This is a genomic window from Sphingobium sp. HDIP04, assembly GCF_000445085.1.
In the GTDB taxonomy this organism is placed as follows: Bacteria; Pseudomonadota; Alphaproteobacteria; order Sphingomonadales; family Sphingomonadaceae; genus Sphingobium; species Sphingobium indicum.
On sequence record NZ_ATDO01000114.1, the window covers coordinates 1 to 57,477 of the forward strand.

General features: G+C 61.3%; 53 protein-coding genes and 1 pseudogene (1 of these 54 only partly in view). 28 read left to right on the top strand and 26 right to left on the bottom strand.

Annotated features, from left to right (window positions below; genetic code table 11):
• The first annotated feature begins 195 nt into the window (after window positions 1-195).
• The 6 genes from L286_RS40615 to L286_RS40635 all read left to right on the top strand — a co-directional run bounded on the left by L286_RS40615 (window position 196) and on the right by L286_RS40635 (window position 8,173).
• Complete coding sequence (locus L286_RS40615) at window positions 196-1,587, top strand: tyrosine-type recombinase/integrase (protein WP_013039032.1); 1,392 nt, start codon at window positions 196-198, stop codon at window positions 1,585-1,587.
• Window positions 1,584-3,371, top strand: a complete 1,788-nt coding sequence (locus L286_RS40620; protein ID WP_013039033.1) for a hypothetical protein — start codon at window positions 1,584-1,586, stop codon at window positions 3,369-3,371. The genes L286_RS40615 and L286_RS40620 overlap by 4 nt, the downstream gene beginning before the upstream one ends.
• Complete coding sequence (locus L286_RS40625; RefSeq protein WP_013039034.1) at window positions 3,368-5,593, top strand: integrase; 2,226 nt, start codon at window positions 3,368-3,370, stop codon at window positions 5,591-5,593. Before L286_RS40620 ends, L286_RS40625 begins: the two co-directional genes overlap by 4 nt.
• 44 nt (window positions 5,594-5,637) lie before the next feature.
• Window positions 5,638-6,540, top strand: a complete 903-nt coding sequence (locus L286_RS40630; RefSeq protein ID WP_013039035.1) for an ArdC family protein — start codon at window positions 5,638-5,640, stop codon at window positions 6,538-6,540.
• Window positions 6,537-6,815 carry a zincin-like metallopeptidase domain-containing protein gene (locus L286_RS0124900; protein ID WP_031293454.1) on the top strand — a complete coding sequence of 93 codons (279 nt, stop codon included), beginning with the start codon at window positions 6,537-6,539 and terminating at the stop codon, window positions 6,813-6,815. Before L286_RS40630 ends, L286_RS0124900 begins: the two co-directional genes overlap by 4 nt.
• Window positions 6,816-7,138: 323 nt before the next feature.
• Entirely contained in the window at window positions 7,139-8,173 is a 1,035-nt protein-coding gene (locus L286_RS40635; protein WP_031293455.1) for an IS110 family transposase, read from the top strand.
• Window positions 8,174-8,509: 336 nt separating this feature from the next.
• On the opposite strand, the gene L286_RS49030 is transcribed toward L286_RS40635, so the two are convergent.
• The 3 genes from L286_RS49030 to istA all read right to left on the bottom strand — a co-directional run bounded on the left by L286_RS49030 (window position 8,510) and on the right by istA (window position 11,112).
• Window positions 8,510-8,686 carry a hypothetical protein gene (locus L286_RS49030; protein ID WP_021223752.1) on the bottom strand — a complete coding sequence of 59 codons (177 nt, stop codon included), beginning with the start codon at window positions 8,684-8,686 and terminating at the stop codon, window positions 8,510-8,512.
• 193 nt (window positions 8,687-8,879) lie between these two features.
• Entirely contained in the window at window positions 8,880-9,614 is a 735-nt protein-coding gene (gene istB, locus L286_RS40645; RefSeq protein WP_031293458.1) for an IS21-like element helper ATPase IstB, read from the bottom strand.
• The gene (istA, locus tag L286_RS40650; protein WP_021223754.1) at window positions 9,547-11,112 is read right to left on the bottom strand and encodes an IS21 family transposase; all 1,566 of its coding nucleotides are present in this window, start codon (window positions 11,110-11,112) and stop codon (window positions 9,547-9,549) included. Before istA ends, istB begins: the two co-directional genes overlap by 68 nt.
• A gap of 343 nt (window positions 11,113-11,455) precedes the next feature.
• Between istA and L286_RS40655 the strand changes: the two genes are divergently transcribed.
• The 4 genes from L286_RS40655 (at window position 11,456) to L286_RS40665 (ending at window position 14,166) form a co-directional block, all read left to right on the top strand.
• Window positions 11,456-11,803, top strand: coding sequence for a hypothetical protein (locus tag L286_RS40655; RefSeq protein ID WP_152522354.1), 348 nt, complete (start codon window positions 11,456-11,458; stop codon window positions 11,801-11,803).
• Window positions 11,769-12,626 (top strand): uroporphyrinogen-III synthase, encoded by an 858-nt coding sequence (locus L286_RS48040; protein ID WP_084498540.1) that lies wholly within the window; start codon window positions 11,769-11,771, stop codon window positions 12,624-12,626. Before L286_RS40655 ends, L286_RS48040 begins: the two co-directional genes overlap by 35 nt.
• A complete protein-coding gene (locus tag L286_RS40660; RefSeq protein ID WP_021223756.1) occupies window positions 12,623-13,636 on the top strand; it encodes a rod shape-determining protein in 1,014 nt (337 codons plus the stop codon). The genes L286_RS48040 and L286_RS40660 overlap by 4 nt, the downstream gene beginning before the upstream one ends.
• Before the next feature lie 98 nt (window positions 13,637-13,734).
• A complete protein-coding gene (locus tag L286_RS40665; protein WP_031293459.1) occupies window positions 13,735-14,166 on the top strand; it encodes an Rrf2 family transcriptional regulator in 432 nt (143 codons plus the stop codon).
• Between the two features lie 19 nt (window positions 14,167-14,185).
• Here the strand turns inward: L286_RS40665 and L286_RS40670 are convergent, their stop codons facing one another.
• A complete protein-coding gene (locus L286_RS40670; protein WP_021223758.1) occupies window positions 14,186-14,680 on the bottom strand; it encodes a DUF6306 domain-containing protein in 495 nt (164 codons plus the stop codon).
• 59 nt (window positions 14,681-14,739) lie between these two features.
• Between L286_RS40670 and L286_RS40675 the strand changes: the two genes are divergently transcribed.
• The 3 genes from L286_RS40675 (at window position 14,740) to L286_RS40685 (ending at window position 17,082) form a co-directional block, all read left to right on the top strand.
• Complete coding sequence (locus L286_RS40675; protein ID WP_021223759.1) at window positions 14,740-15,129, top strand: superoxide dismutase; 390 nt, start codon at window positions 14,740-14,742, stop codon at window positions 15,127-15,129.
• A 254-nt stretch (window positions 15,130-15,383) separates the two neighbouring features.
• The gene (gene rnk / locus L286_RS40680) at window positions 15,384-15,797 is read left to right on the top strand and encodes a nucleoside diphosphate kinase regulator (protein WP_031293463.1); all 414 of its coding nucleotides are present in this window, start codon (window positions 15,384-15,386) and stop codon (window positions 15,795-15,797) included.
• 25 nt (window positions 15,798-15,822) lie between these two features.
• A complete protein-coding gene (locus L286_RS40685; RefSeq protein WP_021223761.1) occupies window positions 15,823-17,082 on the top strand; it encodes a Glu/Leu/Phe/Val family dehydrogenase in 1,260 nt (419 codons plus the stop codon).
• A 582-nt stretch (window positions 17,083-17,664) separates the two neighbouring features.
• On the opposite strand, the gene ccoS is transcribed toward L286_RS40685, so the two are convergent.
• From ccoS to L286_RS40745, 11 genes are all read right to left on the bottom strand, one after another.
• Window positions 17,665-17,874, bottom strand: coding sequence for a cbb3-type cytochrome oxidase assembly protein CcoS (gene ccoS, locus L286_RS40690; protein ID WP_021223763.1), 210 nt, complete (start codon window positions 17,872-17,874; stop codon window positions 17,665-17,667).
• A complete protein-coding gene (locus L286_RS40695) occupies window positions 17,871-20,132 on the bottom strand; it encodes a heavy metal translocating P-type ATPase (RefSeq protein ID WP_021223764.1) in 2,262 nt (753 codons plus the stop codon). Before L286_RS40695 ends, ccoS begins: the two co-directional genes overlap by 4 nt.
• 2 nt (window positions 20,133-20,134) lie before the next feature.
• Entirely contained in the window at window positions 20,135-20,953 is an 819-nt protein-coding gene (locus tag L286_RS40700; protein ID WP_021223765.1) for a DUF2189 domain-containing protein, read from the bottom strand.
• Between the two features lie 198 nt (window positions 20,954-21,151).
• The gene (gene ccoP / locus L286_RS40710; protein WP_021223767.1) at window positions 21,152-22,030 is read right to left on the bottom strand and encodes a cytochrome-c oxidase, cbb3-type subunit III; all 879 of its coding nucleotides are present in this window, start codon (window positions 22,028-22,030) and stop codon (window positions 21,152-21,154) included.
• Window positions 22,021-22,191 carry a cbb3-type cytochrome c oxidase subunit 3 gene (locus tag L286_RS40715; protein ID WP_021223768.1) on the bottom strand — a complete coding sequence of 57 codons (171 nt, stop codon included), beginning with the start codon at window positions 22,189-22,191 and terminating at the stop codon, window positions 22,021-22,023. Before L286_RS40715 ends, ccoP begins: the two co-directional genes overlap by 10 nt.
• A gap of 15 nt (window positions 22,192-22,206) precedes the next feature.
• Complete coding sequence (gene ccoO, locus L286_RS40720) at window positions 22,207-22,959, bottom strand: cytochrome-c oxidase, cbb3-type subunit II (RefSeq protein WP_021223769.1); 753 nt, start codon at window positions 22,957-22,959, stop codon at window positions 22,207-22,209.
• 3 nt (window positions 22,960-22,962) lie between these two features.
• The gene (gene ccoN / locus L286_RS40725; RefSeq protein WP_031293466.1) at window positions 22,963-24,606 is read right to left on the bottom strand and encodes a cytochrome-c oxidase, cbb3-type subunit I; all 1,644 of its coding nucleotides are present in this window, start codon (window positions 24,604-24,606) and stop codon (window positions 22,963-22,965) included.
• A gap of 198 nt (window positions 24,607-24,804) precedes the next feature.
• Complete coding sequence (locus L286_RS40730; RefSeq protein ID WP_021223771.1) at window positions 24,805-25,266, bottom strand: membrane protein; 462 nt, start codon at window positions 25,264-25,266, stop codon at window positions 24,805-24,807.
• A gap of 12 nt (window positions 25,267-25,278) precedes the next feature.
• Window positions 25,279-26,490: an NO-inducible flavohemoprotein gene (hmpA, locus tag L286_RS40735; protein WP_031293467.1), complete on the bottom strand. Its 1,212-nt coding sequence runs from the start codon at window positions 26,488-26,490 to the stop codon at window positions 25,279-25,281.
• Window positions 26,491-26,527: 37 nt separating this feature from the next.
• Window positions 26,528-26,803 carry a DUF1971 domain-containing protein gene (locus tag L286_RS40740; protein WP_021223773.1) on the bottom strand — a complete coding sequence of 92 codons (276 nt, stop codon included), beginning with the start codon at window positions 26,801-26,803 and terminating at the stop codon, window positions 26,528-26,530.
• Entirely contained in the window at window positions 26,796-27,242 is a 447-nt protein-coding gene (locus tag L286_RS40745) for a group III truncated hemoglobin (RefSeq protein WP_021223774.1), read from the bottom strand. Before L286_RS40745 ends, L286_RS40740 begins: the two co-directional genes overlap by 8 nt.
• A gap of 339 nt (window positions 27,243-27,581) precedes the next feature.
• On the opposite strand from L286_RS40745, the pseudogene L286_RS0124905 reads away from it, so the two are divergent.
• The 4 genes and pseudogenes from L286_RS0124905 to L286_RS40760 all read left to right on the top strand — a co-directional run.
• Window positions 27,582-27,887, top strand: a pseudogene (locus L286_RS0124905) ((R)-mandelonitrile lyase); the annotation flags it as partial.
• A 447-nt stretch (window positions 27,888-28,334) separates the two neighbouring features.
• The gene (locus L286_RS40750) at window positions 28,335-29,276 is read left to right on the top strand and encodes a DUF2493 domain-containing protein (protein WP_020820493.1); all 942 of its coding nucleotides are present in this window, start codon (window positions 28,335-28,337) and stop codon (window positions 29,274-29,276) included.
• A gap of 110 nt (window positions 29,277-29,386) precedes the next feature.
• Window positions 29,387-30,022 carry a hypothetical protein gene (locus L286_RS40755; protein WP_021223777.1) on the top strand — a complete coding sequence of 212 codons (636 nt, stop codon included), beginning with the start codon at window positions 29,387-29,389 and terminating at the stop codon, window positions 30,020-30,022.
• 432 nt (window positions 30,023-30,454) lie between these two features.
• Window positions 30,455-30,862: a single-stranded DNA-binding protein gene (locus L286_RS40760; RefSeq protein WP_021223778.1), complete on the top strand. Its 408-nt coding sequence runs from the start codon at window positions 30,455-30,457 to the stop codon at window positions 30,860-30,862.
• Window positions 30,863-30,937: 75 nt separating this feature from the next.
• On the opposite strand, the gene L286_RS40765 is transcribed toward L286_RS40760, so the two are convergent.
• The gene (locus L286_RS40765) at window positions 30,938-31,372 is read right to left on the bottom strand and encodes a thermonuclease family protein (RefSeq protein ID WP_031293473.1); all 435 of its coding nucleotides are present in this window, start codon (window positions 31,370-31,372) and stop codon (window positions 30,938-30,940) included.
• 307 nt (window positions 31,373-31,679) lie between these two features.
• Here L286_RS40765 and L286_RS40770 point away from each other — a divergent pair, with 307 nt between their 5' ends.
• The 9 genes from L286_RS40770 (at window position 31,680) to L286_RS40800 (ending at window position 38,003) form a co-directional block, all read left to right on the top strand.
• Window positions 31,680-31,844 carry a hypothetical protein gene (locus L286_RS40770; protein WP_170825653.1) on the top strand — a complete coding sequence of 55 codons (165 nt, stop codon included), beginning with the start codon at window positions 31,680-31,682 and terminating at the stop codon, window positions 31,842-31,844.
• A gap of 93 nt (window positions 31,845-31,937) precedes the next feature.
• The gene (locus L286_RS40775) at window positions 31,938-32,459 is read left to right on the top strand and encodes a hypothetical protein (RefSeq protein ID WP_021223781.1); all 522 of its coding nucleotides are present in this window, start codon (window positions 31,938-31,940) and stop codon (window positions 32,457-32,459) included.
• A 423-nt stretch (window positions 32,460-32,882) separates the two neighbouring features.
• Window positions 32,883-33,275, top strand: a complete 393-nt coding sequence (locus L286_RS0124915; RefSeq protein ID WP_021245272.1) for a DUF3768 domain-containing protein — start codon at window positions 32,883-32,885, stop codon at window positions 33,273-33,275.
• A gap of 183 nt (window positions 33,276-33,458) precedes the next feature.
• Window positions 33,459-33,635: a hypothetical protein gene (locus tag L286_RS49035; RefSeq protein WP_017182162.1), complete on the top strand. Its 177-nt coding sequence runs from the start codon at window positions 33,459-33,461 to the stop codon at window positions 33,633-33,635.
• 13 nt (window positions 33,636-33,648) lie between these two features.
• On the top strand, window positions 33,649-34,413 hold the full coding sequence (locus L286_RS40780; protein ID WP_021223782.1) for a ParA family protein: 765 nt from the start codon (window positions 33,649-33,651) through the stop codon (window positions 34,411-34,413).
• On the top strand, window positions 34,413-35,345 hold the full coding sequence (locus tag L286_RS40785; RefSeq protein WP_021223783.1) for a ParB/RepB/Spo0J family partition protein: 933 nt from the start codon (window positions 34,413-34,415) through the stop codon (window positions 35,343-35,345). The genes L286_RS40780 and L286_RS40785 overlap by 1 nt, the downstream gene beginning before the upstream one ends.
• Before the next feature lie 251 nt (window positions 35,346-35,596).
• Complete coding sequence (locus L286_RS40790) at window positions 35,597-36,133, top strand: plasmid mobilization protein (protein WP_021223784.1); 537 nt, start codon at window positions 35,597-35,599, stop codon at window positions 36,131-36,133.
• Window positions 36,126-37,232, top strand: coding sequence for a relaxase/mobilization nuclease domain-containing protein (locus L286_RS40795; protein ID WP_021223785.1), 1,107 nt, complete (start codon window positions 36,126-36,128; stop codon window positions 37,230-37,232). The genes L286_RS40790 and L286_RS40795 overlap by 8 nt, the downstream gene beginning before the upstream one ends.
• A gap of 138 nt (window positions 37,233-37,370) precedes the next feature.
• Complete coding sequence (locus L286_RS40800) at window positions 37,371-38,003, top strand: DUF6088 family protein (protein WP_017182166.1); 633 nt, start codon at window positions 37,371-37,373, stop codon at window positions 38,001-38,003.
• Here L286_RS40800 and L286_RS40805 read toward each other — a convergent pair.
• The gene (locus tag L286_RS40805) at window positions 37,983-38,660 is read right to left on the bottom strand and encodes a hypothetical protein (protein WP_007684587.1); all 678 of its coding nucleotides are present in this window, start codon (window positions 38,658-38,660) and stop codon (window positions 37,983-37,985) included. The genes L286_RS40800 and L286_RS40805 overlap by 21 nt on opposite strands.
• 188 nt (window positions 38,661-38,848) lie before the next feature.
• On the opposite strand from L286_RS40805, the gene L286_RS0124920 reads away from it, so the two are divergent.
• Window positions 38,849-39,052, top strand: coding sequence for a hypothetical protein (locus L286_RS0124920; protein WP_031293475.1), 204 nt, complete (start codon window positions 38,849-38,851; stop codon window positions 39,050-39,052).
• 420 nt (window positions 39,053-39,472) lie between these two features.
• Here the strand turns inward: L286_RS0124920 and L286_RS40810 are convergent, their stop codons facing one another.
• The 6 genes from L286_RS40810 to L286_RS40835 form a co-directional block, all read right to left on the bottom strand.
• A complete protein-coding gene (locus tag L286_RS40810; protein WP_021223789.1) occupies window positions 39,473-42,169 on the bottom strand; it encodes a TnsA endonuclease N-terminal domain-containing protein in 2,697 nt (898 codons plus the stop codon).
• Window positions 42,162-43,943: a site-specific DNA-methyltransferase gene (locus L286_RS40815; protein ID WP_021223790.1), complete on the bottom strand. Its 1,782-nt coding sequence runs from the start codon at window positions 43,941-43,943 to the stop codon at window positions 42,162-42,164. The genes L286_RS40810 and L286_RS40815 overlap by 8 nt, the downstream gene beginning before the upstream one ends.
• Window positions 43,944-43,985: 42 nt before the next feature.
• The gene (locus tag L286_RS40820) at window positions 43,986-46,868 is read right to left on the bottom strand and encodes an ATP-dependent helicase (protein WP_031293476.1); all 2,883 of its coding nucleotides are present in this window, start codon (window positions 46,866-46,868) and stop codon (window positions 43,986-43,988) included.
• Window positions 46,869-46,998: 130 nt separating this feature from the next.
• A complete protein-coding gene (locus L286_RS40825; protein ID WP_021223792.1) occupies window positions 46,999-49,629 on the bottom strand; it encodes an AAA family ATPase in 2,631 nt (876 codons plus the stop codon).
• Window positions 49,626-50,735 (bottom strand): metallophosphoesterase family protein, encoded by a 1,110-nt coding sequence (locus L286_RS40830; protein WP_021223793.1) that lies wholly within the window; start codon window positions 50,733-50,735, stop codon window positions 49,626-49,628. Before L286_RS40830 ends, L286_RS40825 begins: the two co-directional genes overlap by 4 nt.
• Before the next feature lie 3 nt (window positions 50,736-50,738).
• Complete coding sequence (locus L286_RS40835; protein WP_021223794.1) at window positions 50,739-54,038, bottom strand: TM0106 family RecB-like putative nuclease; 3,300 nt, start codon at window positions 54,036-54,038, stop codon at window positions 50,739-50,741.
• A 105-nt stretch (window positions 54,039-54,143) separates the two neighbouring features.
• On the opposite strand from L286_RS40835, the gene L286_RS40840 reads away from it, so the two are divergent.
• Window positions 54,144-55,127, top strand: coding sequence for a helix-turn-helix transcriptional regulator (locus tag L286_RS40840; RefSeq protein WP_021223795.1), 984 nt, complete (start codon window positions 54,144-54,146; stop codon window positions 55,125-55,127).
• A 36-nt stretch (window positions 55,128-55,163) separates the two neighbouring features.
• On the opposite strand, the gene L286_RS40845 is transcribed toward L286_RS40840, so the two are convergent.
• The 3 genes in view from L286_RS40845 to L286_RS0124925 are tightly spaced (at most 45 nt apart) and all read right to left on the bottom strand, a layout consistent with a single transcriptional unit that may run on beyond the window.
• Window positions 55,164-55,997 (bottom strand): DUF3883 domain-containing protein, encoded by an 834-nt coding sequence (locus tag L286_RS40845; protein ID WP_021223796.1) that lies wholly within the window; start codon window positions 55,995-55,997, stop codon window positions 55,164-55,166.
• 3 nt (window positions 55,998-56,000) lie between these two features.
• Entirely contained in the window at window positions 56,001-56,693 is a 693-nt protein-coding gene (locus tag L286_RS40850; protein WP_021223797.1) for a HEPN domain-containing protein, read from the bottom strand.
• A gap of 45 nt (window positions 56,694-56,738) precedes the next feature.
• Window positions 56,739-57,477, bottom strand: the 3' portion of a protein-coding gene (locus L286_RS0124925) for an LPD7 domain-containing protein (RefSeq protein WP_031293477.1). It continues 125 nt past the right edge of the window; 739 of the gene's 864 nt are visible here — the last part of the coding sequence; the start codon falls outside the window, past its right edge; it ends in the stop codon at window positions 56,739-56,741.

Consider the following 57,477-nt stretch of genomic DNA (forward strand, 5'->3'; position numbering starts at 1 on the left):
GCCTTATCTGGACAGTCTGCACCGTGCCTGACGCACCATTGAACGGTATGCTTTGGCGCGACGCAGGGGGGCATCAGGCCGGATGAAGCGCTATCCATAAGCTGGCGTAATCCGGCCTGATGACCACCGTCCCGCAGGCGCGCAACGTGTGCGATCTGGAGTCGGGAGGGGGTCCGGGGGAGGGACTGACAAGCTGTGGATAATTCAGGTGCGTCGATCGTCATTCAGGAGCGCCGGACGGCGGATGGCCTGGACTCCTACATCCCGGTAATTCTGCGTGATGGTGCGATCTATGATCTCCACCTTGAGCGCTACTTCCTCGATTTGCCGCTGAACGGTTCGCGTTCGCGACACTCGTTGCGCGCCCATGGTTATGATGTTCTGGTCTGGGTTCGCTTTCTCGCTTCGGCCCGCGGCAAGTCTGTCTGGCAAGCCGATGCCGATGATGTCGGTGCCTATCATCGTGCCCGGCGGCGCAGCGATGCTGAGTTCCGGATTTCTGCATCGACGTGGAACCGGGCGATTGCCTCGCTCGACAAGCTTTATCGATGGGCCGAACGGGAGGGGCTGATCGAGCGTACACCTTTTACGCATCGTCAGGTCTGGCGACGATCGCACGATGGGCGCCGTGCGGCGGTCACGGGCCGCAATAACGCCTATGAGCGCGCAGCCCGTCGTTCCGACGTCCGTTTCATCGATCTCACCGATTACCGCGCCTTCCGGGAAGTTGGTTTGCGCGGCCTGACCGTTGAAGGGACCGAGCGTCCTGGAGCGCGTGACCGCAATGGCGCGCGCAACGCGCTGTTCGCCGATCTGCTGGTCACCACCGGCCTGCGCCTGGAAGAGGCATCCCACTTGCTCGCAGCTGAGATTCCGGTTTGCGACGCCCGCTCGGAACGTCAGCGGCGGGTCGAGCTTCCGGCGGCACTCACCAAGGGTGACAGGGGGCGAAGCATGCTGCTGCCGCGCCGCTTGTTGCCGGTGTTTGACGCCTACATCGCCGTTGAGCGAGCCGCAGCCGTCGCCAAGTTCGCACAGCGCCGTGGCTGGGAAGCCATCGACCGCCCGATCTTCATCCACAGCCCCTCATTCGGGCAGCGTGCATTGCATCTCGTTGGCGGTGGCACGATGGACATAGAGGTCGTCACACCGGATGAACGCGCAAGGCTTGTTATTTGCGCTGACGATGGAACGCCGCGCGAAGCCGCGGTCCTCTGGCTGACCGAGGTGGGCCATCCTGTGTTGCCCAACTCGTGGGAAGCGATCTTCGCACGGGCGAGCCGCCGCTGCACGGACGCCGGCATCCCGGTCCGGCTTAGCCCCCATCAACTCCGGCATTCCTTTGCAGTCCACATGCTTGCCATGCTGATCCAGCGCCGCCTCGCCGACGCAGCGGCACCAGTGGGCGCCATGGAAGGTTATCGCCAGCTGGTCGGCGATCCGCTTCAACAGGTCCAGCGATTGCTTGGCCATTCGAGCCTCGCGACGACCTCTATTTATCTCGATCACCTCGCCACGCGTGCCGATACCGTTGATGCGGCAGTCGAAGAACTGCTGGCACTCGTACCAGGCTATCTTCGATCATGACCGCTGCTCCACGCAAAGGACGCAAGGTCAGCTTCGCGGCAGATACGGCTGCGCCCCAAGCCGATCCATGGTCGCAGATCAGCACGCTGCGCTTCATGATTCATCCCTTATATGGCGGCGAGCTGCTCGTCGATTTCACGGGCTTGCGGCCACGCGGCCTGGCGCTCGCATTTGCCCGGAGCCTGTTCATGCTGGCTGCTCCGCGCGGCCCCATCATGGTACGTTCGTCGCTCAAGACATACGCCAACCAGCTGCCAAGCTTCTTTTCCTACCTGGCCGGGACAGGCGACGGGATCAACGGCCCTGCTGACCTTCGTGCCCATCACATTGATGGATTTGAGACATGGCTCAGCGCGCAGGGCAAGTCTTGCGTGCATGGACCAACCTATGTCGCCAAGGTCGTTTCCGTCCTTCGTCGCATCGCGGACGACAGCCCCGAGCTTGTCGATTGCGGCTTGCGGGAACGACTGCGCTACGTCAGCTCACACGCACACGTTCGTTCCCGTCCACGCGATGCCTACAGTCCGTATGTAGCCCGCCAGCTGCGCGATGCGGCACGCGCGGATATCGCTGCGATCGAGGCGCGCTTGCGGTCGGGGCCGCAGTTCGATGAGGTGCCGCAGATCGATGGCGCATATTGCAAAGCCCATGCTGCCATCGAGACATACGGTGTTCTGGGCTACCGTGATCCCACGTTTCAGAGCCTGTACAAGCTGCGCAAAAAGCGCGATCTCACCAGTGACAGGCTTAACCTGAGCCTCCACGCAGCCCACTATCTTACTGCCGACGATATCGTCCCGCTTCTTGTTCTGCTCTTAATCGAGACAGGGCTTGAGCTGGAGTGCTGCAAGTCGCTCACCCTCGATTGTCTGCGCAATGCCGCAGGGGGTACCGTCGATATCGCCTACACCAAGCTGCGGGCACACGGTGCCGAGCACAAGACAATCCGGGTGCGTGATCGCGGCTCATCCACCGCTGGCGGTCTGATCCGACGCATCATCGCCCTATCGTCCAAGGCCAGGGTCCATAACTCCAGCGATAACCTTTGGGTCTATTTTCAGCCGGGCGAGATCACCGCAGGTATTCGTCAACTGCGCTTGAAGGTCAGTGCCTGGACGCAGCGCCATTGTATTACCGATGATCAGGGTAAACCGCTCCACCTGTGTCTTTCGTATCTGCGCAAGACGCACAAGGCCTTGTGGTATCTCAAGACCGAAGGCCACATGGCCCGCTTCGCCGTAGGTCATACCGTCGATATCGCGGCACGGCACTACGCCGATATTCCCTCCCTCAGACCGCTGCACGAGCAAACCGTGGCAGATGCCCTCGAAGAGGTGCTCGCTGGTCCAATGATCCTGCCTCCTCAAGACGAGGACCGGCTGCGCGGCGAGTTGGCAAGCCCTGATCCCGATGATGGGGGCATTTCAACCGCACTGCTCAATGGCGAACAAGACGTCTGGCTTGCAAGCTGTGGCAACTTCTATTCCAGTCCCTTCGCATCCGCCGGCACGCCATGCCCTACACCGTTCTGGGCCTGCCTCGATTGCCGCAACGCGGTCATTACCGCGCGCAAGCTGCCTGCCATTCTCACCTTTCTCTCCTTCGTCGACGCTCAGCGGATCGGCCTGAGTGCTGCTGATTGGACCGCCAAGTTTGGTCATGCCCATGATCGCATCGTTCAGCAGATTCTGCCTGCCTTCGCCGAAGACGTCGTGACAAGGGCCCGTGCGCAAGTCGCGAACGACCCTCCCACGGTCTATCTGCCGCCAGAGGCACGGGCATGACCGTTGTCCAGCTTCTGGCGGAGAGCGACGATGAGCGCGATGCCCTCCCTGTGCTTATGTCCGCGCCTTTGCGCCCCGGCTGCGATCGCGCGCATATTTCACGATACGGCGATCCAGTGTGGGATCTGGCTCCCGGCGTATTTCGCGACAACGCGCGGCGCTGCCATGTCACGGTACATTTCGGCGGTATCAAAGACCCATCCATTGCTGATGCCCTGCGCCAGATTCTCCATGCGCGGCTCAATGTCGATCTCCCCGGTCACCGTTCGCGGCTTGAGCCGGCCGGGGTGCGCGGCGAGGCCAACCGGACCTTGCGCTTTTTCGACTTCGTCAAGGCTCAGCTGGGGCGTTTCGATCTCGCCCGGGTCGATCAGGCTCTGGTCGATCGCTACGCCGGAGCCTTGCGCCTAGCCGGGCTGCGCCCAGTTGCAGCGGCAGCGCTGCTGCGGATCGTCTTTGACCTGCACGAGTTGCAGCATCATCTGCCGACTGCGCGCCTGTCCTTCGAACCGTGGCCGGGACGAAGTCCGTTTTCCGTGGCGGGCGCAAAGCATATTGCAGGGGAGAACCGGACGCCGCGCATTCCTGAAGCGATCATGACGCCGCTGCTCTCCTGGTCGTTGCGCTACGTGACCTGCTACGCAGGCGATATCCTTGCCGCACGGGCAGAACTCGATTGCCTTGAAGCAACGCGCAACCGTCTGATTGCCGCTGAGGAAGGTCTGGATCCCGCTGTTCGTCGGTTACGGCAACGCCAACGCCTCCTCGACTATGTTGCATCCTTGCGGCAGCATGGGCGCGGCATTCCGATCTGGACCACGGCACATAACGGCGCAACGCGAACAGATCCGCAAACCGGCGCCGTCACGCCGCCGATCAACTACCACCTGATCCACCTCCATGCCGGTATCAACGCGCAGGCCGAACCTGCCATGCACCTTGGCCTGGCCACGGGTGCACCAGACCTCATCGCCGCTGCCATCGCAGAACTCGGCACCGAGATTGGCGGCATGGATACGCCCAATTCTGCCGATCCCGATACGGGCATGCCTTGGCGCACCCGCTTCGATGCCAAGGTTTTGCCCCTCGAGGAAGTCATGCTGCAGTCCGCAGCCTATATCGTATGTGCCTTTCTCTCAGGCATGCGGGACAGCGAGATCCAAGCCATGAGGCGGGGATGCCTGTCTATTACCAAAGCCGAAGACGGTACGATCTTGCGGCATCGTATCAAGTCCACTGCTTACAAGGGCAAGCGCGGCGGCGGCGAGGAGACCGAGTGGGTTACCATCGCGCCGGTCGCTGAAGCCATCGATGTCCTCGAACGCCTTTCCGCGCGGGCGGGACAAGCGCGCGGAACAACGACCCTGTGGCCAGTCCTCACGCTTCGGGCCAATACCAAGACGCACGTCTCTGCAGAGATAGTCCGGCAACTCAACCGGTTCCGCGATCACCTCAATGACCACTTCGGATCCGCGCAGGCACCCGTCATTCCTGCCGGACCCGACGGCCGACCATGGCGTCTGACAACGCGTCAGTTTCGCCGCACAATCGCCTGGCACATCGCCAACCGGCCCTTCGGAACAATTGCCGGCATGATCCAGTACAAGCATGCGAGCGTTGCGGCTTTCGAAGGCTATGCTGGCAGCAGCCGGTCCGGATTTCGGGGAGAGATCGAAGCCCAGCGTGCGCTTGGCCAGATTGACGATATCCTTGTCTACTTCGACGAGCGGCAAAGTGGCGCACGCCTTGGCGGACCTGCCGCGAACAGGGTCGGAGTTGTGCTTGATACTGCCGCCCACGAGTTGGCGCCGCTACCTGCCATGATTGCCGACCGTCCACGTCTGCGCACCATGCTGGGCAGTCTCGCGCGGACATTGCATGTCGGCCCGCTGGCCGATTGCTTCTTTGATCCGGCAACCGCCCTGTGCCTGAACCGGAGTTCGGAGCCAGGCGCAAGCGGGCCAATGATCTCCATGTGCGAACCGGTCCGCTGCCCCAATGCCTGCATCGCCGAACGGCATCGCCCGGCATGGCAGCGCGGTGCTGATGAGGCACGGTTGTTGTTGCGCGAGAAGCGGCTTCCAGAGCCGCAGCGGGTGACGCTTCAGGCCGAGGTGGCCAGAATCCAGCGTGTTCTTGAACAGATCGCACCGGGTACCGCCACACCGCATAACGGTATGGCGGGAGAGGAAGAGGAGGCGGGTTTGCGGGTGACGGATTGAAGGAGCGGAAGACAGTTTCCCTCCGCCCGTCGTGGAGACCTGCCATGTCCCGATCCTACCCTGCGACGCCGCGAGCCGACGTTTATTCGCGCATCACCACCGAGATTGTATCTGCCATCGAAGCCGGGGCCGGCGATTGGCGCATGCCCTGGCACCATGATGGCGCTGCCACCACCAGGCCGCAGAACGTCACCTCTCGCCGCCGCTATCGCGGCGTCAACGTGCTCGCGCTCTGGATCGCAGCCGAAGCGGCTGCCTATTCCAGCGGTCTTTGGGGGACCTATCGCCAGTGGGCATCGCTTGGCGCACAGGTCCGCAAAGGTGAACGCGGAACGACGGTTGTGTTCTGGAAACAGGCCGCATCGCGCGCCGATGATGATCATGACGATGGCGAAGCCGGACCCGGCCGCATGTTCGCGCGGGCCTTCACCGTGTTCAACCTCGCCCAGGTCGAGGGCTATGAACCCCCACCTGTCGCAGTTCTACCCGAGGGCGAGCGGTTCGGGCACGCCGAAGCTTTCGTCGCGGCCCTCAAGATCCCGATCACCGAGGGCGCCTACGATGCGCACTACCGGATCGACCTCGATCACATCTTCATGCCGACCTTTGCCTCGTTTCGGGATGCATCAGCACAGATGGGCACGCTTTTGCATGAGGCGGCCCACGCCACAGGGGCAAAGCACCGGCTCGACCGCAACTTTGCCGAACGTTTCAAGCGCGACAGCTTGGCGATCGAGGAAATTTGCGCTGAACTGACCGCATCGTTCGTACTCGCCGACCTCAGGATCGCTCACCATCCGCGGGCCGATCATGCCGCCTACGTAGCATCGTGGTTGCGCGCACTCAAAGACGACCCTCGCGCCATCTTCACCGCCGCCAGCAAGGCGCAGGCGGCCGCCGATTGGATGCACGCCCAGCAGCCCCAGCCTGAGGAGATCGCCGCATGATAAGCGCCCCGAAAATTTGCGGTAGAAGTCACATTAGGGCTGGACTGTCAGGATATATTGCCGAACTGTCGGCAGCGCTGGTTGGCGCCGATGTGGGTCTCCCAACCACCCATCTCGACGATCATGCGGCCTATATCGGTTCCTGGCTTTCGATCCTGCGCAGGGATAATCGTGCTCTGCTCACGGCGGCGGCGCGGGCAGAGGAGGCCGCAGGCTACTTGCTGCGCGCAACGGGTCTTGCCCGCGAGGATGTGGATGAGCAGGCCGCCGCTTGAGCCGGTCGATAGTATTGCCTGTTCATGTGATCATCGCGATGACGGATCCAATGACCACAGTCCGCGTCTTTCCGGGAGGGGTCGGCAAACGCCAGATGTCTGCTCCCGACCACCTCAAGTCGTTCGCTAATTCGGTATTGAACGGCTGTTTCTCCCGGAACCTGCCACTCTCGTTCCAGCGACCAGCCAAACTGCTACGCGCCCACATTGTCGCCGTTGCGTTTGGGTCTGCGCCTCCTCGAAACCTGATGGGGTGGACGCCCCCCCGACGGCATCGATGTGCCAAAGTGGAGGTGTTGAAGCACCACTTTAGGGAGGCGTCCGTGTCAGAGGTTATCACAATCGGTCTGGATATCGCGAAGAATGCTTTTCACGCTCATGGCGCTGATGCGCTCGGCGCGATGGTGTTCAGCCGCAAGCTGTCACGCGGCAAGCTGTTGGATTTCTTTACGCACCACCCTCGATGCACAGTGGCACTCGAGGCATGCGGTGGAGCACACCACTGGGCGCGCGAACTGCAGGCGATGGGGTACAAGGTCCGCCTAATTCCGCCAGCCTACGTGAAGCCGTTTGTGAAGCGGCACAAGAACGACGCGGTCGATGCAGAGGCAATATGCGAGGCGGCGCAGCGTCCGGGCATGCGCTTCGTGGCGGTGAAGAGTGAAGAGCAGCAGGCGGCGGGTCTCGTATTCCGCACCCGCGATCTGGCGGTGCGCCAGCGAACTCAACTTATCAATGCAATCCGTGGGCATCTGGCGGAATATGGTTGGGTAGCACCGCGTGGAACGGCGCATATGGCAATGCTGGCAGACCTCCTCGATGAGGAGGAGATGGCATCAAGCCTGCCCGAGGCAGCTCGACCAATGTTCGCGCTCATGGTCGATATGCTCGGGGAACTGGAAAAGCGCATCGGCCTACTCGACCGCGAGATCGCACGCCGGGCGAAAGAAGATGAAGCCGCACGGCGGTTGATGACCATTCCGGGCATTGGTCCGATCGCTGCCACCGCGATCATCGCTCTGGCTCCACCCATCGAGACGTTCACCAAAGGCCGTGACTTTGCCGCCTGGCTCGGACTTGCACCGCGACAGCATTCCACCGGCGGTAAACAGAAGCTCGGTAGCATCTCCAAGATGGGTGAGCGCACCATTAGGCGGCTGCTCATCATCGGCGGGAGCTCGATGGTTCGTAGTGCATGCCGCCACGGTGCACCGGCCGGTTCATGGTTGGAACGAATGTTGGCGCGCAAGCCCCGCATGCTCGTCTCAGTGGCGCTCGCCAACAAAATGGCACGCATGGTGTGGGCGTTGCTCACAAAGAACGAAGATTACAGAGCTCCGGCTGCGGTCACGGCATAAGCTGAGGTCGCGGTCAGAGGCGTCGGGGACGTAGGCGGTCGAAGGAGGGTATGGCACAACAGTCGGCGAGACGGGACGGGAAGAACCAGTGAAATGGCAGAGCGCTATCCAAGCGCGCAAACCTGTAATGGATCCGGTCCGCGAACTCCCATACTGGCCCGCAGCTATGGCGCTGCTCATCGAGGCCGGACAGATGACAGCATCCGACTACGTGCCAGCATACCCCGATTTATCGCTTGCATCCGAAGGGGCGTCCACAGATGCCGCTCATTCACCCTGTCCGCCGCGCGATCGCAGGAGTCGAATTGAAATCTTTCCGAAGCTTCCGCCAATTCTTCAGTGATCCTTGTCGGCCTTCTTGGCTGCGTCCTCGCGCTGCTTGAGTTGCTGCTTCCGGACCTGACCGGCCTCGTCGAAGAACTCGTAAGGCAGTGCGTCAAAGACGTCCCCGAGGCTCGAAGGGTCGTGTCGTGACCAGAGAAAGAATGGATCCACTAGCTCGATGATCGCCAATAGCCTGGCCCATTGAAGCGGCTTTGGCGATGTCATTAGGAGTGTGTCAATCGGCACCGGATATTCACCCCTGATAAGCGCCCAACATTGACCCCCTGATAGTGTGCCAGGATCGTCGGCATGGGGGTGAGGCGGCGGAGGGCGTAGCCCGGAGCCGGCTCACCCCCATGCCGATGGCGTTTCTCCTGGCCTATCAGGCAGCTTCGCGGTTCTTGAAGCGCCAGCTCTCGTTACCGGTTTCGATGATATCGCAATGGTGCGTCAGCCGGTCGAGCAACGCGGTGGTCATCTTGGCGTCGCCGAACACCGAGGGCCATTCGCCGAACGCGAGGTTGGTGGTCACCATGATCGAGGTTTGCTCGTAGAGCCGGCTGACCAGGTGGAACAGCAACTGACCGCCAGACAGTGCGAACGGCAGATAGCCCAGCTCGTCGAGGATCACCAGGTCGAGCCGGGACAGATGATCGGCAATGCGCCCTGCTTTTCCGGCGCGGGTTTCAGCTTCGAGCCGGTTCACCAGGTCGATGGTGTTGTAATATCGGACCCTGGCGCCGGTGCGCACGCAGGAGCGCCCGATCGCAATGGCAAGGTGGGTTTTCCCGGTCCCGGTTCCTCCGACCAGCACGGCATTGCGCTGGTTGGCCAGGAAGGCGCCGGTCGCCAGATCGCGCACCAGTCCCTCATTGATCGGCGTATCGGCAAAGTCGAACGCCGTAATTTCCTTGGCCAGCGGCAGCTTGGCGATCGTCATCTGATATTTGATCGAGCGCGCCTGTTTTTCGTCGATCTCGGCCTTCAGCAGATCGCCGACCACGCGGCTTGGGCCATGCTGTCGCTTTACCGCATCGGCGATCACCTCATCATAGGCGTGCCGCATGCCCGCGAGCTTGAGCGTCCCCATCATCTCCAGGATCTCGTGGCGTTCCATAGAACCTCCTCAGGCTATCGTAACGGGCGCAGTCGGCGACGGGCTCGTGATGAAGCCGGAGCGCCTCGGGCGTAGCGATGGTCAGCGGCGCCGATGGCTGGCGCTGACGGGTCAGGATATTGAGCACAACGTCGCGGCTGACGGTGCCACCGATCAGCGCCTCGGCGCAGGCGGCTTCCACGGCATCAAGCCCGTCGCTCAGGACCGCCGTCAGGATGCCGACCATCTGGCGGTCGCCATCAGCATGGCCACCAAGGCGGCGGCGTACCCGCTCGATTGCTGGCGGAAGCAACCAGTCCTTGAACGGCGCGCCGTTGCGCAGCGCGCCAGGCTTTCTCGCCAGCACAGGGACGTAATGCCAGGGATCATAGATCGTCTGCTCACGGCCGAACCGGCGGACATGTTCGCCGACTATCTCGCCTTCCTGCCGGATGACGACGCGATCGGCATAAGCATGGATGTCCACCGGTCGCCCCGCCGCCGATGCATGCACCGAGTATTTGTTATAGTCGAACCGCACCAGCAGCGTCTTTGATACCGACGCGGGCAGAGCGTGGAAGCCGTCGAACGGCCCGCGATAGGCGATCAGGGCGGGACGGTCCGCAGTCTCGAACACCTCCCAGACTGTGCGGTCCTTCAACTCGGGATGGGCGGCATGCTTCGACCGCGCCACACAGCGATCCTCCAGCCATGCGTTCATCTCGGCGTAGCTCCTGAACCGCAGCCGGGGTGTGAAGAAGCGTTCACGCACCAGGCCCACCTGATTCTCGACCTGGCCTTTCTCCCACCCCGATGCCGGCGTGCAGGCAACCGGCTCGACCAGATAATGTCCGCACATCTGCTGGAAGCGGCGATTATATTGCCGCTCGCGACCGGCAAAGATCGCATCGACCGCCGTCTTCATGTTGTCGTAGATGCCGCGCTGGCAGGCCCCGCCGAAGAAGGCAAACGCCTTGTCGTGCGCATCGAAGACCATCTCCTGGCTCTCGCGCGGATAGGCACGCACGTAAAACATCCGGCTATGACAAAGCCGCATGTGCGCGACCTTCACGGTGGTCGTCGCCCCGGCAATGACGACGATCTCATGGCTCCAGTCGAACTGGTAAGCTTCACCAGGTGCGAAGCTCAGCGGCACATAGGCTCCCGCCGTCACCGCTGAGCGCTCGCGATGCCAGTTTGCCGCGTACCGTCGGACCGCGTCATAGCCGCCACGATAGCCAAGACCCTGCAGCTCCTCGAACAACCTGACCATCGTCAGCCGCTCGCGCCGGGCCTTGCGGTCGTTCGCCTCCAGAAGCCTGTTCAGATCCGAAGCCCAAGGCCCCAACTTCCGCAAGGGCTGCACGCTGCGTTCGTATGTGAAAGCCGTCTCGCCCGAGCGCAGCACCTTGCGAACCGTATTCCGCGACACGCCAAGGTCTCGCACAATCTCCTTGATCGACTTGCCCTTAACGAAAAACTCGCGCCGGATGCGCGCTACCGTCTCCACGATCAGCATCTCCCACCCGCTCCCGCAGCAAAGTGCAAGAGCGTGAACCGCAATCGTTCAGGGGGTCAACTTTGGACGCCTATCACCCCAGAACTGGGGTCAACATTGCAGGCTTATTCACAGCAGGTTTATATATGCCTTTGAATCGCGCGTTGAAATGATATGATCTTCAAATGAACCGGATGGCAGATACCTGTGTTCAGGCTCATGGATGCCGCCTGATGACGCGCCTGCGCCCCTCGGGCCGCGGCAAGCCGTAGCGGCTCTCTGCCACGCTTCCGAGGACCGATGTCGGGATCGCGCTAATTCGATCCTATCCGCTTTGCGGACCTTCATCAGTGCCGGAGATCACATGACCGCTCACCTTTCCCCGTGCCCAATTGATCGGCCATTGAAATCGCGTCAGGCCGACATCGAAGCGGCTATGCTTCGCTACCTGTGTGCGGACGTTCCTCCAGCCGAAGCGGCCGAGACAGGAGCGGCCGCCAAGCGCCTCGTTGAATTTTTGATCGCGAGCCTGGAGAATTCCGACACCTTGCGGGGCGATGCGACAGTGCCAAACGAATTCCGCGCGCATTTCAGCCGGTTCGGCGACGGGCTTCGACCGATTATCAAGGATATTTTCGGCGACGCGGCCGATGACCGGTCACTGGCAAGGATAACCGATGGCTATTGGCATGCAGTGCGCTCCCAAGCCTGAACCAAGACGGATCTGGGTTACTCGAACCGGTCCCCATAACCGCCTCACTGCGCGCCGATTGCAAGCCGCTGGCTGGGAGCCGGTCGTCCAACCCGTCATGACGGTATCTCCCATCGTCAACTGTGCGCCGATGGCAGTGCCCGATGCCTTGGTTTTTACCAGCCTTCAGGGCGTGCGCCTTCATCCGTTCTTTCCCAGCCTGGCGAAGCTGCCTGTTTTCGCAGCCGGCGATCGGACGGCGCGATTTGCGCGAATATGCGGATATTCTAACGTTCTGTCGGCGAACGGCGACGTTCACGATTTGCGCGCGCTTATCAATCACCACATGCCAGCTGGGTCAGAGATTCTGCACATCAGCGCGTTGCAGCCCGCCGGTGATTTGCTCGGCATGCTGCGCCGCGATGGGTTTCTCGCGCGGAGGCGATGCGTTTACCAGACAATCGATGCACCTGTGATCGATCTGGAATGGGCAGTGGGCGCCTTGCCTGATATAAGCCATATTCTCATCCACTCGCCGCGAGCGGGCTTGCGGGTTGCCACCATCCTTCGGGAGGAATACCACATGTGGCACGGCACTGTTGCCTGCATTTCGCCCGCCGCTGCCCGGCCTTTTAGCAAACTACCTGTCACAACCACGATAGCGAATGCACCCACGGAAGCGGCGTTGTTGCGCACGCTCCCAGCGACCGATTCACGGCTGACCGGCACTAGGTTTGAGTGGATCGGCGGTCGGATCTACCGATCGCCCGCCACTCCCATAATGCGCAATCATGCGCCGCGCCCATGTCTTTGCCGCGAAAATCGGCTATTGAGCCAGCCATGATCCGCTTCCCTTCTGCTCTTCGGCGATCCAAGCCAGACATTGCCGTCGATTTTGGCACCTCGAACCTTCGCCTGGTCAGCCGTGATGGCGGCATTATTTTTGACGAGCCCTCGCTCTGCTGCTTCTCACGCCAAGACGGTGTGACGAAATTTGTCGCGGCCGGTGCTGCTGTCCGCGCGATGCTGGACCGTACGCCGCGCGGCCTCACAATAAAGCATCCGCTGTGCAGAGGCGTGCTTCAGGATATCGAGGCTGCCAAGGAATTGCTACGCTTTGCCTTGTCGCAGACTCGCAGCGCTCGCAGCGTTCGTTCGCCTTCAGCGCTCATCGGGATCCCCGCCGATGCGACACAGGCGGAACGCAGCGCCATGCTGACAGCGGCCAACGATGCAGGCTTTGGCGCCGTAGAGTTGATTTCGGAGCCGCTGGCCGCGGCCATCGGCGCCGGTATCGATGTGGAAGCGCCGCGCGGTGCGCTTCTCGTCGAATGCGGCGCGGCTACGACCGAAGTGTCGGTGTTTGCACTCGGCGGAAGTTGCGCTGCTGGTTCTGTCCGGGTCGGCAGCACAACGCTCGACCAGGCTATCGCCGACTATCTCCATTTGGAACATAAATTTCTGATCGGCCACAATACTGCGGAAGAAATGAAACTCGACTATGCTGGCCGGCAGCAGTCCAGCTCTTGCTCGAGTAGCGTGAGCATCACCGCGAAGGGGCGCTGCCTTCGCCGTGGATTGCCAATGACCCTAGAAATCCCACTGTCGGAACTCGACAGAATCGTAGACCGCCATTTCGAACAGATCGTGCGCGTGGTTCATGATGTGCTCGCGCAGACGCCCCCTGAGCTGAGCCAGGACATCTTCGATGTTGGCGTCATATTGACGGGTGGCGGAGCGCTTGTCCCCCGGATCGCCGACATGATTGCCCAGGCGACCCAGCTGCGCGTTTCGGTCGCCGCCGATGCCACTCATTGCGTCGCCAAAGGTCTTCATCATCTTCTGCAGGCCTGAACCATGTTGCAGGGTCTTTTCGGCGCTGGAGCCGCCTTACCGTTGCCCCTTAACATGTTTTTCTGATACAGGTATCCGGTGCGGCACAGGAGATGCATGTGCGTCTGACGCGCTACACCGATTATTCCCTCAGGGTGTTGATACACCTTGCTCTGCACGACGAACGCCTGTGTTCGATCGGCGAAATTTCACGAACCTACGATCTTTCTCACAACCATCTCATGAAGGTGGTCAACGCGTTGGCGCATGAAGGCTTCATCGAGACGGTTCGTGGAAGAGCCGGCGGGATGCGCCTTGCCAGGTCGGCCGATCTCATCACTGTTGGCGAAGTCGTCCGCAAGACCGAAGAGGGCTTCCAGCTTGCTGATTGTTCCGGTTGCACGCTCGCCCCGGCGTGCGGTCTAACCGGCGTGCTTGCAAAAGGCATGCAGGCGATGATGACCGTGTTTGATTCCTTCACGATTGCAGACCTGCTCAGCGACCGCGTCACCATGCGGCGCCTCACGAACCGAGAGGCGCCTCTGGCATAGAGGTACAGCGATTGCAGGTCTATGCGGGGGCCTCGCCTGTTCCGGCAAGATAGGCTTCAGCCGTTTCAATATTGAGGCGATGACTGATCAGCATCGCGTTCAAATCAGCATGAAGGCCATCGTCGCGCACCCGCGGCAACAGGATCTCAAGCTTCTTGACCACCCACCGCTGCCCCCGGTTTAAAAAATGGAGCCGCTGTTCAAGATCTGTGATTGCGAGCGCCTTCCCGTAAAAATCGCCTGTTTGGCGCGAGGGCTCATGACCTAGCCGCTTTATATGGTGCGTGAGCATGGCGCACCACCGCGCTTCATCCCTGCGCACCGTCAGCATCAAGTCGCGATGCCCTGGCTCGGCCGACTGCCTGGCACTTGCCAGACTAACCCGCGCGCCGGCGCGCTCGGCTTCGAGCAGCTCGGTCAGCGCGCGCACAAGCTCGTCTCGTCCCGCATAACCCATATAGACGTCATCGGCTTGCGCTGCATAGCACACCGGGGAGGATGGTTCGTCGCTCATGCCGAGATGGTCGCTGCAGCTTTGAGGCCCGCACGAATGCGATCCATGACGCCCGGAGCATGGCGAAAGCCAGATCGGCGCCGTCCGGACCGCTCGCCGAGGCGATCCAAGCCCATTTCGGCAGCACCGCCGCTTTAGCGGAAGCGTTCATTGCTGCGGGCGCCGGTCATTTTGGTTCGGGCTGGGTCTGGCTGATTGCCCGACATGGCACACTCGAGGTCGTTTCGACCCATGATGCAGCCACGCCGTTCCTCGAAGAGGGTAGCACGCCGCTCCTCACCTGCGATGTCTGGGAACATGCCTACTATCTCGATTATCAGCAGGACAGGCCGAACTGGCTAAAATCCTGGTGGGAGGAGCTGGCCAATTGGTCTTTCGCGGCGCAGCAGTTTGAGGCATCGCGCAACAGGAGCCCCGGTTGGCATTATCCTTTGCCCATCACTGGCTGAATGAGATGACGGTGCCGGAAACGCGGATCGCGACCCGCATCATTTGACTTTGTAACCGCCCGATTGCATCATGTACCGATGCAGACTCGACGCTGTCATTATCGCTTCCGCCACCATGGGGGTCAGCTTCTCGCGGGCATCTAGCCCCGGGTTCTGGTGCGCGCTGCCCCGAACTCGGGGCTTCTGACATATCCCGTTTCAACGGACCAGTCCGGCTCGGCCGGATGGCGTCACTCGCGGAAAGCGAAAATACTATGAGCAAGAGCAAGGCGAGCCGTCGGCCGCCCATCCATATGATCGAAGCCGAAGCTGATGCGCTTGCCGACCTCGCAATGGCAGCGCAAGATAGGCTACCGCAGGTGAGCGAGCTGTTGTTGACCGAAATCGGTCGCGCGAATGTGCACGCTGCCAATCGGGTCCCCCGCGACGTCGTCATCATGCATGCCCACGTCGAGTTCGTCGATGAAGCCAGCGGCAAGAATTATAGCTATCAGTTGGTCTATCCCCGCGATGCAGACATTGCCGCTGGTAAAATCTCCATTCTGACCCCCGTCGGGGCAGGCCTTATCGGCCTGCGCGAAGGACAATCGATCTTGTGGCCGGATCGCGACGGCCACGAACGAACGCTGAAGATCACGCGCGTTTCCCAAGCGCAAACAGCTATTTAATCCTATTTTCTAGAGAGGCTTATTCATGAGCGCATCCATGCTGGATCAGGCACTGACTCGTCTCGAGGATGCTGCCCGCCATCTCAGGCTCGATCCAGACGTTCTGGAAAAACTCAAATATCCCCGCGAAACGACAAAGACGCGGCTGCTGATCCGAATGGATGACGGCTCGCGCAAATCGTTCATGGCCTGGCGCTGCCGCTATGACGATACACGCGGCCCGACCAAAGGTGGCATCCGCTTCCATCCGGATGCCACCGTCGACGAAGTAGAGACGCTCGCTTTTTGGATGACGTTCAAATGCGCGGTCATGAACCTGCCTTATGGCGGTGGCAAAGGCGCCGTCCAGGTCGATCCCCGCAAACTGTCGAAGGCCGAGCTCGAGCGGCTGTCGCGCGCCTATATGCAGGCCTTCTCCTCGATCATCGGACCCGATCGGGATATTCCGGCACCGGACGTCTACACCAACGCCATGATCATGGGCTGGATGGCCGACGAATATGCTTCGATCGTTGGCCGTGTCTCACCGGCAGTCATCACCGGTAAACCCATTGCACTGGGCGGATCGCTGGGCCGCGATGATGCTACCGCGCGCGGCGGCTTCTATCTGCTTCGCCATCTCGAAGCGGAACTTGGTGTCGGTCCCGGCGCGCGCGTCGCGGTGCAAGGGTTCGGAAATGCTGGAAGCCACATAGCGCGGCTGCTTGACGGTGCCGGCTATCTGATTGTCGCCGTGTCTGACTCGCGGCACGCGGTTTCTAACCCTGACGGATTGTCGATCGATCGTTTAGTCGAGGCTAAACATGGCAAAGGACTTGCCAGCCTTGTCGGATCGAACGGAACAGAGGCGATCGCGCTTGAGGATCTCATTGCAACCGACTGTGAGGTGCTAGTTCCCGCCGCCCTTGAAAACTTGATCCACGCGGACAATGCCCAGCGCGTTCAAGCGAAAGTAGTCCTCGAACTGGCCAATGGTCCGGTCACCCCTGAGGCAGACGCCCTACTCGCTGCACAGGGTGTCGCGGTTCTCCCGGACATTCTCGCCAATGCCGGCGGTGTCACGGTTTCCTATTTCGAATGGGTGCAAAACCGGCAAGGCTTTTATTGGACCGTTGCTGAAATTCACGAGAGACTCAAAGCGAGCATGGAGGCTGAGGGCCGCGCCATCTGGGAAAGAGCCGGTGGCGCCAAGATCTCGCTTCGAACCGCAGCCTATGTCCATGCGCTCGGACGACTGGCAGAAGCCATCGAAGCGCATGGAACCCAGCAATTTTTTACATCATGATAATACTGCGATAAGTGCCGAACGATCAGGCCGCGAGCAATTCGTCGGCAGGTCCGAAAAATTCGTCATGGATCCTGTCGGGGGCACACCAGGAAGCGATAGGGTAGAAACCGCATCTTGCTCATCCACCGTCTTTGCGCGGATTATGTCCTATCCAAGCTGCGGGTTTTCTTGCTGAAAGCGATTTCGATTGAAGCCTCATCGATCTCATCGATAAACTTTCCGCTTGCGACCAGAAGGCATTCCTGACGTGCCATCTCCATTTTGAGACCGGCCAGGTCTGGCCAAACGCCAGGCCGCCTCCCCGGAAAGCTACCGGAACTTCTCCACCGGCACTCCCCCGAATTCTCCCCGTGCCGACATTCTCGAGGACCTGCGGTGAAGCCGCTTGCGTGCTATCCCTCGTCAGATCCAGCATCACAGGAGATTTCGGGCAACCGCGGCAAGACTGAGTACAAGCGCGACAAGGCTCGGGATGATGACCGCCGCTCCGCAGATGAAGGCGAAGACGCCCACCCAATTCCAACTCCGTGCCTGTACCATCACTGCGTCCTTTGCCCAACAATACCCGCACCGCCATCCTTATCCCAAACGATTTGCCTCGCCCTCGGTTTCGGGTCGCCAATCGTCACGTTCGACAAGAGGCCGGTCTAACGTGGCGTCAATCAAGACTCTCTCGGCCGCTCCATCAAGATCATCAAATTGTCCCGTGCGCATCGACCAGAGAAAGGCGCCCAGCCCAGCAAGACCCATCACCAGCGCGACCGGCACCAACCACAGGATCCCGCTCATCGGGTAACATCCAATGGAACGAGGGGCGGCGCCGGCGCCCGACTGCTAAGGCGTGATCCGCGTGCTGCGGGAATTCGCAAGGAGTTCGCAACGACCGAAATCGATGAAAGCGACATGGCGACGGCAGCTAGCAGTGGCGTGACATAGCCGGCCATGGCAACAGGAATCACCAATATGTTATAACCGACGGAAAGCGCCAGGTTTTGGCGGACACGTTGCCGGGCCGCGCGCGCGATCTGCACAGCGCGCGGAACCGCATCGAGATCCTGGCCGAGATACACGATATCCGCAGCCGCCCGACCGATGTCAGCGGCATTGGACGGAGCCATCGAAACATGCGCCGCCGCCAGCGCTGGCCCATCGTTCAGCCCATCACCCACCATCAAGGTCAGGCGCTGACTGTCCGCAAGCGCTTGAAGCCGCTCCACCTTCTGCTGCGGCAGCAACCCGGCACACCAGTGGGCGATACCGATCGAGGTCGCGAACCCCGACACAGAAGCAATGTGGTCGCCCGAAAGCAGTTCGAGAGGCAGCCCAAGCGCCTTGAGCTTGGCGACCGCTTCCCGCGCACTCGTCTTTTCAACGTCCAAGAAGGCGAAATGGCCGGCAAGCTCGCCATCGACGGACAACACGGTCTGTAAACTCCCGCCCTCGCCCATACCTGGCGCCAAGGCCCAATCCGCACGTCCGAGGCGAAACAACTGGCCGTTCTGCTGGGCTTCCAAGCCCCGGCCCGGCAACTCGGAAAAACTGTCCAGATCAAGGCCGGACAAGACGCCGCTGTTGGCGGCGATCGCGCGTGCGACAGGATGATTGGACCGCGACGCCATCGCCATCACGATCGCGCGATAGGATTCATCGATGGCGATCTCGCTCACTCGCAAATCGCCTTGGCTGAGGGTGCCGGTTTTGTCGAAAATCACGATATCGACCTGCGCAAGCCGCTCGAGCGCGCTCCCATCCTTGAGCGCGATGCCGTGCTCGAACAAGCGCTTCGCCGCGGCGACCTGAACCATGGGTATGGCGAGACCAAGCGCGCAGGGACAGGTCACGATGAGCACCGAAATAGCAATAGTCAGCGCCCGATGCCAATCGCCTGTGTCAAGGAACCATCCGGCAAACACGGCCAAGGCCAGTGAATGGATAATTGGCGAGTAATAGGCCGCGACACGGTCAGCGAGGCGGCGATAGCGGGCTCTGCCCTGCTCGGCCGCTTCCATCATTCGCACCATTTCGGATAGAAAGGACCGCGCGTGGCTGTTGGTCACACGCACCTTGAGCGAACCATTGAGATTCAGCATGCCCGAAACGAGCGCGCTTCCCGGCCGGACCGACGCCGGCATCGCCTCGCCCGTGACCGCGGCAGTGTCAAGATCGCCCTCGCCCGCGAGGACCAGACCATCCAGCGGAATACGCTCGCCTGGCGCGATGAGGATGATGTCGCCCACCGCGACATCCTCGAGAGGCCTAAATGCGCGCGATCCATCGGCGCCAATCACATTCGCTCCCGCAGGCGTCATTCGCGCCAACCCGATCACGGCCGAGCGCGCCTTGTCGCGCATGGCATGGTCGAGCGTTCGCCCAACGAGCAGAAAGAAGATGAGCGTCACGACCGCGTCGAAATAGGCATGGCGTCCGAAGTGCAGGGTGTCGTAGATGCTGAGACCCAGCGTCAGGACGATGCCGATCGAGATGGGCACGTCCATATTGGTGCGTCCCGCGCGCAAAGCCGACCACGCCGACAAGAAGAAGATGCGCCCCGAAAAGAACACCGCGGGAAGCGCGAGCAGCGCCGAGATGAGATGAAACAGTTGCCGTGTACCGGGCTCGGCGCCTGACCAGACCGACACCGAAAGCAGCATGATGTTCATCGCCGCGAAGCCGGCGACCGCTGTCGCGACGATCAGCCGACGCTTTTCGGGGTCGGTGCGATCGTCCGGTTGGCTGAGAAGATTTGCCTCGAAGCCCGCCTCGTTCAGCGTTGCCAGCAAAGGCGGTGCACTCGCGGTTTGCGCTTGCCGCCAAGTGATGGTCACACGCCGCGTCGATAGGTTGACCCGAGCCGCTACCACGCCTTCGAGGTCGCCGAGGATGCGCTCGATCTTCGCCATGCATCCGCCGCAATGCGCGGTCGGGACCGACAGTTGCGTCCTCATCGTACCGTCATCCAACGTCTGGCTGGCGAGAATGAGTTCATCGACCGATTGCCCAGTCGATGATGTCGGCGCCTGGATGGCGGGCACGGGGTGGCTGGCCATGCCTAGGCCTGCGTGTCTGAGACCGCGCGATAGGCATGCCAGGTGGCATGTCCGAGCCACGGGAATATGATGATGAGGCCGATCAAACACGTCGCCGCGCAAAGGGTGAAGAGCGCAAGGACGATGGCCCCCCAGACGATCATCGGCGCGAGGTTGTTCCAGACCAGCGCCATGCTCGTTCCCATCGCCGTGAGCGCATCGACCCTGCGATCGAGGAGCATCGGAATGGAGAAAACACTGATCGCAAAAGCGAATGAGGCGAACAGGCCGCCCACCACCGTGCCGACCCCGAGAATGATCCATCCCACCGGCTCGGTCAGCAGGAAGACGGTTATATGAGGCAAGCCGGGAAAGGGGCGGACGCCGAAGAACAACGCATAGATGAGCACGGCGGATCGCATCCACAGCAGCATGAGAAGGCTGAGCAGGACTCCGGTGAAAAACACCTGCGGACCCGCCGCCGGCTTCACCAGGAGCATTGCGCGTAGTGACGTATCGCGTCCCGCTTCTCGGCTGCGGCTCTTTTCATAGAGCCCGATGGCAAGCAGCGGGGCAATGATCATGAAACCGGCAAGCGCGGGAAAAAGAATATAGTCACGGCCATACAGCGCGAGAATCGCGACGGCGGCGAGAGACAGAAGGAAGATGCCCAGACCATAAGCTAGGCTCGGCATCGGCCGATGGAAAAGATCCTGCCATCCGGCCTTGAGCCATTGGAAACCGATGGAAGCGGGAAGGTGGCGCTGGAACCGCGCGTTCCGGGTCTCCTCGATGCTCGAGGTCTGGCTCAGCAAGCCATAAGAGGCGTCTTTATCGCTCATGTCCCGCTACCTTTCAGCACGCCGATTTCGCTGCGCGATACTGGCCGTCACCGCTCGCGCGTTCCTTCAAATGTCCCACGCATTCGGGCTGCGAGCGAAAGGCGACATACAGAAAATGCGCGTTCGCAAGAACGAACAGCAAAAGGCCCGCCGCCACCAGCGTCCAGACCAGCCACCGGGATCGGGATCGCATGGCTGTCATCGCTGAGGCGCGCTCAGGGAATGAACATAGAGCGCCAATATCTTGATATCCGTGTTCGTAAGCCGCTCGTCCCACGTCGGCATGTGCCCCTGGCGTCCGCCATGGACGGTCTCCACGATCTGATCGATGTCTCCTCCATAGATCCAGCGCGCGTCTGTCAGATTGGGCGCGCCGACATCGCGCTTCCCGCGCGCATCCTCTCCATGGCAAATCGCGCAATTGGCCAGGAACACCTCGCGCCCCGATACAATCGACGCCCGTTTGGCATGGGTGACGAACTTGGGATGGGACAAGGAATAGACGTAGTTGGCCGCCAGGGTGACCTGATCTGCATCGAGTATGCCGTCGCGTCCGAACGAGGGCATCTGCGACACGCGCCCCTGCGGATGTTCTACATTGACCCCGACGCGCATGGTCTGCGCGATCGTCTCGAGATCGCCGCCCCAGATCCAATCGTCATCGGTCAGATCGGGATAGCCGTACCCCCCCTTGGCATTGACGCCGTGGCAGGCGGCGCAGTTATCGCCGAACAACCGGTGGCCGGTACTGCGCACGATGGTCATGAGCCGGGGGTCGGCCGCGATCTGCTCAAGGCTTTCGCTCTCGATCCGCTTCATCCAGTCGGCCCGTCCCGCTTGCGAATCGACCAGGTGCTTTTCGACCGAGGTGCGCTGGTCGGTGTTGAGAATGCCCTTGGTGTAGGTGTCGCCCAAGGGCCAGGTGGGCATGAGAATCCACCAGGCGAAAGCGAAGAGATGGGTGACGATCAGGAAAATCAGCACGCCCTTGGGGACCGGCGTATCGAGTTCCTTGATGCCGTTCCAGACATGGCCGGTCGTTTTATGACCGCTGACGGGATCGCGTTCTACGTCCATGGCTTGTCGTCCTGATCGAGAACGCTTTGTTTGGCTCGCTTGAACTTGCCACGGTTGGACGGCCGAAACGTATAAATGAGGACACCGATCATCAGGCCGATGAGGTAGAACAGCCCCCAGCTTTTCGAGAATGCAACAAGAGCCTCGTGGCTTATGTCCATGCCTGCCTCCTCATGTTATTTCACCGGCTCTGGCGGCCTCTGCGGCGCGGCCGTATTCTGGTACGGCACGTCGGTCAGCCGGCCGAGAACCTGAAGATAGGCGACCAGCGCGTCCATCTCGGTGACCTCAGTCGCTACATTGTCGAACACGCGAACCTGCGTCTCTTCGCCATAGCGCTCGGTGATGCCGGACGAGGTCGAGCTTTCCGGCGTCGCCTGGTCGAAGGCATCCACGCTCGCGTTCTCGATCATGGCATCGGTGTAGGGCACCCCTGCGGCCCGCAGCGCCTTGAGGTGCAAAGGCATATCGGCGAGCCGCAAGGGCGTCCGCGCCAGCCAGGGATAGGCCGGCATATTGGAAACGGGCACCACATCGCGCGGATTGGTCAGATGGGCGACGTGCCAGAAATCGGAATATTTGCCACCAACGCGGGCGAGGTCGGGCCCAGTGCGCTTCGAGCCCCAGAGCATCGGATGATCATATTTGGATTCGACCGCAAGCGAATAGGGACCATAGCGCTCAACCTCGTCCTGCAGAGTCCGGATCATCTGGCTGTGACAGGCATAGCACCCTTCGCGCACATAGATGTTTCGACCCGCCAGTTCGAGCGGCGTGTAGAGCCGCATGTCGGGCGCCTCCTCAACCGTCTCGTCGATCGTGAAAAGCGGGGCGATCTCGACGAGGCCGCCGACACTGGCAGCCGCGATGATGGCGAGCACGAAGCCTATGGCCGAGCGTTCGAGCTTGCGATGGAACAGTTCCGCCACGGCTCAGGCCCTCCCCGTCGCCGTCGCGACCTGCAGCGGGACATCACCCTCGATCGGCGCGTGAGACGACGCCGCGCGAATGGTCCTCCACATGTTGTAGGCACCGATCACCGCGCCGATCAGGAACAGAAGGCCGCCGAGCGTCCGCGCGATGTAATAGGGGTACATGGCCCTGAGCGAATCCAGGAACGAATAGGCGAGCGTGCCCTCCTCGGTATAGGTCCGCCACATCAGGCCCTGGATGATGCCCGAGTTCCACATCGCAAAGATGTAGACCAGCGTACCCGCCAGCGAGAGCCAGAAGTGCCATTCGACCAGGGCGGGCGAATACATCGCTTCGCGCTTCCACAAGGACGGCACCAGCGTGTAGAGCGAGCCGAACGTGATGAGCGCCACCCAGCCGAGCGCGCCGGCGTGAACATGGCCGACCGTCCAGTCGGTGTAATGCGAAAGCGAATTGACCGGCCGGATGGCGAGGAACGAGCCTTCAAAAGTCGAGATGCCATAAAAAACCGCCGCGACCATCATGAAGCGAAGCGTCGCATCATCGCGCACGCGGTGCCAGGCGCCGTTCAACGTGAGCAGGGCGTTGCCGGCCGAAGCCCATGAGGGCACGAGTAGCATCACCGAGAAGGTCATGCCCAGCGTCTGAACCCAGTGCGGCAGGGCGGTATAATGAAGGTGGTGGGAGCCCGCCCACATGTAGAAGAAGGTGATGCCCCAGAAGCTCAGGATCGAAAGGCGATAGGAGAATATCGGCCGCTGGGCGCGGATCGGAAGATAATAGTAGAGCATCCCCAGGAAGCCCGCCGTCAGGAAGAAGGCGACGGCGTTATGACCATACCACCATTGCACCATCGCGTCCTGGACGCCCGACCAGATGGTGTAGCTTTTCGCATGACCCAGTGAGACCGGGATCGCGAGATTGTTGATGATATGGAGAATCGCGACGACGAGGATGAAGGCCATGAAGTACCAGTTGGCCACATAAATGTGCGGTTCCTTGCGGCGCGCGAGTGTCCGGATGTAGAGGATGAAGTAGGTCACCCAGACGATCACCAGCCATATGTCGGCATACCACTCAGCCTCGGCATATTCCTTCGACTGCGTAACTCCGAGCAGATAGCCGCTCGCCGCGAGGATGCAGAACAGGTTATAGCCCACCAGCACGAACCAGGCCGAAAGCTGATCTGGAAGCCGCGCGCGCGAGGTCCGCTGTACGACGTGCAGCGAAGTGGCGATGAGCGCGTTGCCGCCAAAACCGAAGATCACGCCGCTGGTGTGCACCGGTCGCAGACGGCCGAAGCTTGCCCAGGCACCGTCGAAAGTCAGGTCAGGGAATGCCAGCAGCGCCGCAACCCAGACCCCCACGAACATCGCCACCACCGCCCAGGCCATGCTGGCGATGATCCCGGCCTTGATGGGTTCGTCATAGTAGCTTTGAAGACGGGATCTTGGCGGTTCCGGTCCCCAGATGTCTCGGATGACGGCGATGGCGCAAGCAGCTCCAAAAGCCAGGATCATCCAGCCGTGAATTTCCATCGTATCCTGAGTGCCTGCCGCGGCCAGAACGAGGCCACACATGCTAACGACAACGGATATAGCGAGCGCGATCTGACGCTCGGTCTGGGTCAAGGTCAGTATCATGGCCGATCTAATTCCCCCCTCATCGGTCATCGCCACGGGCTGACAGCGCAGCAGCGGGTTCCTCCCAACGGGCACACAGCTAGCGCTGAACCAGCAACACGCGGGTCAGACGGAAGTTCCCAGCTATCGCCCGGATTGTCTGATCCCGTCTTTGGGAAGACAAGCGCTGAATTTCAGAACCATACGAAAAGCGGAAGGCTAGAACCCGTGGCTGCCTGCCACTGCGCCAAGAACCGTGACGATCGCGATACCCAGCAATATTCGGTGAAGGATCTCCATTCGGGCAAAGTCTGCGGCGGGCTCGACCGATGTCATCATGCGGCGGTGGAGAAACAGCGGCTCAACCACGAAAAGCATCGCGGCGAACACGGCCCATAGCCCTACCATCGCATGCATCCACCAGAACCGAAGATCGAAAAAGCGGTCCCACATCTGCGCGCGATAGACCATCCAGAAGCCGCTAAGTCCCGCCATTAGCACCCAGATGCGCGCCTGCGCCGCAAAGCGCCCCTCCAGTCGATGAAAGGCCGCCAATCGCTCCGCGGGAGGATTGGCGGCGCGGACGGACGGCATCACCACAAGCGTCACGAACGCAACGCCGCCGATCCAGACGAGGACCGCCAGGACGTGAATGGCCCGGGCCAGGATGATGTCGTCCATGCCTCCGCTCCCTCAGGCCGCGAGCAGCTCGTCAGCCGGGCCGAAGAACTCATAGTGAATCCTGTCCGACGGCACACCCGCGAGCGACAGCGTCGAGACCGCGTGACGCAGGAAAGGTCGTGGGCCGCAAATGTAGAAATCGGCTTCTCCAACCGGAGTGTTGGCCACCAGCCATTCATCGGTAATTATGCCGGCCACGTCGTAGTCGCTGCCCTCCGTTTCGTCCACAAGCGGCGTCTGGTGAAAATCGGTGATCGCGATCGATTGGCCCTGGCTCGCCACGGCGCGGACATGGTCGCGCATCGCATGGGTGTCGCGGTCATGGGTTCCGTGGATGTAGTGAACCGGAACTCCAGCGCCGTTCTGCACCAGCGCTTCGAGCATCGCCACCATCGGCGTCAGGCCTACGCCGCCCGACAGCAGTACGACCGGCCGCTCGACATGATCGGCGAGGAAGAATTCGCCAGCGGGTGCGGCCACCTTCAGGATCGTCCCCGGTTTCGCCTCGTCGTGCAACCAGCCCGAAGCGAGCCCTTGCGGCTCTCGCTTAACCGAAATGCGATAGGTTTCGCCGTTGGCGGCGGCCGAAATCGAGTAGTTGCGCTTGACCGGCGGATGCCCGGGAATTTCGAGCCAGAAGGTGAGATATTGACCCGGCTTGTGGCGCATGACGGGTCCGCCGTCGACGGGGCGAAGGACAAAGGAGTTGATGACGCTGCTTTCGCGCACCACGTCCTCGACCCGGAAATCGCGCCAACCGTTCCAGCCGCCGTTCGCGTCCTTCTGTTCGGTGTAGACACGCTGTTCCCGAGCGATCAGGATATTGGCGAGAAACCAGTAGGCTTCCCCCCACGCCCCCAGGATTTCATCGGTCGCCGCATCGCCCAGCACCGCCTTGATCGCGCCGAGCAGTGCTTCGGCAACGTGCGGATAGTGCTCCGGCAATATCTGGAGACCGACATGCTTTTGCGCGATGCGCTCAACGGCCGGCGCGAGCGCACCAAGATTTTCAATGTTGCTGGCATAAGCGAGGATGGCGCCGGTAAGCGCCCGCGGCTGCGAGCCGGCGTCGCCATGGTGCGATTGATTGAAAAGATCGCGAATGTCCGGATTCTGGAACATCCGCGAATACATCTCATGCACAATTTCGAGCCCATGCGCCTCAAGCGCCGGCACCGTGGCTTTTACAAGCGCGATAGTCTGTTCACTAAGGGGCTGCGACATCAAATTCTCCTTTGAGGCAAACTGCAAGGCAACAGGATCAGACGAGTGGAGGCTGATCGTAGAAATCCACCCGCATTTTCATGTCGCCGACCGGCGTCACGAAGTGCGGTTGTTGCGGGAGGATCAATCCGGGGCGATCGGGCCTCAGCATGACTTCTGAGGGGGGATCGAGGTAGGTGAGCTTCAGCTCTCCCTCGAAAACCCGGATAACACCCCAGACGCCTGCCTTTGTATCGTGACGCCCACGCAACGCTGCCGGCAGGGAATCCTGATCAAAGATCGGGGTCGAACGATAGGGTTGAATTTCAGCCATGAGCGGATTCATTTGTCGCGCGCGGAACCCTTCTTCCGACCCGTTGCCCGCTTGCGGATTGCGTTTCATCCAATCGGAAAAACATTGCCAGCTGAAGGCTATCACCAATGCGTTCAGCCTTGGCTTGCAAGGCCGCTGCCGCCTCGGGAGGCATCAGTTCACCAGTAGTCGCTGCCCAAAGCGCCAACCAACGCTCGAAAAGCGCTGGGGTTATGCGTGCCTTATGCTTCATATGAGCCGGAACGGGCTGGCCTTTGTACCGACCCGTCGAGAGCATGACGGAAGACCAGAAGTTGGCCAGTTTGTGGAGATGCTCAGGCCAGTCGTCGACCGCGTCATTGAAAACTGGCCCGAGCTCGGGGTCGGTTCTGACCCGCCCGTAAAAGGCCTCAACCAGATCGGCGAGGTCACTTTCCAATATTTTGGTGACACCGTCCACGACTCAACGCTCCAATCATGTATTACAAATGCATCTATCAGAAATGCGCGGAATTGCAAGGAGAGGTGGCGAGGTCCAGAATGCGCGAACCTTAAGCGCGAAAATCCAGCATCTCGTTGTGCTGGCTCAGAGCACTGCAACGCACTATCGTGATCGCGCGACCCGACGGCGTCTTGGGAACCACGACGCCGCGCCTCGACCCGTCCGCTTCACCGCGGGCGGGTCTTTTCGTAGACACCCACTCGTTCGTTGAGCGCGTCAAGCGCAGAGGCAGCGCTGGCGTGCGCAGCCAAGCAAGACGTGCTATTGCCGCGATGAGGGCATGCTGCCCAACCGTCTCGCATCACCGGCGCGATCGTCGAGTTCAAACCGGGCGCCCGAACCGCGTGGCACTCGCACCCGCTCGGCCAAACCCTGATTGTGACCGAGGGCGTGGGCTGGACGCAGGTCGAAGGTGAGCCGATCGTCGAATTTCAGGCGGGAGACATCTTGCTTTGCCCTGCCGATAAGAAGCACTGGCATGGTGCAACGCCCACACAGGGCATGACCCACGTCGCTGTCCAGGAGGCGCTCGACGGGAAAAATGTGACCTGGATGGAGAAGGTGACGGACGCTCAATACCTGATCGGGCCGCCGAACGGTTAAGGCGTAGCCTCCCGGGCCTGCGCTCCTTTGCAACCCCGGCAGGCAAGGCGGGTACGTCGGCTATCAATATAGCCTGCCGTTCGACATCTTCCCTCTGATCGGCAGTAATGTCCCAAGCTCTGCCTGTTCGGGAGGCGTCGATCATGATGCGACGAGATCCAGCATCCGAGATTTGACACGATCGCTGGAAAATCGCTGCTCCTTGATTCCATGAAGCCTCAGCCCCTCGCCAGAGGATGCGCATGCTTGGGCCATCGCGCTGGCTGCCGCAATCCGGGGCCAATCCGGCCGTGTTGGCGCTTGCGCGCCTGCCCGCTCCACCCGGCATTGTCCCGGGTTTCCCTTGGGCTTTGCCCGGCGGTGCTGCCGCCGCTTCCTTCGATGGCCCGGAGGCTGCGCATCCGGCGGATGGGCCGCCGGCCCCAAGTGGAACGAAAGGCAAAGCTCATGACCAGCACTCTCTCGGCGATACTCTCCGCCCTCGAACTTGGTCATCTTGATCACACTGGCGACCTGCGCACCCTGGAGGCGCCGCCCCCCGCCGAAGCCATGGAACAAACCGTCAGCGCTGTCTGGAGCGATCTTTTCGCGCTTTTCCCCTTTAGTGCGCTCGAGCGCGACATCGAGGATCTGGGCTGGGGCCTGGTCAATCTCTTCCACCGCGCCGCCGCCAAGAAGCACCAGATGATCGACCGGCTGACGGACGAGATTCGGCTTCTGCTAGCCGAGCAGGATGGCTCGGAAGTCGCGACCGCCGACCTTGAGGACAAGATCGATCTCGCCCGCAAGATCGAACAGTCCGCCGAGGCCTATGAGACCATGCGCGACACGGCGGCCCGCCATTATCTCCACGAGACGGGCCGTTCCTGGGTGCCGGCGTCGGGCAACCGCATTTCTCTCGGCACGACCGCGGCGATAGTCGATGGCCGGTCCTATCTCCAGGCGCGGCGAGAACGGGTGCGCGATGCCAATATGGTCCATGGTACGCCCGTGATCTTCGCCGGCGGGCGGCTGCGTTTCGCCAGCGACGACGAGGCCAAGCAGTTTGCGGATAACCTGCTGCGAACGCTCAATGCCGTCCGCGAGCGGGTGGGCGACATGTATCTCGTCCATGGCGGTGACATGAAAGGCATTGAGCGCCTGGCCGCGTCCTGGGCCGAGCAGAACGGTATCCAGCAGCTGCGGTTCGGGCTCGATCGCAAGCTCGGCGATCGCGCCGGGTTCCGCCGCAATGAGCAGATGCTATCGGTCAAGCCGCGCTACGTTATCGCCTTCCAAGGCAATGGTGTCACCGAAAGGCTGGTGATCGAGGCCAAGGCGCGGGGCATCCACGTCGTTGATCGCCGCGGACCGCTTGGCACACCGCCAGCGTCGCGACCCTGCGGCTGATCCGCCGCGCCGGCCGCTTTGGCGGCCGGCTTACCCCGTTTCGAAATGCTGCGAATGCCGGAGGGGAGGAGGGCAGGGCGGGTGCGTCCCGTTTCCCGGAGGTTTGCATCATGTTCATGCCCGATCACCCCACGGCGCGCGCGCTCCTTGCCTTTCGCGCGGCGCATGGCCGCCGCTGGAAAGCGAAGCTGCTATTTTTGTGGTCGACCGGCCGCGACGTCGAAGAGGCCAATGGCGCCTGCCTGCGCCAGTTGCGCAACCAAGGCGGCCCGGCATGGCTCGGCCAGCTGTCGCCACGCCGCTGGCGCGCGATCGAGAGATTGGCGGAGCCCGGCGATCGACAGACCGCCTCGATCTTCCTTGATCGCGCGCGCGAGTTTCACGAAGGGGCACGCTTTGGAGCCACCGTTGCTCTTGCTCCCGCGCTGCACCTGCGGGCGATATCCTGCGAGCTGGGGCTCAAAGCCTATCTTATGAGCCGGGGCTGGTCGCACGATGAGGTCGCGCGCGATATTCGTCACGACCTCATCGCCGCCTTCGACGAAGCGCGGCGGCTTGGCCTGCCCACCCGGGGCCGTATTCTCGTCGATTTGCTTACAAGCCTCGGTCCCGCCTATGCCGGGCATCGTATCGACGCGCTGGTGGCGGATGGTTATGTTTGCGATTTCGCGGCCGTGCTGCGCGCGACTGGCTCGTTCCTCGATGCCGTGGCGGCCGGACTGAGCCTGCCGATGCCGACGCCGTAACTGTGCCTTCTTGCCCGTCCCCTAGCATGAGCATGCCATGGTTTGGGTTCCGCCGGACGGCGGCGCGGGATATGGTCCGTTTCGCCGCGCGGCTTGGGCGGCGGGCGGGGCAAAGTCGAGCTTGAGGTTCGCCAAGGCATTGGACCGGCGTGGCCCTATAGGTCGGGGATGCCCGTGATTACCATGAGGGGTTCCTGGCACGGCCAAGCGACGAGCCGTCTTTCTCCTCATCTGACCCCTAAGTCGGCCGTCCGGTCCATCCAACCCGCGATCCTTCGGGCCGAGTTGCCGTGTACCACGGCTGCCCGCACCACCCCTTGTCTCGGGGTTTCCCGGCGCTGCGCCTGCCGGTGGATGATCCGTCCTGTCCGCCTTGGCCGGGGATCAGTCGAAGGGACGGTCCCTTGGACCCAGTTCGAAGGAACTCCAGCCATGCACAATCTCGTCATCCTCGCCGGCAATGTCGGCGCCACGCCCGAAGCCCGCACCACCCAGGGCGGCACCCGCATCACGCATTTCAGCCTCGCCACCTCGCGTCCGAAGCGCGACAGCAACGGCAAGATCCTCCGCGACGACAACAACCGCCGGCTCGAGGATACCGAATGGCACCGGATCACCTGCTTCAACGGGGTCGGCAAGACGGTCGAGCAGTATGTCGACAAAGGCATGAAGGTCATGCTCCGTGGCCGCATTCACTACACCCGCTGGACCGACAACGAGAATATCGAGCGCTACGGCGTCGAGATCATCGCCGATGAGGTGACCTTCCTCACCCGCGCCAAGGCGAACGACAATGCGGGCGGCGGCCACGAGCCCGAGGATGATGAAATCCCATTCTGAAATCGGTCCCATCAGGCCCGGCGGCCTCGCCGCCGGGCCTATTTCCCTGCTCGGGCGGGAAAGGAGGCAAGCGGATCAGCGGGATCGGCATCGCCCTTGGGCATAGCGATCCCAGCGCAGCACGGTGCCGGTGCGGATCATGGCGCAGCTCAGATCGCCGAAAGAGGGCGCCGCGCACCAGGCGCCGGTCCTGTTGCCGCGCGCATTGCCAGTTGAAAGGCAGCGCATGGTGGGACCATCGACCAGAATGTGGCCCGTGCTGGTCCGCCCCTGGGCGCCGCCGAGCAGATTAACAAGAGCGTCACGGGCGGCGAGGGCGCTCGCCTCGGGGCAGGGCTGACCTGGCCGGCAACTCCCGTCCATCTCTCGGGCCGCAATTCCGGCGAGACGGACATGCATGCCTTCACGGCACCAGATCGGCCCATCTCCATCCCAGACGCGCGTCGGTGTGCAGGTGAAGACCTGGCCATCGGGAATGACGGTGGCGGCAAGCAGGAGTGCGAACAGCATCGCGGCGACGCTAGCCCAGTGGCGCGTGCTTGTCATGGGTGTGCCATCCATCAGATCGGGGGCGCGGGGGTGGCTCCCGGGGCAAAAGTCGGCGGGATCATGGGATCCTGGCCGACGGGCCCACCCGCTCTCAATCAGGCGCAATCCTTGGTCCGACCGGCGGCCTTTTGCGATCAACCCGCAAGGGGTCCGGTCGCTGCGCTACGGCTTTTTGGGCTGCGCCAAAAAAGTGATCGCGGCCGCCGGCCGGACACATCGGGCGCCAGTCGAGCGGGACGGACCCGCCGGCGCGCAAAGGAGCCCCGACATGTTCGCCGACATCGCAACCGCTCGTCGTCACGCCTTCAGCCTCTCGCGCAGCCTCATGGCGGTCACCTTCGTCATCGCGATCGGGCAGCAATATGGGGTCATCACCGCAGAGGATGCGGACGGCAGCGTTGCCCTGGTGGCCGAATATGATCCATTCGCCTGATGGCGCCTCCGGGAGCCTACGGCTCCCGGCTTTGCCATGGAGGGCGTGTCATTGATTCAAGGAAAATAAAGGCGGCAGCGCTAGGCGTTTGGCATGGATGAAGGTGCGCCAATCGAAATTGCCAACGATGATCCCTTGTGGAACCAGGCGATCCAAGATGTGAACGCGTGGCGAGGCGCGTGTTTGCAGCATTTCTCGGCGGCTGAAGCGGCCGTCACCGAAACGCTGCTCCTTCTCAAGGCCATTCCGGGTCGAGGGGAGACAGTACGGCTGCGGCATTTGATCGGTCAGCGGTTCGATGACCTCAGCAAACTTATCGAGGCAGAAGGCGCTTTCGCTCAAGAAGGCAAGGCGGCCGCCAAGGCCCTTTCGGATCTCCGCACACTCGAGGGCCTACGGTCGTTTCTTGCCCATGGTCAGGCGAAGATCGCGCTTGAGCGAACCGGCAAATGGATCGTGATCTTGCGCCATGTCTCGATCCGCGGACAGCAGGCTGAACGCCTTATGCTGCTTTGCGAGCAAGCCGAAGCGGAAGAAAGGCTCGCTGATCTGAAGCGTAAAAGCCAGAAGCTGTGCTCTGTTCTCGGCAATTTCCGGAGAACCGTGAAGAGCTGAACGGGCGGCTCCGGCGAACCCGGATCGGGCTCTAGGCTTCGCCCTGAGACTTGGATTTCCAAGTCTCAGCCCATTAGGGTGACGATCCCTGCCGTGAGCGGTGGTGGCATCATTTGCCTGCTGCTTCGGCATTCCCACCGATCTCGAACTTCGGCTTGAGATGGGCGTAATCGAGAGGGTGAGTCTCCTGCAGTCCGAGAGCGCCAATCACACGGGTGCGACACCGGACAGGTGTCCACGCCATTGGGTCCTTTTCCGTTGTCGGCTTCCTGGTCGGCGCGCGGGGCCGAGCAAGCCCGCATAGGCGGGCTTCTCCACTGCGTTGCGACCCTCCGGGTGCACGACCCCGCTATGACGCCGCCCTTTGGGGCGCCTGTCGGAAGGCCCCGATGGGCGGGGCTGATCCAGACCGGAGTCACAGCCATGTCGCAGCCTTCTCAACAATCGGCAGACCGAGCCGAGCGGATCGACCGCATCGCCGCACTGAATGACAGCCTGCGGAGATCTATTTGCAGCCCTGGCCGAAACCAGATCGTCATGACCGCGGGCGTTGCCGCGCTGGTCGGGGATGTGTCCCTCTTCCGCGGATTTCGCAGACGCGCTGAGATCCTGCGCACGGTGCGAAACTATGACAGCTTCAATTCCGACAACGATCCATTGGGCGAGCATGATTTTGGTCGCTTCGAATATGACAGCGCCATTCTCTACTGGAAGATCGATTATTATGATCTCGAGCTTGCCTGGGGCTCACCCGATCCAGCCAATCCCGACGTCACCACTCGGGTTCTGACGATCCTACTCGCCGAAGAATACTGATCGGCACGGCCATCCCCCTGACCGGGGGGATGGCCGTGAAAAGTCTGCTTGAGCAGACTGCGCGCAAAGGATGTCCACGCACCAAGTGCGCTCGGGGAGGGGAGGGTGCACCGGAGCATCGCCCCCGGGCCGGTGCAAAGCCGTGAACCGCCGCGGGATCAGACCATTTGAGGAGTTAACGCCATGTCCGCTTATTTCGCCGCCCATCCCGATCACGCGATCCTCTTTGCGTTCGGCTGTTTTGCGCTCACCGTCTACCTGTTCCGCTATGTCGGTCCGGGCATTGGCGGTGGCGGCGACTGGTCATCGCGTGACCATTATGAGCGCAATCTGCGCGACGGTCCGGAAGACTATTGTTGAGCTGGCCGCCCCGATGAGGACGATCGCTGTGAGCCTTCTCAAGGGCGGGGTAGGCAAGACCTTCCTCGCCACGCATCTCGCCTGGTATCTGGCCGAAGCGGCGGGACGCAGGGTCGTGTTTGTCGACCTGGACCCGCAAGCTAGTTCGTCACGCCGTCTGGCCCGCGAGCGGCCGGGGGGCTTCGCGGCGGATCTCTTCGATCCATCGGCGGCTCTTGCCGCCGATGGCCAGGTCGGGCTCACTTTGCTCGCTGCCGACCAGCGTTTGCAGATGATCAAGGCGGCACAGGATGTGCGCGACTTTCTCGGCCGCTTTCCTGCGCTCGCGCCTCATTTCGACCTGTGCGTGATCGATACCGGTCCCAAATGGGACGAGCTTACCCTGAGCGCTCTCGCGGTCGCCGACGCAGTGATCGCGCCCGTTCAGGTCGCCGAAGATTCGGTCGAGTGCGCCAAGATGCTGCTGACCGCGCTGCGCAAGGCCGAGGCGGCGAGGGCGGGGCGCAAGATCGATTTCCTCGGATTGCTGCCATCGATGGTCAACCCGTTCGACCGGCGCGAAATAGACAATGCCGTCAAGCTCGCCCACGCGGTGGGCGAGCGGCTGATGTTCCCGGCCTTTATTAAGGCGCGACCGACCTACAAGCATGCCGCGGAAAATCATCGGCCGGTCTGGATGGAGGGTGGTGGCGGCGCCAAGGCGGCGGCCGAGGAAATTCGGCCGATCCTCGCCGAGATCGAACGGCGGCTCGGTTCAGCGCCAGCGGCCGCCACCTGATGGGTAAGTTCGACGAACGCATCGAGGAGTTCGGCCTGCTCGTCGGCGCGCATGAAACAGCGCGCCGGGTCGAGGAAATCCCTCTGGATCGAGTCATCCCCGACCCCGGCAATCCCCGGCGCAGTTTCGACGATGACGCCCTGGCCGAGCTTGCGGCCTCCATAGCGGCCCGCGGGGTCTTGCAGCCGATCACGGTTGCGCCCGCCGACGCCGCCGGCTTGCATCGCATCCGTTTGGGCGAGCGGCGCTTTCGTGCCTCCGAGCTCGCGGGCCGGGTGACGATCCCGGCGATCGTCGTGGCCGAGGGGGAGGGAACCCATCTGCTCGCCGATCAGATCGTTGAGAACGATCAGCGTGCGAACCTTTCTTCGGTCGAGCTCGCTCATGCGATTGCCCGTATGCTCAAGGGCGGCATGAGCCAGGTCGAAATCGCCGCTGCGCTGGGCCGCTCCAAGCAGTTTGTCTCGCTCTATGCAGCCTATGGTGACATGCCTGCCTATCTCAGGGAGGTGCTCCCGCGCGCGCCGATCCGGCTGCTCTATGACCTGCATCGCACAGCCAGGGATTATCCTGCGGAAGTCGAGGCCTATGTGGGCGCCTGGGATGAGAGCGGCGCGACATTGGCGGAAGGCGCGCGGTTCATTGCCGGGCTGAAGAGTAAGACGGACGTTCCCAGCATTGAGGCAGCGCCGATGGAGGCCGCGGCGGTGACCGTCGCCCGTCCCCAACTGCGGGCAGGGACTGAGCCAGTCGCGCGACCAGGGGAGCAAACGCCAGAGGCCAGCCTTGCCGTTGAAGTCGATGGCCGTCCCGCGCGTCTTGTCCTTGGCCCGCGTGTTGTCGTGATCTTCGGCGATGGTTCCCGGCAAGAGATCGCGGCCGAACGACTTTGCACAGCGTCTGAGGGACGTCCCGACGCCGCGATGCTCTGATCCTCTTCCTCCGCGTTCGCATATCCTGTTCGTGTGTATGTCGGCCGCGCCCCTTTCGGGGTGCGGCCTTTTGCGTCGGTTCGAGCTGGGGCGGCGCCGGTGGCGCCGCCCTTCGTGGATCAGGCGTGAATGATAGGCGCATTTTGCCAAATAGGGTCGAAGTCTGCTCAAGCAGACTATCAGATGAGTTGAGTGAAGGTGAGGGCCGGATAGGCGTGACGCCGGGGATGTATGACAATAACCTTTGATGCATGCCCGTCTTCACCTTCCGTCTCGACGATGAAGTCGCCCAGCGCTTCGATGCTGCGGCGGACAGCGCCGGTGGCCGCTCGGCTTTGCTGCGGCGCCTCGTCATGACTGCAGTGGACGCGGAGGAGGGCGGGACGCCGGGACCAGTCCGCCGGCGGGAGCGAACAACGCGGCGGTTTGAGATCCGGCTGACCGATGCGGAAACTGCCGCGCTGGATGCCGAGGCCGATGCTTTGGGTATGAAGCGCACAGACTGGGTGACAAGGCTGGTGCGCCGCCGGCTGCATTCGGCGGCACCGCTACCGCTCGAAGAGCGGGCGGCAGTGGCTCAGGCGTGGCGCGAGCTCAACCGGATCGGCATCAATCTCAATCAGGCGACGCGGGCGCTCAACGCATCGGTGATGGTCGAATCCGGGCTCGATGTCGCGCGCGAGGCGGCGCGGGTGGCAAGCTTTCGGACGGAAATCCGGATGGCGCTTGCCGGTCTCGGCACCGCGCTCAAGGGCGATCTTGCCTATTGGGATAGCCTCGATGCTTGAGGAGGAGGGCATCCTGCCGCTGCCCAGCCTCATGGAGGCATGGCGGCCGCCCACCGGCGGTAAACGGACACTGCGGGGGGCCTATGTCCGCATCGGACGAGGCGCACCGGGCCGGGGAGGGCAGGGGCGGCCCGTGTCGCTGAGCCAGGCCGAGGCTCGGGCCAAGCTCGAGCGGATCGTGCGCAAGGCCCCGGAGGTCATGGTCAAGGTCTCGGGCAAGCAATATGGCGCGCATCATCTATCCGAGCATTTCGGCTATGTTGCGCGGCACGGGAAGCTTGCGGTGCGCTCGAGCGAGGGCGAGATCATCGATGATCCCAAACGGCTGAAGGAGATCGCGCAGGACTGGGCCATGCTCGATGAGGCGATGAACGAGCATGGCCGCGACCGGCCGACCTCGCTGTCGCTGGTCCTTTCCATGCCCAGCGGTTCGACCGATCCCGAGACGCTGCAGGATGCCGCCCAGGCGTTCGCCCGCATCCTGTTCGAGGACAATCACGCCTATATGCTGGCGCTCCACACCGATACCGATCATCCGCACATCCATCTGACGGTGGCCACCGAAGGTGCGGACGGTAGGCGGTTCAACCCGCGCAAGGCCGACCTCCATCATATGCGAGAGACATTCGCGCATGAGCTACGGGCGCGCGGCATCGCGGCTGAGGCGACGCCCAGACGCGCACGCGGTCACGTTCAAAAGCGTGTGCGCTCTGCAGCGCTGCATCTCGATGCTCGGATCGGTCAGGAGGGGCGCCGGCTCAATATGGATGAACTCAACGTGCTGCGCGCCCGGGCCTTTGCGCACGCGCGCGATGAGGAACGGCGGCCGCAAGACGTGATGGCGCTGGTTCGCCAGAAGCAGATACGCGGTGCTTATGCGGAGGCGGCGGTGGCGCTTGCACGTACCGGCGAGGCCGACGACCAGGCACTTTCCGACGAAATTGCGGGTTTCCTGGCGGCTATGCCGCCGGCGGTCTCCCGACGTCTGGCCCTGGCCCGCGAGATGATGCAGGGGCGGCAAGCGACACAGCCGGCGCGCGAGCTGGAGGGTGGAGCTGGTCCCGAGCGGCCAGTGCCGGAGCGTGGGCGGGAGCGTTGATTCGCATGGGCGGTTGATCTTGCGAAGGGATGCTCCCCCTACCATGTGCTGAAATGTCTTGGAAAGTCGAGGGAACTGGCGCTTTCTGTGGTCACGGCTTGTTAGAAAAAACCATGCTATTATCTAACACACAGGAGCATGGACATGTCTGCGGTGGCTGATCGGATTATGAAGCGTGTGCGCGGCAAGGGCCGTGGCTGGGTGTTTACGCCCAAGCAGTTCGTCGACTTCGGCACGCGCGGCTCGGTCGACATGGCGCTGTCGCGTCTCGCGCATGCCGGTGACATCCGTCGGATCGGCCGTGGTCTCTACGACTATCCCCGCCAGCATGACAAGCTTGGTGCCCTGAGCCCGGATCCCGGGCAGGTGGCCCAGGCGCTCTCCGCGCAGAGCGGCGATGCGCTCGCGCCGTCGGGAGCGGCGGCGGCCAATAGCCTTGGTCTCTCGACACAGGTGCCCGCCCGGGCGAGCTACGCCACCAGCGGTCGCACCCGCACCGCCAAGGCTGGCGGCCGCAGCGTTACCTTGAAGCACAGCCGCGCGCCGGTGCTCGACGCGCCGGAGTCTGTGAATGCGATCGTTCAGGCGCTCGCGCATCTGGGGAAGGGCAATATCGACGCGGATGCGATCGGGCGCTTCGCCGCGCGGCTCGACGATGCCGGTACGCGTGCGCTCGTCGCGGGCCGCCCGGCCATGCCGGGCTGGATGGGCGACATTGTCCTGAAGATTCAGGCGTCGCGGAGAGATAGGTCATGCAGGGAGAAAGGGTAGCGCCGCTGGCGCCACCAGCAAATCTCCAGATGCAGGGTCGGGCACAAGGATGGGTACGGCCGGATAAAGTGTCGGCCATGTCGAATACTTGGCGATCCATGTCGCGGCGCTTGGAGACAGCCAGCCCGTCAAGGTCGTGATACTCGCATAGCGCTGCGCGAGCGGAAGCGCGATGATGGGTTCATAGTGGGCGACGCGGTTGCGCAATATACGCAGGTCGCGCAAGTCCCGCGCGATCACACCGCGCTGTACGCCTTTGGCCTGAAAGATGGGTCGCAGGCTTTGCCAGAGGTGGTGTGACTTGGGGCCGAAGAGTGACGCCCAGAAGCCGAAGTTCAACTCCGCTACGATCTGCGGACGGGTCGCTGCCTTCCCGTCTTTCTGTAGCGTTTGCCGTGCTTTTGCGATTGCGCCCGTCTGATAGTTCGTCACAAGGATCGCAGGATCGTCGATCCAGGCGGCGCCATGTTGGGCCGCAAGCCGCGCGTCCGCCATGTTACGCAGCACGACCTCGAGCATGTGTAGAGGGCCATAGAGGGCTGCGGAAAGCTGCACATTATAGGTGTACAGGCGCTCTGCGAGCGTCTGATCGGCTCCGGCCCACTTCAGATAAGTGTCGAAGCGGTCAGCGGACAAGGCATGAACGAACGTTGGCACGGGAACCTTTTCACTTGATTTTTAGGCACCCTTGCGCCATATGAACTGGGTATCCCCCGGCGGTCCCTGCTTTGCAAACCGTCGGGGCACTTTATTTCTAGACATCGTCGATTCGATCTTCAATGCCGTTGCTGGAGCAGCGCAGCGTGAATGAACTCGCGCGCCGCCGGCATGCGACGAGATTTTGCGTGATCACAGCGAAATACATCCCGTGGGACCCGATTGGCGCGATGCCCGACGACCGAAAGGACGGTCGCCTCATGCTGCTCTGGGAAGGAGATCGCCCCGTAATCGGCCGATGGGATAACGGGCGTAAGGGATGGGAAGCTCCGGAAGGCATGCACCTTTTCGAGGAGATCACCTATTGGGCGGATATCAATTCACCGGAATGACCCTTGCTCTTTCAGATGATAAATGATTGATATAAAACGATAAAAGTTTGATAATATATCTTATGTTAAATTTCTGATATAGACAGATAGATAAATAGTGGCTTTGATTGGGACATTAATTTGGGATATTTTCAATCTGGCCGACAAGTTCGGCAGCGTAGCTACCGTCAGAGCTGACGATCCCTTTGCTGATTCCTCGATCTCGTCCGACACCCGCTACCTCGCTCAAGAAGCGACAATCATCTCGGCGTGTGGGCACTGTGCAAGGTGGCCGTGAGGATCCGCTTACCGTGAAGGCATCAACTGACACGAGCGTATCTAATCAGGGGTTATTTTACAGGCATCAAAAATTGAAATCCTCGCCGCCAATGATCAGATACCGTGAGCTACCAAGATATTTATGCAAACAGCTCATCTCATTCAATCTTGTTCGATATCGAGCGTTTTGGTCGACTGTCGCTGGCTGACGAACTTCTCCCAGCCAATGTCCTGCGTGAGAAAGCCATCGAAATCTTCCTTGGTTAGCATGGCGTAGTGAAACCGACTGCCTTCAGCCAGTCGCTCTGCAGCTTCCTGCTTGGCGACTACAACTGGATCTTCAGCCTTCCAGGCCGATTTGACCTCGACGAGATGTGTGGTGCCGTCTTCACGAAGAATGAGAAAGTCAGGGTAGTAATTGCATACGGTGTGGGATTCCGGATGGATGTAGTTCACGCGGAACCCCGACTGCCCATGCACCAGCATGCCGGTGAAATATATCTTGTCGCAATCGTTCAGCTTCAGCACCTTTTCAAAGAAGTCGATCTCAGGCTGACTGTCGAAACAGTAGTGATCAAGGTGGAACGTGCGATGCCGGGTATCCGCGTAGCGGGGGAAGTCCCTGCTTGCGACGAGATGCGGCTTTGCTCTGAAGGTGAACGAGGGAACACGGTTGGTCTCGGGGTTGTAGCCTTTCACCAGCTCGATCTGCTCTTCGACAGGATCTTCGAACGTCTTGATCTCGAACAGGGCCTGGAAAACGGCCGGAACGATCAGGTCATGCAGGATATCATTCGACATGTTCACTGCTTCGGCCAGTCGGCCCAGTCCAACTTCGGTTTCGCCCAGCATGTCGCCGATATCGAAAGGTGAAACCCCGTCACCCGCGAAATACCGAGCAACCTCAGCGATCAGGGTGTATTCCGAGAACGTCCGGTTCTCTAGCATGTCCGTCACATCGACCTGTTCGTCTGCGGCGGCATTTACGGCCTTTCGACGGCGCAGCGTTGCACGATATTGTTCCATCGCGGCATCTGACAAATCGAACGACAACTTTTCCGGCTCGTCCTTGCGCCGGGTTTGGAAAAGTTCGCGGCGGCGCGTGATTGTCAGCACGATGGGAGGAGGAACAGCCGTGACGGTATAGGTCTCGCTGTCATCGGTCTTCTTCGGGCCGATTTCATCCGTGGTAACGCGGAAGTTTTGCTGCAGCTCGTCCTTGAGTATCTCCATGTTTTCGGCCGAGAGGTAGATGTGCCCCGTCTCCTGGATATCGCCGATGGCGCGCAGGCACCGCATGGTCGATTGCAGCACAAAAATGCGGGACTTGGGTGTGCGATAAAGCGCAACCCCGAACAGCGAGCGGCAGTTCCAGCCTTCGCGGCCCTTGCCAACCAGCAGGATGAACTGCTTGTCGGACTCTTCTGTATCGAGCCGGTTGAACTCGCGAATGTCCTCGGCAGTGGTCAGCTTCTCGTCACCGACATTCACCAGGATGCGGCTTGTCGATACGCCGAGATCGGCCAGGATCTTTTCCAGCGCCGGGCGAAGTTCGGTGTCCAATTCCTCGATGGTGGAAGCGAAAATCGCCAGCTTGGGCAGCATGCCCTCGCGTCGGTTCTCGCCTTCGCGTTCCCAGAAGTCCTGCACCGCCAGTTTGAGGAAGTCGCCGGACTTCACGTTGCCGGAATAATCGACAAAATCGGGCTGCTTCAGATAGGCCTTGTCGATCGCGGCCTTCAGCCCATAGGCATAGACCACCTCCGGCATGATGGTGTCTTTGACGTAGGGCGTGCCGGTAAAATTGTAGCACCCGACCACACTGGTCTTCTTGTGCTCCAGTGCACGGGCCAATTCATCGATTGTCGTGCGGAGCGCAGAATCCTGCTTGGCCTGTCCGAGGTCTTTTTCCAATGTTGCCCCCATCGAGTGGTGGGCTTCATCGACATAGATCCCCAGCTGGGGCAGGCGGGCGATACGCTGGAAGCGGGCGTTGACAGCCAGATCGGCGTCCGTTTCGGGCGCAGCTTCACCCAGCATCTCGTAGAGCTCGCCATAGACTTCCGAGAGCGTTCCGGTCTTTTCCGAGAACAGCTTGTCGGTGACAGTCGGCTCGGCCGAGCGACGCTTCAGGATGATCTTCTGGGTGTTCGAGATGATGACGTTGAACGACGATCCATCCTGCGCGCCGATGGTTGAGGCTGTATCATCAAGGAAGTGGAACTTCAGGTTTGAGCGCAGGAAATTGGCATATTCCGGCGGGACGACTAGATCTAGATCAAAGGTCTGAATCTCCTTCAGCGACTGCAACACGGTCTTGTCCGGAGCGAACACCAGAGCATTCTTGCAGAAGCGGGTATCCTTACTGAACTTGTTGGCGAGCAGGAATTCATAGAAGATGCACGTCGCCATCAGGATGGTTTTGCCCAGCCCCATGGTCAGCGCGAAAATGTAGTTCGGGTAGGAACGGGCGCGCTCGCTCAGCCGGGCGAAGATTGCCTGATATTGATCCTCGCCCTCCAGTTCCATGAAGGGAAGCAGCGTGCCCTGGCCCTGCCGGTCGGCGCCCGTCGTCTGGAATTCCGCGAACAGTCCCTCGTTCCTGGCCCATTGCTGAAACAGCTCATGGACATGGGCATTATCGCCGAATTCCTTCAGGAAGACATAGATTTCCAGCGCCTCGAACTGGGGCTTGCGCAGAAAGGCATCGGTCCGAAGCTCGGGGTCGTTGAAGTCGAGCAGCTGCTTTGAAAGCTGCTTGTACCGCTTCCGGATCGTCCCGCGATTGTCGGTGTAAAATTTGAGCAGCGCCTGAAAGAAGGCGAAATCCTGCCGGACCGTCTTCTTCCCCTTAGCCATTCTTGATCTCGCCTTCCCATGACTCGGAGAGGAGGTCGGTGATCTTCACCCGGATCGTGCCTGCATCGTCAGGGATCGCATAGCGGCCTGCCACCAGTTCTTCCTTGCTTGGGGCATCAACAATCGCCGGCGTCAGCACGGCACCGTCATAGTGGAAATCGACCTTCACGCTTTCGACCAGCTGCCGCCACTCTTCCACGGCATCGCTTTCCAGCGACAGCTTCTGCAAAAGGTTCATCGGGAAGAAGCCCGCGATCACCAGTTCGCCATTCTCGATGGCCAGGCGGGCATCGGACGACTTCTTGAAATGCAGATGCGCCTTGTCGCGGATCAGGTCGGTGACCATCACCTCGATATCGAACCCGGATTTCTTCGCCTCAAGCGTCAGGTGTGAGCCAAGATCGGGCTCATGGCCCATGCAAACCAGATGGATGCGCTCGACCGGCTTGTTCGGCGCTTCCGCCTTGCGGCGTTCGAAGGCCTTGAAGTCGAGTCCGTTGATGACCTCGTTCAAATCCTGCCTCGTCGCGATCCGGTTAACCGGCATGATCTTGACGAGATAACCTTCGCGCTGACCATCGAAAGCACTGGTAGCGGGCAATGGCTGCAATTCCATCGCCTCGCGGATCAGATCCTTGGCCTCAACCGGATTGCGGAAAAGGTCGTAATTGTTGACGTTGTAGACTTCGAAGCCGGGAAAATATCGAGCTGGCTTGTCGGTCGAGTTGCGCTCGAACAGATCGTTCTGTCCAGCTACGACCGATTGCCTTACTGCATTGAGCCTCTTGGCGGAGGTCTCAATCGCGCCCAAATTTATGTCAGCCCCAATAAACTTCCGACCAAGTTTCATTGCTACGGACTGCGCGGTCCCTGAACCCATGAAGCAATCGAAGACAATATCACCTGGCTCGGTTGCACAGCTTATGATCCGTTCCAGCAATGTTTCTGGCTTTTGAGTGGGATAACCAAGCCGTTCGGTAGCCACGGGGTTAATGATCGGGAGAGTCCAAACATCACCCAGCTTGCGGTCATCCTCAGACTCTTTGTAAAGCCTCTTTCCATCGTCATCGCGCAGCCAAACTCGCGCACCGTCGATCTTTTGGGTGACAGGTTGCGCCTTTTTCACCTTCACGGGCACAAGGACAGGACGCCGCATCCACCCTTTATGCTTTGAAAAGACGAGCAGCGTATCATGATTATTGTCGAGCTTATTGCCGCCCGTTCCAAGCTTATTCTCATAGTGCCAGATTATCTCATTCTGAAAAAAACCAGAACCAAACACCTCTTCACCTATCTGCCGCAAGTGGTGATTCTTTTTCTGATCGCAGTGAAGAAAAAATACACCGTCATCCGATAAAAGTTCTCGAATGAGCACGAGCCGTTCATAGATGAATTGCAGGTATGAGTCGCCGTCCCAGACGTCCGTGTATTGCTTTTCTTCAAACGAACCATAATCGCTTTCTGCCTTTGATCCCAGCAGGGCGATTGTCTTCTTGTAGTCGGCGTTGCTATCGAATGGTGGGTCGATGTAAACTAAATCAACCTTCCCCCGGAACTCCCGCAGCAGGTGCGACATCACCTGCAGATTGTCGCCCCAGTAGATACGATTCCACCAGCCATCCGTCGGATCCCCGTAGGACTCCTTCTTCTGGGCAGGGAAATACTGTGTCGACTTGAACGGGCGCTTGCCCGCCCAGCGCAGCTCGGGGAACCCACGGATCGGCGGCAGATCGAATTCAAAGGTCTCAAATGCTTCCGGGTTGTCCTTACTCATGCCGCCCCTTCAATTCCCTGCCGTCTCGGCGTTGGCCGCGCATCACGCGCGGCAAAATGTCATGTCGCAAAATGACCGGAAGTCGCAGTTCTTGCACAGCTTCTCCGGTCGCTCCCGCAACCCATAGTCCTTGTATACGATTTTGCCGATAACGGAATCGACCTGGTCGATCGTGCCCTCGATGTCAGCCGTTTCCCGATTGAAGGTGATCCGCGGGTTTCCGGCCTCCTCGCCGGTGTAATACAGCGCCATGCGATCCACCCGGACGCCGCGCTTTTCCTCGAACAGGTGCGCATAAATCTGCAACTGCCGCCGATACCGCGCCAGCTTCTCCGCATCGTCGACTAGGTCCGGCTTCTTTTCGGTCTTGAAGTCGATGATTTCCCAGGCCCCGTCCTCGGCCTGGATCAGGTCGACATTGCCGGTCAGGACATAGTCGTCCTTGAGCAGGCTGAGTTCGACCTCGGCCTCGCACAGGCGGTGCCAGTTGTTCCGCTCCCGGTCGACATAGGTCGCGACATGCCGCCTCGCGATCCGCAGCACCGGCTCGCCCAGATAGACCCGTTCCTTCTGCGAGATGTTGGCGTAGTTGCTGCGAAACCACTGGTCGATCTGTTCGGTGGTGACCTTCTGCTCATCCCCACGCAGCACGGCCTTGTGGATGTCCTCGATCGTCTGATGGACCAATGTACCGAACAGGATGGCGTTTGTCCGCACCGGGGCGAACTCAAGGTCCTTGAAGAAGCGGTATTGCTGCGGGCACGCCTCGAAAATCAGCACGTCCGATGTGAAGGAATAGCTGTGCTTGAGGTTGGCCTCTTTCACCGTCGCCAGCTTCACAGCGCCAGGGTCAAAATGCAGCTCGCGCCAGCCTTTCAGCGGCGTGTAGACAGGCTGGAAGTACTGCGAAGGCACGTTTCGCTGCCCACGCGCCTTGGGCGTATTCTCCTGACAGCTTAGCACCAGCATGTTCTGGGCACGGGAATATGCCGTGTAGAACAGCCGCCAGAAGTCGAAAGTTTTGATCCTGTCGAGCGGCTCGAACGGCTCACCCTCACCAAATTCGGCCTCGAGCAGGTCATCCAGCGGTGACTGCTGACGACGTGGCACGGCATCGAGCGAGCCGGCGACCACAATCGGAAACTCCAGCCCCTTGGACTGGTGGATCGTCATGAAGGATACGCAGCCCGATGGGGCGTATTCGGCCTCATCCTCATATTCCTCGATCCCGCCGTCCCACAGGAACCGCAGGAAATAATTGAAGAGGGTGAGCAGGTCGCGCTCAAGCCGATCGGGCTGAATGACGATGACGTTGTAGAGGTATTCGTACTTGTTGAGCAGTCGCGAGAACTTGGCCAAATTGCGCGCCGGACGACTGTCTCTGACCCCGGCATGGGTGAGGTCCTCGCCCAAGTAACGGCTGAATGTCGGAAACTGGATCAGGTCGTAAAACAGGTTGGCGAACGAATAGTTGGTATTCTCCAACAGCGCGAGGTGCAGCTTCGCCTTGTCCTTCGCCCAGGCTGCAACCTGCTCGTCGGACCCGGCCTTAAGATGGGTAATGAAATCTCCAAGGCACCGGTCGAAATACGCCCAGACATCAAGCTGCATCCCCTCACGGGAGGCACGGATCGACCCGTACTGCGGGAAGAGAAACATGAACGCGCCGATCATCAGTCGGATCTCGTCGCGCTCGAAATACATGTTGGAGCGGGGCGCATAAATCGGGATGCCCGCAGCCTCCAGATCATTGGCGAACTGCGTGACCTTGGGATTGCGGACCGACCGAAACAAGAAAGCGACCTGGTTCCAATCCTTGATGATGCCGTCGCCGTGAAGTTTCGTCAGGAATGCAACAGTCTCGCTGGCCCAGTTCTCCTCGCCATCCTCACCGGAAACCTTGAAGACGACGGGGCGCTTGGCCCGATCATCTCCGGCTGCTTCGATGGCCTTGGGGAAGCGGTAGGATCGGTCGTTCCCTTGCCAGTCAGCAAGATCCATCCAACGGTTGTAGAAGTCGACGATATCCGGATGTGACCGGTAGTTTTTGGTCAGGTAGATCTGCTGACAGGCGCCCTCAGGAAAGCGCTTCGGAAATCCGAGGATATTGCGGATCGAGGCACCACGAAACCGGTAGAGAGCCTGGTCATCATCTCCGACGACGCAAATGTTGTTGTGGCGAGAACCCAGCTTCAGAATGATCCGTTCCTGGATCGTGTTCGTGTCTTGGTACTCGTCGATCATCAGATAATCGAAGCGATCGCAGAGCTGTTCCGCGACCTCAGTTAGCTGCAGTAGACGGAGCACCTCGACCTGGATCGAGGAGAAATCGATGTAATTGTATTGGCCAAGCAGCGTTTGGTAGAGGGCATACGCCTCGCCCAGAATCTGCAACTCGGTCGCGGTCGCTGTTGCCAGGGATTCCGGCAGGACAGCTTCTTCCGAAAGCTTGTTCAAATAGCCGCACAACCGCTCGGCAACGCGCCACGACGACAGGTTTTGCGATGGCCGGATGAAATCCTCCAAACCGGAAATCTCACGGAATTCCGGCAGGCGCTGGAAGACAAAATACTGCTGATCGAACTGGTCGAGGATGGTGAAATTCCGACGGATGCTCGAAAAAGCGCGAAACTCATCGATGATATCGAGAAAGATCGAATGCAGCGTGCCGACCGTGAGGTCGAGAGGATTGACCTTTGCGCCGGCCCGTTGGAGACGGTCGGATATCCGGGCCTTAAGCTCCTTTGCCGCCTTTTCGGTGAAGGTGGAGATAAGGATCCGTTCGGGGGTGACATCGCGTGAAGCCAGCAGATTTGCGGTGCGCTCAACTAGGCAGAATGTCTTGCCGGAACCCGGTCCTGCGACAACGAGCAAGGGACCGTCGAGCGATTCTATCACTTTCTGTTGCTCGAGATTAGCGCCCACACCGCTTCCTTTGACTTATTATGCTTCGACAGATCACTGAACAAACCTCAAGGCGTTTTCACAGATCTGATCTGCCTACCCGATCCAATAGTGCGGGATTCCCGGAGGGGTGGAATGATAAATGACGCTTTCAAATCTGCACACGCGTTGCGTCGAGATGCCGAAATGCTCGGTCCCGGCAAGTCAGCAGGATCACCTGCATGCGCTGAGACGCTTCCTCAAGAATCTCGGTCATCAGATCGAGCCGGCCGTCGTCGGAATAGACCAGCGGATCGTCAAGGATGAGCGAAACTGGTGTTCCCTGCTCCAGCAGCATGTCGGCAAAGGCGAGGCGAGTCAGCACCGCCAGCTGTTCCTGCGTCCCCTTTGAGAGAGTTCCGCAGGCTTCAATAAGACCGGATCGCGTGACCGATGCCAGGCCGAGCTCTTCGTCAAAGCTAAGGTCGGCGCCGGGGAAAAGGCGCTCGACATGAACGCGAGCGCGCTGGGCCACTGGGCCAACAAAGGTTCGAGATGCCTCCGCGCGCGCCTCGTCCAGCACATCCTTGAGCATTTTGACCGTGGCCGCCTCTTCGTCGAGCCGAGCCAGCGCCTGCGTTGCGGCATCGGATTCTTCGGCTGCAGCCGCGGCCAGGCTCGCTAGACCTTTGCCGCCCTCGTTCTCAATGATCGCCTCAAGGCGCGCGATATCCTTTTCGAGATCGCTCCGCCGGGTTTGACCAGCCCTTGCCCTGCTATCGATCGTTTCGATCTTGCGGTTGATCGCCTGCACATCATGTGCGGTGGCGTCGCGCTTCGCTTCGGCCAGTTTGACAGCAGCCTGGGCAACATCCTCCCGGGCTTTGGCGATGGCGTCGGCAAGCCCTGCAAAATCGGGCTTTCCTTCGAGCTGAGCGATGCGATCCGAGGCATGGGTCTGATCGCGCTCCGCGCCCGCCTGCGCGGCGGCAAGCGGGCGGTCCCTATCCTCTATTTCTCGCAGGTCCTGAACGGCTTGGTCGTGCAGGGTTTCAGCGCGCACCGCGGCAGTTTCCGCCTCTTCCAGGCTGCGGGTGAGCTGATCGATCGAGATCTCGGTTTCATCGGACGCAGGCGATTCCGGTGGAACACCGGCGACGAACAGCTTGAGCGCATCAGGGCCTGCCGCGAGATCCAACATCGGCTGCGCCGGCGTGAGGCCGGTGATCTTAGTTTCGAGCAGTTGGACGGTCCCCTGCGCGTCGCGAGCAGTATCGTTTCGCGTCCGCGCCGCAGCGAGGTCGGCCACGTCCCATTCGGCCAGTACCAGTTCCTGTCGCTCGAGCAATTCGGCGAGGCGGGCTTCCGCACTGGCTGCCGTTGCCGGCGGACGGATGACGAGGATTCCCCCGCCCAGGGCAATCTGCGTCTCACCGGTCAAGGTGCGCGGGCTATTTGGTGTCAGGGGCTCGCCGCCTATGGTGATGCCCGTAGCGTCGCCCGTAAGCTCGATGGTGGTAGCGCCGGCATTGACGGCTGCCCGCGCTTCCGCGACAGCACGGTCATTGGCATCCAGGCGAGCGAACGCCTCAGCCGGAATGACCCGTGCAGCCTGATTGCGGGCATTGGCCAGTTGCTTTTCGAGATCGAGGAGTTCGGTGTGCCGCTGGCGTGCATCGGCGATCGCCACACGACGCTGACGCGCGGCGAGACGTCCCTCCCCCTCCACAAGAGCCTGGCGGGCTGTGGCGCGATCATTGCGCGCCTTGTCCAGCGCTGCCTTTGCATCCGCGACTTTCGTGCGTCCCGCTTCCAGCTGATCTGCAAGCTGATCGCGATCGGCGGTGATTGCGGTCAAAGATTCGCCAGCGGCCGTCAGCGCTTCCCTCGCTGCCTCGTGCTGAGCATGCAGATCCTCGAGGCGATCGAGGTTCGTAGAGATATTTTCATGTTCGGCTTCGCGGGTTTCAAGAATCTGCGCGGCAGCCTTGGCGATCTCCAGAGACTGAACGAGATTGGCGCGCTGTTCTTGCTCGGTCTCGTCCGTCAGCTCCCGCTCGATAACCTTGAGCCGGCCACGCGCCGTTTCCAGCTCGCTGAAGCTCTTTTCGAGCGCATCGAGCCGAACAGCCGCGTCCGCAGCGGTCTGCCGCGCCTGCTGGTCACGATCCCGCGCCGCCTGCCAACGCCCCTTCGACTGCGCCTTTCCAGTGGGCGTCCAGTAAATGTCATATTGCTCATCGATCCGCTTTTGGACGCGCTCATAGGCAGCGCCGCCGACGATCGTCCCGACCTCCGCCTCAAGCGTCGCCTGGATGCTGCTGCGCACGATGCTGCCGGGCGCCGTCACTTCGAGCGCCTGCGCCTGCGGAACCCAAAGCAGACCGAGCGCGCCATAGGTGGCCGGGTCACCGCGCTGGCTGCTATCCTTGACGAACCCAAGAAGCGCCTGCAGCCGATTCTCGGCCTCCTCGCCCTGCGCCCGACCCTGCGGCCCCGTGACTTCGACCTGAGGGCCTTTGAGAAAGCGCTTTGCGATTTTCCAGCTGTCGGCGCCAATATCGAAACTGACTTCGATCTCTGGCGCGACCGCCTCGCCATAAGGCGCAAAACTTTGGGCGAGCTGATTCTTCGTGGCATGGCGGACGAAGAAAGCCGCACGCAGGGCCTCAAGGATCGTGGATTTCCCACTCTCATTGGGCTCGATGATGATGTTGAGCCCCTCACCCAACCCCTCGATCGTCAGGGGCTCGCGGAACTTGCGGAAATTGTTGAGGCTGATCCGCCGGAGTTGCAGGCTCATGCTTGGCCTCCCCGATGATATTCGACAAAGAGCCGCTCCATTGCGCGCCGCGCCAACATGGCTTCGGTCCCGCCGGCCGCGATCGTCTCGGTGAGCTTCTCAGCCGCTATGCCGAGTAATCCCTCTATCTTAAGATCCGCCAAGTCCTGCTCGCCCGGCCGCCCGACAAGATCGTCCGCCCGGACATCCAAGAAGCGAAGGCGATGCCGGAGGTCATCTTCGAGCCGCGACAGGATCTCGACGCGGTCGGCGAGGCTCGTAATGCCCGCAAGCGAAAGGCGCAGCAGCGTTGCCGCAGGATCGATAGCCGAGAGCAGCACGTCGCATTCCGCCGAGAAGGCAGCAGTGTCCTGCAAGGTCCAATCCCTGAGCAGCCATTGGAATCGGCCGGTGCGCACGGGTTCCACCTTTGGCTCCACTCCCGGCGCAAGCTCGATCATCAGAACATGGCCGGGTTCATCGCGTTGAAAACCGTCGGTTTCGGGGGTTCCGGCATACCAGGTGCGCGGATCGACCTTGAGTGTGCCGTGCCAATCGCCGAGCGCCAGATAGTCGAGACTGGACCGCTTTGCGCGATCCGTCGCGATCTGGTTCTTGGTCTCGCCGCGCGCCGTGAAATCGCGAATAGAACCATGTGCAAGGCCGATCCGCAGCTTCGCGCCTGGCGTTTCCATGCTGTCGAAAAGCTCGGTCGGATCGTCGAGATGGTGACGGTGGATGAGAGGTGCAGGGAGCAGCCAAACCCCGGCCTCCATCTCCTGCGCGACGGGCTCGGTGAGCAGGATGATATTGTCCGACGCTTTGCCGCGAACACGGTCCCACAGTCCTCCGTTGCGGGCATAATCGTGATTGCCCGGAAGCAGCCACCAGCGGCAAGAATAGCGCTGCATGCGCGAGACCGCTTGGACAATAACCCGGTCTTCGGGACCCTCGGTATCGAAGATGTCGCCCGCGACAATCACATGTCCTACCTGCTGGGCTGCAGCGACCTCGCCGATCCGGTCAATAGGATCGAAGCGCGCTTCGCCAAGCGCCGCGCGCACCTCGGAATCGAACCGGCCGAAGGGCTTGCCGAGCTGCCAGTCAGCTGTGTGGAGGAAACGCATGGATCAAGATCCCGTATTGGGGGGCGCAGAAAGCAGCGGAAGGGCACAGAGCGTGTTGACGAGCCGCATCTGCTCGATGCTGCTGCAGTGGGCCTCGCGCAAGCGGTCGCTGCCAAAAACAAGCGCGAGCGCTTTGGCGCGTGAAACCGCGACATTGATGCGGTTGAGCGAAAAGAGAAACTCCATGCCGCGGGCGGTCTCGTCGGCCGAGGAAGCCGTCATGGAGACCAGGCATATAGGGGCTTCCTGGCCCTGGAACTTGTCGACCGTGCCGACGCGGATGCTGCTCGGCAGCCCTGCCCGCAGCGCGTTGACCTGTGCATTATAGGGGGCGACGACGATGATGTCGCCGGGGCCGATAGGGCGCGTGGCGCCGTTCTTGTCGGTCCAGCTCCCTTGCAGCAGATCCTCGACCGCCGCTCCGATCGCGGCGACCTCCTCAGCGGCAATCTGCGCATTGCCTTCATGGACAACCGGCACCCAATATGCGCCGGCCGATGGCCAGGCTGTGCCGGTCAGGCGCTGGCGTTCGGTATCGCTATGGCTGGCGAGGCGTCCTTCGTAGACCTGGTTTGAAATGAAGTCGCAAACCGCGGGATGCATCCGCCGGGTCTCGGCAAGGAATATGCCCCGATCGGGCGGGACGGTGGCATGCTCGCCCAGCATCCACTCCAGGCATGACAGGTTGGCGGGCGCAGGATGTGCGCCCTGGATGACCTGAGGCAGCTGGCGCGGGTCGCCGACCAGCACGATATTGCGCGCGGCACGCCCCATAGCGACCATGTTGGCGAGGCCCACTTGCCCCGCCTCATCGACAAACAACCAATCGAAGCCCTGCAGATTCTCATCGCGCGCAAAGAAGAAGGCCGTACCGCCCACCACATTTGCGCGGGCGAGGATCAAGTCGTCATTGGCGGCGGCGCGGTGAACGGGACAATCGCTGGCATAGCCATCGTCGCCGCCGGAAACTTTGTGGGCGAACGAGACAGGAAAAGTGCCGCCTTCTTCCTCGCGCGCCCGCAGGCAGCCGAGCAGGACATTGCGGATCGCTTCATGGCTGTTCGAGGCGACGGCGACCCGATGTCCTGCTTTGACCAGCGCCAGGATCACCCGGGCCGTGACGTGCGTTTTGCCCGTGCCCGGCGGTCCCTGGATCGGGAGCAATGTCCGGTCCATGGCTTGCGCAGCGGCCATGGCGCCCGCCACCGGTTCCCCACCACCGAGAATGTCGCCGGCGATGCCGTTCAGACGTGGGGCGGCGCCCGACAGCAGATCATCGACGGCACGATAACGCCGCGGCCCGCATTGGTCCTCGATGACGTCGCGCACCGCTGCGGCCAACACCTTGGTATCGAGCGGCCAATCCGGATGCAGGGTCAGCCGATCGGTGAGGAGTTCGGCCCTCGCCACGCCGACCTTCAGGGTAATCGTGCATGCATTGCGATCCAGCGCCTCAATCGCAACAGTTGACGGCGGCCCATCAATCCCGGGCACAGTAGCCTTGCCGCCTTCGCGCAATTTGGTTTCCTGAGACGGAAAGCGATAGGTGCGCATCACCGAGCGCTTGATGGGTTCGATCCCAGATATCGCCTCGAGCCCCGCCAAGGCGTCGAGATCGTCGACAAGCTCTTCCTCATCGCGCGCCGCGCTGTCGAAAACCGTCCACTGGGCAGGCTTGGCTTCACGCTTGTGGAACAGCCCCAGGTTGAACAGCAATTCCTGACGCTCTGGGGCCAGAGTGGATGCGGCCAGGCGATCGCGCAGCGCCGTCGTTTCCTCGTCCTCGACGGCCTCCTGCTCGGCCGCGTCTTGTGCAAGCACGGGCCAGGGACCATCGGGCCGGATGCCCACTAGCCAATCGCGCAGAAGCTGGGTCGACTGGCAATCGATCCGATTATAGTCCTCGATCTCGTCGAGGATTTGCTGATCGCCCGTCTCGCGCCAATTTTCATAAGCAACGACCGATCCGCCTGCTGTCTTGACCTCGCCCTCGCGCTTCAAGCCATAAAAGGCCTCCAGCGCCTTGATGGAGTAGCTCGGTTCGGAAGCAATGAGCGCGCCGCGCACGACCGCATAGAGGTCAACAAAGCGGCGTTCGCGCATGAGGCGGTCGAGAAAGGCCTCACCGATACCATAGCGCGTGGTGAGACGCCGCAAAGCAGTGATCTCATACGGCGCATAATGATAGATACGGGCCTGCGGATAAGCCGTGAGCCGATCGCGAAAAAAAGCAAGCAGCCGTTCGAGCGCTTGCGCTTCGGCAGCATGGTCGTGGGCCCAGAAGGCATGGAAACTACCATCGGCCCACACGCCGTGCAGATACTCAAGGCCTCCCTCATAATGGGGGTCGCCCTCGATATCATAGAAGAGATCGCCCGCCTGCGGCCGAGGGAGCAGGTCAAAGCCTTTGCCTGCCTGTACCGGGCGCAACTCGAAGGCGGGTTCGCCGGTTTTGCGCGCGTGCTGCAATCGTGCTTGGCCGACAAGCTTCTCCGCTGTTGCACTCGCAACGCCGCGCACCGAGCCGTCATGCCGTGCCAGCGCGGCCATAGTTTCGATGCCGGACGCCTCGAGCTTCTTCACTTGGCCGCGGGTAATATTGGCGACCTGGAACAAGCTGTCCTGGCTGGTGAGGACAGCGTCGCAATGATCGGCCCATCGGCACAGCGAACAATCCGCGCAGGGAATCGGCCGCGTCGGTTGGGGCGACGCAACAAAGGCCTCGAGCTTCGCCCGCGCACCGCGCGCATAATGGGCATAGTCGGCCAAACGCAGCGTCGCGCGCGCCCCATTGCCGAGCTGCACATGCGCATGCTCCGGCATCACGCCCTGGATCTCTGCCAAAAGGTCGGAATAGAGCACGAGCTGCAGCACATGCTTGGGGTGGGCTTTGCGCTTGAGCTTGGTGTCGGTCACTTCATAGCTGAACGGCCCCAGCAAGGATGGCCGTTCGACCCGCTCGAGAAAATCGGACCAGCCACCCCACCGCTCGGCCAGAAAAGCCCCTTGGAAGATGATCTGCGAGCCCTTCGCCAGGGCAACTCGCGTCTCGTCCGCGTTCTGGGCAAGGTCCCCACGCGCGATCTCGACCACGCCATGGCCCGCGTCCTTCAGAGTCGCCAAATGGGCGGCCTCATGAGCATCGCCCTGTTTCTGAAGCAGCGCGGCATCCTCGGTATCTTCCCGGGGGGTGAGCGGCTCGCCGCGCATATAGGCAAGATCGAGCGCCGTCGCATGCGCGCAGCCGACGAACCGCATCAGGTCCGTCGCTGAAAACAGGATGGTGCTCCCGATCGTCCTCACTTGGCCCCCTTCGATTTGCCCTGCGCCCCCACGAGGGAATCACCTCGACAGGCGTTACCCTGATCCTTAGCATGCGAGGGTGTCAATCTGTGACATGGACATACAATGACTTTCGCCAAGGCTAACGATCTCCTGCGCCTCGCCCAGCTCGCCGCCTCACGGCGCTTGGGCATCAGCCTTGAGGAAATCTCTCAGGAGTTCGGCATTTCGCACCGAACGGCGCAGCGCATGACCAGCGCGCTGGAGGACAATTTCGCAAATGTCGTTGTCGTGGAAGATGACGATCGCCGCCGGCGCTGGCGCATCCAAAGTCCCATCCCCGAGCGGCTGCAACCGCGCCAGGAAAACACCATCGAGGCGCTAGAAATCGCAGCCCGCGCGGCCCGTGACGAGAACCGGCTTCGCCACGCCCGCGCGCTGGAAGATCTAAGAGACAGCCTGATCACGCGCCTCTCCCCGCGCGACGCGCTGCGCTCGGAAGCCGATGCGGAGGCGGTGCTATCGGCTTTGGGCCAAGTGGCGCGGCCAGGCCCGAAGGTCGCGATGAGACCTGAGGTCACCGACGTTCTGATCGAGGCGCTGCGCGGACCGTTCAAGATGCGCATTGTCTATGGCGACACCGACGCAGAAACCCGGACGGTCGAGCCGCATGGGCTCTTGCTGGGATTGCGGAGCTATCTCGTTGCGCGCCAGGCTGATCGAGGCGAGAATCTCCGCCATTTTCGCCTGGACCGCATTCACAGCGCCGAATGTCTCGATGAGAGTTTTCCCATCCAGTCCGGCTTTTCCTTGAACGATCATGCGGCGCAGGCCTTCGGCGCCTATCAGGACCCCGCCCAATATGGTGAGGTCGTCTGGCGTTTTCTTCCCGAAGCAGCTCCGCGCGCGGCGGAATTCCAGTTCCATCCCAACCAATCGGCCGAATATCGGGACGACGGCAGTCTGATTGTTCGGTTCAAGGCCGCAGGCTGGCTGGAAATGGCCTGGCATCTCTATCAGTGGGGCGACAAGGTCGAGGTGCTGGAACCGGCGGGGTTGCGGGCGCTGGTCGAGGGTCATGCGCGTTCGGACTTCCCGGCCTTGCCCTGATTGATCGATTTGTGTCGCCCTCGGTGGCGGCGGGTTTCAGTTGAGTTCGGCGAGGAAGCTGGTCGCCGTTAATTGTGCGTGATCGCTCAAAGGCGGGCGAAGCGTGAAGGCACTCGGCGCACGGGCGAAATTCCACAGCCGCATGAGGCACCATTCCTCGCGCCTCGTATCGGCGACGGCCAGCTCATTGCGAGAGATATGAAAGGGCGTGCGCTCCCATCCGTTGGTGGTTTTGACCTCGATCAGCTTCTCGCGCCCGTCCGTTTCAAAGCTCCGGATATCAAAGCCAAAACCATCGCCATCCTGCAAAGATGTCCAGCGGACTTTGTCCGCGAGATCGTCGCGGCCCGCGGCAGATAAATGACGGCGCTCGTGATGCAGCACACATTCTTCACCCGCCTTGCCAAGCGCCCGGTTGCGCGCGTCGCGCTCGGCGACATCATATTTGCGGCCGATCGCGGCCATGAACGCTGGATCGATCGGCGACGGTTCGTTGCGCACCGTCGGCGGCGGCCCGATCCGCAGTGATCCTTGCGCTTCCGGTACGTTCAGGGCAGCTCTTGAGAGCGTGTCGGGAGCCAGCCATTCGGGCCGCGCCTCCAACCACCGCAGGACGCCATCGACCAGCGCATTCTGGAAATTGGCGGCCGGCTTGTAGCCCTCGATCCAAGGCTGACCGAGGCCGAGCAAGACCGCGCTGATGTTCTGATGCTTGAACTCGATTGAGCCCTTGCTACGGTCGATCACGGCTTGAAGATTGCGGTTTCGCGCCGCTTTATCGAAGGAGCGACCAACCAGCTCGTCGGTGAGCATGGCGAAATAGTCGGCGACGATGTGATCAATTTCCTGATCGGACCAGACTTCCGCCACAGCCTATTTCACCACCGGGTAGTTCGGCATTGGCCAATCATGCCCGGCATTGTCCATCATGAGATCGATGAAGATCGGCAGCAAGCAGCCGAGCAGCGCGGCGCCATCCCTGACCTGGGCGCGATTGACGTCGCTGTTCCATGTCGAGCCACCATGCACCAGTTGGTTCCGCAGCACATAAAGCCGGTCGAACAGGATCGAGAGAATCCTGGCCGTGTCGTGATCGCGCAATGCGGCGCCTATCGCGCCGCGAGATCGCTCCAATTTTTCTGCCCAATCCGCATAGCCAGGCGCTCCATTATGATGCTGCCAAAAGGGATGGAAGACATAGCGGTTTGCGAGAAGCACCCGGATTTCCTGAGGGAAGCGCTGCCAGACCATGTCGTAGATGCGATGTTTGCCATCAAAGCCCACAAGGGTTGCGAAAAAGGCCTGGAACAATCCCCGCTCACCCTCGGGGATACCAATCACCCGCGATGCTTCAACGTCGCCGGCATAGGCCGCGTTGAAGCCGATCCAGAGCAGGATGAAACGTACATCCTCATCGGCCTGCTCGGCCTCGGCACGGCGCAGCCACGACAGCGCGCGATGCACCCTGAGCGTCAGCGGCTCCGGAAAATCGCCACGCAGCTCGCGCTGCTTGGCCTTCAAGATCTCATGGTGCAGCGGGCTGCCGGGCGGATAGCGATAGGCCATGACCGATATGGTAAAGCCTTGCTGGTCAGGCTCAATCCCTCTCGATCAACGGCCTCGAGATCGTTGCAGCGGCGCTCGTTCCTTGCCGGGTTCCTGCCGGTTCCGGCCTGACGGCTCAACCGCCCGGACCGAGGTGTCCCGCACCTTGGCTGCCTGAAACTGCCGACCTGCCTGCAGATGCGTTTGCACCTTGTCGTTTGCCACCTTCATTACCCTGGCAACGGCATCGGGATTGTCGAACAAGGCCGCGCGCACCACCGTCTCAATCACGCGAAGCTGGCTCTGGGCCGCCCGCGCATTCTTCACCCGGCTTTGCTCCGACGATGTTTGCCTAGAAGCCTCATCAGCCTGGTGTCGATCGCGACTGGGTTCGCGCGATGCTGGCGCCGTGACGGCGGGGGCAATGCTGTTGCGACTAGCATCGCGCCGGACTCGATCCAGCTCCTGTAAATCCCGTTCGCTCGGCCGATATCCCCGCACTTCCAAACCTTGGCGACTGGCTTCGAGCCAAGCCGCCCTTCGGAACGTATCGCTGCCGGTAACATGGACGTGCGACCACCCGCGATGGCGAGCGATGGCAACGAGATCGCGCACAACCTCGTCGCTCTCGCTGGAGGTGATGAGCCGTCTGCCCTGGTCACGGAACGCCGGTTCCTTAGCTTGCGCACTCGTGAAATATGCGGGCTCGCCCGACCATTTGCTCGTCGTGGAGAAATAGCGTTTTCGCAAGGCATCGGGAATGTCACCAGGCGACGCCGCTTGGAGGACGGACGGATCAATCGAC

Bases quoted from the DNA above. Each gene is read 5' to 3' on its own strand.
- L286_RS40840 (WP_021223795.1), top strand. From the start codon at position 54,144: ATGACTTTCGCCAAGGCTAACGATCTCCTGCGCCTCGCCCAGCTCGCC.
- L286_RS40695 (WP_021223764.1), bottom strand. From the start codon at position 20,132: ATGGCCAGCCACCCCGTGCCCGCCATCCAGGCGCCGACATCATCGACT.
- L286_RS40830 (WP_021223793.1), bottom strand. From the start codon at position 50,735: ATGCGTTTCCTCCACACAGCTGACTGGCAGCTCGGCAAGCCCTTCGGC.
- ccoN (WP_031293466.1), bottom strand. From the start codon at position 24,606: ATGATACTGACCTTGACCCAGACCGAGCGTCAGATCGCGCTCGCTATA.
- istB (WP_031293458.1), bottom strand. From the start codon at position 9,614: ATGGAACGCCACGAGATCCTGGAGATGATGGGGACGCTCAAGCTCGCG.
- L286_RS48040 (WP_084498540.1), top strand. From the start codon at position 11,769: ATGGCTATTGGCATGCAGTGCGCTCCCAAGCCTGAACCAAGACGGATC.
- L286_RS40770 (WP_170825653.1), top strand. From the start codon at position 31,680: ATGTTCGCCGACATCGCAACCGCTCGTCGTCACGCCTTCAGCCTCTCG.
- L286_RS40750 (WP_020820493.1), top strand. From the start codon at position 28,335: ATGACCAGCACTCTCTCGGCGATACTCTCCGCCCTCGAACTTGGTCAT.
- L286_RS40780 (WP_021223782.1), top strand. From the start codon at position 33,649: ATGAGGACGATCGCTGTGAGCCTTCTCAAGGGCGGGGTAGGCAAGACC.
- L286_RS40700 (WP_021223765.1), bottom strand. From the start codon at position 20,953: ATGAGCGATAAAGACGCCTCTTATGGCTTGCTGAGCCAGACCTCGAGC.
- hmpA (WP_031293467.1), bottom strand. From the start codon at position 26,490: ATGTCGCAGCCCCTTAGTGAACAGACTATCGCGCTTGTAAAAGCCACG.
- L286_RS40625 (WP_013039034.1), top strand. From the start codon at position 3,368: ATGACCGTTGTCCAGCTTCTGGCGGAGAGCGACGATGAGCGCGATGCC.
- L286_RS40685 (WP_021223761.1), top strand. From the start codon at position 15,823: ATGAGCGCATCCATGCTGGATCAGGCACTGACTCGTCTCGAGGATGCT.
- L286_RS40660 (WP_021223756.1), top strand. From the start codon at position 12,623: ATGATCCGCTTCCCTTCTGCTCTTCGGCGATCCAAGCCAGACATTGCC.
- L286_RS40810 (WP_021223789.1), bottom strand. From the start codon at position 42,169: ATGGCTAAGGGGAAGAAGACGGTCCGGCAGGATTTCGCCTTCTTTCAG.
- L286_RS40675 (WP_021223759.1), top strand. From the start codon at position 14,740: ATGGCGAAAGCCAGATCGGCGCCGTCCGGACCGCTCGCCGAGGCGATC.
- L286_RS0124915 (WP_021245272.1), top strand. From the start codon at position 32,883: ATGTCGCAGCCTTCTCAACAATCGGCAGACCGAGCCGAGCGGATCGAC.
- L286_RS40655 (WP_152522354.1), top strand. From the start codon at position 11,456: ATGACCGCTCACCTTTCCCCGTGCCCAATTGATCGGCCATTGAAATCG.
- L286_RS40630 (WP_013039035.1), top strand. From the start codon at position 5,638: ATGTCCCGATCCTACCCTGCGACGCCGCGAGCCGACGTTTATTCGCGC.
- L286_RS40825 (WP_021223792.1), bottom strand. From the start codon at position 49,629: ATGAGCCTGCAACTCCGGCGGATCAGCCTCAACAATTTCCGCAAGTTC.
- L286_RS40740 (WP_021223773.1), bottom strand. From the start codon at position 26,803: ATGGCTGAAATTCAACCCTATCGTTCGACCCCGATCTTTGATCAGGAT.
- L286_RS40730 (WP_021223771.1), bottom strand. From the start codon at position 25,266: ATGGACGACATCATCCTGGCCCGGGCCATTCACGTCCTGGCGGTCCTC.
- rnk (WP_031293463.1), top strand. From the start codon at position 15,384: ATGAGCAAGAGCAAGGCGAGCCGTCGGCCGCCCATCCATATGATCGAA.
- L286_RS40765 (WP_031293473.1), bottom strand. From the start codon at position 31,372: ATGCTGTTCGCACTCCTGCTTGCCGCCACCGTCATTCCCGATGGCCAG.
- ccoP (WP_021223767.1), bottom strand. From the start codon at position 22,030: ATGGACGTAGAACGCGATCCCGTCAGCGGTCATAAAACGACCGGCCAT.
- istA (WP_021223754.1), bottom strand. From the start codon at position 11,112: ATGCTGATCGTGGAGACGGTAGCGCGCATCCGGCGCGAGTTTTTCGTT.
- ccoS (WP_021223763.1), bottom strand. From the start codon at position 17,874: ATGAGCGGGATCCTGTGGTTGGTGCCGGTCGCGCTGGTGATGGGTCTT.
- L286_RS0124900 (WP_031293454.1), top strand. From the start codon at position 6,537: ATGATAAGCGCCCCGAAAATTTGCGGTAGAAGTCACATTAGGGCTGGA.
- L286_RS40815 (WP_021223790.1), bottom strand. From the start codon at position 43,943: ATGAGTAAGGACAACCCGGAAGCATTTGAGACCTTTGAATTCGATCTG.
- L286_RS49035 (WP_017182162.1), top strand. From the start codon at position 33,459: ATGTCCGCTTATTTCGCCGCCCATCCCGATCACGCGATCCTCTTTGCG.
- L286_RS40795 (WP_021223785.1), top strand. From the start codon at position 36,126: ATGCTTGAGGAGGAGGGCATCCTGCCGCTGCCCAGCCTCATGGAGGCA.
- L286_RS40800 (WP_017182166.1), top strand. From the start codon at position 37,371: ATGGACATGTCTGCGGTGGCTGATCGGATTATGAAGCGTGTGCGCGGC.
- L286_RS40620 (WP_013039033.1), top strand. From the start codon at position 1,584: ATGACCGCTGCTCCACGCAAAGGACGCAAGGTCAGCTTCGCGGCAGAT.
- L286_RS40755 (WP_021223777.1), top strand. From the start codon at position 29,387: ATGTTCATGCCCGATCACCCCACGGCGCGCGCGCTCCTTGCCTTTCGC.
- L286_RS40775 (WP_021223781.1), top strand. From the start codon at position 31,938: ATGGATGAAGGTGCGCCAATCGAAATTGCCAACGATGATCCCTTGTGG.
- L286_RS40850 (WP_021223797.1), bottom strand. From the start codon at position 56,693: ATGGCCTATCGCTATCCGCCCGGCAGCCCGCTGCACCATGAGATCTTG.
- L286_RS40760 (WP_021223778.1), top strand. From the start codon at position 30,455: ATGCACAATCTCGTCATCCTCGCCGGCAATGTCGGCGCCACGCCCGAA.
- L286_RS40790 (WP_021223784.1), top strand. From the start codon at position 35,597: ATGCCCGTCTTCACCTTCCGTCTCGACGATGAAGTCGCCCAGCGCTTC.
- L286_RS40715 (WP_021223768.1), bottom strand. From the start codon at position 22,191: ATGGACATAAGCCACGAGGCTCTTGTTGCATTCTCGAAAAGCTGGGGG.
- L286_RS40670 (WP_021223758.1), bottom strand. From the start codon at position 14,680: ATGAGCGACGAACCATCCTCCCCGGTGTGCTATGCAGCGCAAGCCGAT.
- L286_RS40785 (WP_021223783.1), top strand. From the start codon at position 34,413: ATGGGTAAGTTCGACGAACGCATCGAGGAGTTCGGCCTGCTCGTCGGC.